The organism is Grimontia sp. SpTr1, from assembly GCF_947387585.1.
GTDB classification, from domain to species: domain Bacteria; phylum Pseudomonadota; class Gammaproteobacteria; order Enterobacterales; family Vibrionaceae; genus Enterovibrio; species Enterovibrio indicus.
On the sequence record NZ_CANDOD010000003.1, the window covers coordinates 346,029 to 403,699 of the forward strand.

Below are 57,671 nucleotides of genomic sequence, written 5' to 3' on the forward strand. Positions count from 1 at the left end.
TTTTAAACGTAGGCTCATCCCTCGTCCACCCCTAGCCTTATATTCTGACTAATTCCCTTTGCAACGCTTGATGAGTGGTCATCTTTCAGCCAACCTGACTACGCATTTGCAATAGTGGTGCCGATGATTTTGTTGTGCACAAGGCGCCCATTTTTTCATACCTATCAATAGGACAACTATTCGGAGTTAAAGCCAAACCTGTTGTGAAACAGGGACGGAAAGTTACGGGTCTCAGGTTTATGGTGGTACTGAGATGGCTGGACCGCCTCTAAGCTTGGTTAGCTAAAAGAGGGACAGACAATGTCGGATTTTATCGGAACAAATAACGCAGACACCATCAACGGCACACTTGGAGATGATTACATCGAAGGTAGAGACGGCAACGACGTTATCTACGGTGATGTGGGTGATTCAACGGGTACGGGTTATGTTGGTGCTGTTTTTGTCATGGGAGCGGATTTTTCTGCATCCAGCGGTGAGTTTCATACGTTTAACTTTCCACCAACACTCAATTTCTCTGGTTCAACGACAACCGCGACATTTAATGATGACGACGGAAAATTGAACGGCGATGACAACTGTAATGAGTATTCAGATGATTCAACTCAGTCGGTAGAAATTGGTGGCCAAGAGTTCAACGTAAACGTCGACTACCAACTCCAATATTGTGATTCTGCAGGCAACATCTATACCTTCGCAGTGGTTGATATCGATGCGGACAATTCTGGTAATCACTACAACAACGTTGGTGAAAACGGCAAGATCCTGATTCAAACCGATGGCCCAGAAATCACTTCGTCTACTGATCTTACTTTGGTACCTAACTCTTACCAAAACATCAGCAGCCTGGATTACTCTTCTTTCACTTCTCCAGAAACTGTCGATCCAAGCGTTGGTGGTGATGACGTTATCACTGCGGGTAATGGCGATGACACCGTTTATGGCCAAGGCGGTAATGACTACATCGAAGGTGATAACGGCCAGGACGAGATTTACGGCGGTGATGGTGATGACATCATCTACGGAAACACAGCGGCTCCAAACTTCAGCGATGACCCATGCGTCAATGTTTTCCAGATGGGTGCTGATTTCACCATGCCGAATGGTGGTGAGTTCCATACTTTCTGTTTCCCACCAAAGCTGTCTTTCGACGGTGGCTCAACGAAAGTCACTTTCCAGGATGATGATGGTTACCTGAATGGCGATGATTACTGCAATGAGTACTCTGATGACAAATCTCAGACCGTAACCATTGACGGTAATACCTATGCGGTCAATCTGGATTACACCCTGCAGTACTGTGATTCTGAAGGCAACATTTACCAGTTCGCTATTCTGGATGTGGACTTGGATGGCAACGGCCACCACTACAACAACCTGAACGAAAATGGCAACCTGCTGCTGCAATTGAGCGGTCCAGCTATCACAGACATGACTGACCTGTCTCTGGTGCCGAACTCTTACTGCAACATCAGCTACATCGATTACAACAGCATCTCAGAAGACACCACTCAGGTTTCCAACGATGAAGATTACATCGACGGCGGTGCAGGTAACGACACTATCTACGGCCAGTGGGGCGACGATGTTATCTACGGTGGCGAAGGTGATGACGTTATCTACGGCGGTACTTATGGCCATCAAACCATTGAACTGGATCGTGGCCAAGATGGCTACTGGGATATCAGTAGTGGTGACGCTGTCACGCTGGATCTGTCCAGTATCACTTCAAGCGCGTCATACAACAACAGCGTGGGTTACTACGTGTTGGATGAAAATGGCAACGTGCTGAAAGCGGTGATTATGGCGGATAACGCCAAGCTGGATAACGAAGCGCAAGCGATTATCGACGTGGAAGGCGCAGATCGTCTTGGTCTGTTCATCATCCCGGATGGCGACACCAAAGGGTTTAACGAAGGTGAAGTAACACTGAGTTTTGCTAGCGGCAGCCCAGTCTTTGGTCAGGGTAGTCTGTCTGCCGGCGGCTATGTGTCGGAACAAGGTAAAAACGGCGACCGTCAGGATCATGAAATCAACTCGGGCGAGAATTCTTGCTGGGAAGATCTGTGGTGTCTGGGCGACAAAGACTACAATGACGTGGTCATGAAAGTTAACGCGACTCAAGTTATTGAAGAGAGCGACGCTGATACCATCTACGGTGGTGAAGGTAACGACACGATTTTTGGTGGTGACGACGACGACCACATCATGGGTGGCGTTGGTGATGACCTTCTTTACGGTGGCGAAGGCGACGACGTGATTGAAGGTGGTGAAGGTAACGACCAACTGTTTGGTGGTTTGGGCAAAGATACGCTGTTGGGCGGTGCGGGTGATGACCTCCTGCACGGTGGTCCAGGTAACGACGTCACTATCGATGGTGGTGAAGGTGTTGACTCTTATCGTGGTAGCAACGGTGATGATGTGCTCATCTTCGGTCAGGACGACTTTGTTGGTTTGACCACTACTGCCAATGGTGAAGTGATCAACCAGCACATGTACTACGGTGATACCGGCTTCGATACCATGCTGGTCAACGGCGATGCCATTGTTGACTTCACGGGTGTGGCTTATCAGTCAGATTCAAGCGTTACCGGCAACGTGATGGCGCAGATTGAAGCAGTGATTGGTGATGAAGGTAACCAAATTCTGACTATCAATCCAAATGCTATCGAGGCGCAGTCTGACGTACCAGCTGGCGAAGACTTGGGCACACCTGACGATTGGGACGGCTTCATTGCTCACTTGGGCGCTGGTGATGACGTTTTCGACGTATCTGGTGTTCCTTGGAACTTTGTTGAAGACGGTACAGTGAACGCACCGATTTCAGCAGAGATGATCAGCTTGATGGGCCTGACCGATACCCAGGTTGGTGAGTTGAATGCGTACGTGTTCGAGCATGATTACCTGGATCGCACCATCACTATCTGGACAGATGCAGAGACAGTAACCCTTAACGGTAACGATCTGTTCTAAGTTGTACGGTTAAACGGAAAGGGCGGCCTTATGGCCGCCCTTTTTTATTGCAATGTCAGATGCCAGGTTCGTTTTCCAGATACAACACGGTGGCAGCAACACGGGATTCCACCCCCAACTTCTTCAAAAGGTTCTTCAGGTGCACTTTGACTGTCGCTTCTGAGATATACAACGTTTCCGCTATTTGCTTGTTCCTGAGCCCTTTTGCTACCTGATGAAGGATTTGCATCTCGCGTTCAGTCAGTACGCTGAGTGGTGAAGTCTGATCACGACTCTGGTTGAGAAATTGACGAACTTGGTCGCTGTAAGCTTTTTCGCCGGTCATGGCGAGTTTTAGCTGATCGACCAACTCTTCCGGCTCACCGTCTTTGAGAAGGTAACCATCTGCGCCGGCCTGCACAATGGCGTGAATATCGCTGGGGCTATCAGAAACCGTGAGAATAACGATGATAGAAGTACAACCGTCGTTCCTCAGCGCTTTCAGCGTATCGAGACCAGAGAGACCTTTCATGTTGAGATCGAGAATAACAAGATCTGGTTCATTGCGCAGGACTTCGGCAATGGCGTCTGCGCCATTGCTGGCTTCCGAAATAGCAGAAAATTCCGGTTCAAATTTCAGTAGCTGCGAAAGACCCTTTCTCATCAGAGGGTGGTCATCGACCAGCAATACGCTCCATGTTTCCATGTGAAAGTCACTCCGTGTTAGTTAAGGTCAAAGGTCAGTGTGACCTGACACCCCTGGGAAGGTGCCGTAGTAATTTTTAGTTCGCCACCCAGCATCTCCGAACGTTCCTGCATGATATTCAGCCCGTAATGATCAGGCTTTTCTTCCCGCAATGAAAACCCAACGCCATCATCCATGATTTCGACACAGGCTTGATGATTGTGTTGGAAGCAACGCACCTGTATGTGCTGTGCATTGGCATGCTTGATGGCGTTTGAGCACGCCTCACGGATGATTTGAAGTATATGCATCTGGCGCTGCGCATCCATCGACAGCGTATCCATGTCCGCTTTCACCGTCAGTTTTGCATCGGTTTGCCCCTGTAAGGCATCAATCATTTCCCGCAGGGCAAGGCCAAAATCCGCATGTGTTAAAGAGAGTCGGAAGGCGTTCAGAAGCTCACGCAGTTGGTCGTAAGCAATACGCAGTTGCTCACTAATGTCGTCTGCAATCTCTTTGCAGTCTGGTGCATCAACCGCTTTAAGGTGACGTTTCAGTAAACTGGTTTGAATTTTTAAGTAAGACAGGGATTGAGCAATGGAGTCGTGTAGCTCCCGAGCCAAAGTGGCGCGCTCTTCCATCACGGCCAAATGCATCGCCTGTTTCTGGGCGTGATTGTAGTAAACGCCACGGGCGAGAATTGAGGCCAAATTGGCAAGCAGGGCATGGTCAACAAGTGTCTTATCACCTTGCCATCTGAGCGTTCCCAGTTTGTCTCCATCCAGCTCTAGTGGCAGAGCATGCCATTCAAGCCCGGTAGGCGTTCCGGCGGAGAGTTCCCAGTCTGTCTGGTTTTCGTTGTGAGCTTGCAATGCCAGTGCTTCTACCCCGTCAGCTTTCAACGTGATGGCTAAGATTTTCTCGAAGCTCTCCCGCGTAAGGAAGGTGGAAGAAAGTTGGGTTGAACAGTCATAAAGCACATTGAGTGACTGGTTGGCCTTGGTGATCTTTTGGGTTTTGCTCTCAATTTTCTGCTCTAGGTTGCTATATAGGCCTTTTAGTTCGTTAGCCATCAAGGCGAAGCTGTTGGAAAGCACACCCAATTCGTTGTTCTTAACAGGCGGTAATTCGGCATCAAACTCGCGGTTTTGAATCTTCTGGCTGGCTTTCACCAACATGTTGAGAGGATTCACGATATGACGTTGAGTGTAGTGAATCAGAAACAACACCAACGCCAGAATCAGCCCAAGACCAACACTTCCGACCATGGCGAGCACTTGCAGTTTGTTTTCTGAGTGCTGCTGAAGGGCATATACAAAACGGTCGATATCATTCACAAATAAACCGACTTGCTCAACGTAGAAGCCTCTATCTTGGCTCTCCAGCTCTGGGCGGAGTAGAACCCAGCGAGAAATGAGCGAGTTATAACGTTCTCGGATTTCCATGGGCACGGCGAAGTTATCCAGAATAACGAGTTCCGGAGAAAGCAGTGACGCTTCGAAGCTTTCGATATGCTCAGGCAGGCGAGGGGAGTCCAATACGATGTCGTAAGCAATTCGGTAGCTTTGCATTCGCAATGAACCAGAGGTATTGATGGCCGCAGCGTCATTCAGGCTGGAAGCAAAGGTAAAGATTGCAAAACCCGTGATAATCACCGCGAGGAAGAGTATGCCAATAAGAGAACGGGCGACGATAGTGGTAACGGATTGTTTTACAGCTATATCTTTCTTTTGAGCATTCATTTTAAGATTCAAGCGTACGGTTTTGATTTCATAATGTGAGCTATATCAATTCGATAAATTGATCTAGCGCAATACCACCCCCTATATACCCCCTAAGAGGTATATATACACCTCTCATTTCTTCATAACGTGGCCTTAATTAAGAAGTAGCTCATGAAATATGAGCTTTAAGGATTAAGGTCCAAGATGGTCGATACTCGTCGCCGATTCTTTCTGAGAAGCACCGCCAAAGCAAAGGTTCAGCCTTTGCCATGGATTGCTGACCGCGACAATTTCACTGATCAATGTACCCGCTGTGGTGAATGTCACCTCGTGTGTGAGGAACAAGTGATCGTGAATGGCGATGGCGGTTTCCCTTCTATCGATTTCTCAAAAGGCGAATGCACCTTCTGCTATGCCTGCGCTGACCACTGCCCGGAGAAACTATTCCGCTCAGAAAATGAGAAGCCGTGGGAGCAGGTCATCACCATCAAGGATACCTGTCTTACCTACAAAGGCGTGGAATGTCGCAGCTGCAGTGATGTGTGTGATACGCGCGCCATCCGATTCCAACTGACAAAAGGGCAAGTCGCCCAACCTCAATTTAACCTACAGGACTGCTCTGGCTGTGGTGCATGCATCTCGCCTTGTCCTGTCAACGCCATCGCCATGGAGAACACTGGCAATGAATGAATATCACGTAAGCAGTCTGGTGGTTCACGCTGCGGCTGATCAAATAGAAAGCGTTACCTCAGAGATTGAAAAGATCCCCGGCGCGGAAGTGCCAGCTTCCAGTGAAGTTGGAAAGCTGGTCGTGGTGATTGAAGGCGAAAGCCGTGTCGGTTTACTGGATAAATTTGAACAGATTAAAGCGTTGCCTGGCGTACTGGCAGCGACATTGGTTTTTCATCAGGTCGAGGAAGAAGAGCCTGAGAATGCATTGGAAGGAGTGGGACAATGAACCTAACACGACGTAAATTTTTAAAAGCAAACGCCGCTGCTGCGGCTGCAAGCGCAGCAGGCGTGACCTTGCCGGTTTCAATCGCGCAAGCTGCGGGATCTGATGAGCAGGTAAAATGGGATAAAGCGCCTTGCCGATTTTGCGGCACTGGCTGTGGCGTATTAGTAGGCACTCAGAACGGGCGTGTTGTTGCGTCTCAAGGTGACCCGGAAGCCCCGGTTAACCGAGGTTTGAGCTGCGTGAAGGGCTATTTCCTGCCAAAAATCATGTACGGAAGCGACCGTCTGACCCAGCCTTTGCTGCGTAAGAAAGACGGCGTTTACGACAAAGACGGTGAATTCACCCCGGTTAGTTGGGATGAAGCACTGGATTTAATGGCAGACAAGTTCAAAACCGCTATTCAGCAAAACGGCCCAACCACCGTGGGTATGTTTGGCTCAGGTCAGTGGACAGTTTGGGAAGGCTATGCCGCAGCCAAGCTGATGAAAGCGGGCTTCCTTTCTAACAACATTGACCCGAATGCGCGTCACTGCATGGCATCCGCGGTAGTAGGCTTTATGCGTACCTTTGGTATGGATGAGCCAATGGGTTGCTATGACGACATCGAGCAAGCCGATGCGTTCGTGCTTTGGGGCTCAAACATGGCGGAGATGCACCCAATCTTATGGACGCGTCTGGCCGATCGTCGCTTGTCCGCAGATCATGTTAAAGTCGCTGTGCTTTCCACCTATGAACACCGCAGTTTTGAGCTGGCAGACAACGGCATTATCTTCACGCCGCAGACTGATCTGGCCATTCTGAACTTTATCGCCAACTACATTATTAAAAACGATAAAGTCGACAAATCCTTTGTTGAAAAACACGTGAACTTCCGCCAAGGCGCGACCGATATCGGTTATGGCTTACGCCCAACGCACCCATTGGAGAAATCCGCTGCGAACGCCGGCAGTGGTGCATCGGAAGCGATCGACTTTGACACCTTCGCTAAATTTGTTGCTGATTACGACGTGAAGTCGGTTTCTGAGCTTTCAGGTGTGCCGGAAGATCAACTGATCGCACTGGCTGAACTCTATGCCAACCCGGAAACCAAAGTGGTTTCTTACTGGACGATGGGTTTCAACCAGCACACCCGCGGTGTATGGGCAAACAACCTTTGCTACAACATCCACCTGCTAACCGGAAAAATCTCGAAGCCAGGTTGTGGTCCTTTCTCACTTACTGGCCAGCCTTCTGCTTGTGGCACCGCGCGTGAAGTGGGGACCTTTGCTCACCGTCTGCCTGCAGACATGGTGGTGGCGAATCCTAAGCACCGCGCCATGGCTGAGAAAATCTGGAAACTGCCGGAAGGTACCATTCCACCGAAACCGGGCTACCACGCGGTTCTGCAAGATCGCATGCTCAAAGACGGCAAGCTGAATGTTTACTGGGTAATGTGTAACAACAACATGCAGGCAGGCCCGAACATTAACGAAGAGCGCTTGCCGGGCTATCGAGACCCTCGCAACTTCATCATCACGTCTGACCCATACCCAACGGTAACGGCAATGGCGTCTGACCTTATTCTGCCTACGGCAATGTGGGTAGAAAAAGAAGGTGCCTACGGTAACGCAGAGCGTCGTACTCAATTCTGGTACCAGCAAATCAAAGCGCCGGGTGAGGCTAAGTCTGATCTTTGGCAAATTGTTGAGCTGTCTAAACGCATCAAAGTCGGTGAAGTGTGGCCTGCAGATCTGGTCGCGAAAATGCCGGAGTACAAAGACAAGACTCTGTTCGACATCCTGTTTGCTAACGGTCAGGTGAACGAATACAAGCTGGATGAAATCCCAGCTGACCGCCTGAACGACGACGCGCGTGATGCTGGCTTCTACATCCAAAAAGGTTTGTTTGAAGAGTACGCGGCATTTGGCCGAGGCAAAGCACACGACCTTGCACCTTTCGAAACCTACCACCAGGCTCGTGGCCTGCGTTGGCCAGTGTTGGATGGTAAAGAAACCCTGTGGCGCTATGCAGAAGGTCACGATCCGTATGTGAATGCCGGAGAAGGTTTTGCGTTTTACGGCAAACCTGACAAGAAAGCAGTCATCTTCGCACTGCCTTTCGAACCTGCTGCAGAAGAGCCGGATGAAGAATACGACCTGTGGCTGTCAACCGGACGTGTGTTGGAACACTGGCACACAGGCACCATGACCCGCCGCGTCCCTGAGCTCTATAAAGCCTATCCAGATGCCGTGGTTTACATGCACCCGTTGGATGCCAAACGCCGTGGTCTGCGTCGTGGTGATGCGGTGAAAGTGATTTCCCGCCGTGGCGAGGTGGCAACGCATGTTGAAACACGCGGACGAAACCGTGTGCCGGAAGGGCTGGTATTCATGCCGTTCTTCGACGCCGGACAGCTCGTTAACAAGCTGACATTGGATGCAACTGACCCGCTTTCTAAAGAAACCGACTTCAAGAAAGCGGCTGTGAAGATTGTAAAGGCGTAACGACTTATCCGGGCTGTGCTGTGGGAACGCCCCGCAGCACACTGAAAGAATTTGATTCGAAAGGATCCGACAATGAAAAAGAAAATCTCCATTTCCCTGATTGTTGCGGCATTGCTCAGTTCTGTCGCCATCGCTGAAGTCACATCACTACGTGGCAATCAGGAGATAGGCGCAAACAACGAAGTGCCAAAAATCAAAGCGGTACCTAAACATCAGGAACGCTTTGCGCTGAACTATGTTAACCAGCCGCCGATGGTTCCCCATTCGGTCGACGGTTATCAGGTCAACCAATCCAACAACGCGTGTCTGCAGTGCCATGATGTGGATGTTTACCGTAAAACCGGCGCACCGCGTGTCAGTCCAACCCACTTTATGGATCGTGACAACAAGGTGCTGACGGAAGTGTCACCACGCCGTTATTTCTGTCTTCAGTGCCATGTTCCACAAGTGCAGGCTGAAGCGCTGGTTGAGAACGAGTTTGTTCCAGCCGGTAAGTTTGGCCAGTAGGAGGTGATGATGAAACTACCGGGATTCATCACCAAATTCTGGACCTGGTTCAGAACGCCGAGCGGCTTGGCTATCGGCACGGTGCTGACACTGGGCTTTGTTGCGGGGATCATTTTCTGGGGCGGTTTTAATACCGGCATGGAAATGACTAACCGCGAAGAGTTCTGTATCGGCTGTCATGAGATGCAAGACAATGTGTATCAGGAATATGTCGGTACCATTCACTACAGCAACCGAAGCGGTGTAAGGGCGACGTGTCCTGACTGCCACGTGCCTAAAGAATGGGGTCCGAAAATGGTGCGAAAAATCCAAGCGAGTAAGGAGCTTTATGCAAAAGCGTTTGGTATTGTTGATACACCTCAAAAATTTGAAGATCACCGACTGGAAATGGCAACCCGAGAGTGGAACCGAATGAAGGCAAACGACTCTCAAGAATGTAGAAACTGCCACAATTTCGAGTTTATGGATTTCAGCGCCCAGAAATCAGTGGCGGCGAGTGTGCACGACAAGGCGGAAGAAGCAGGGCAGACCTGCATCGACTGTCACAAGGGCATTGCGCACAAGCTGCCAAGGAACCACGACGCGTCAAAAGATTTTCAGTTTTAACTTGCCAACGGGCCAGCGGTCGTTTTTGCTGGCCCCCATTTTTTCCCAATTATTCTGCTGCACGTTTCCAAAGCATATGACAGAACTTCTGCTCTGGGTCACGGCTGATCAGCATGCGAACCAACACATCGTCCAACGTATCGCCTGATGTCAGGCCAATGCGGATTTCAACAAACACTTCGCGGTCTACTTCAAAAGCTACGTGGCCTTCCCAGTCACTTTCCGCTTCTACGGCAACACCAGCGCCTTCTTCGTCGAAGCGTTCTTGATAAGCCAGCATGTCATCGTAGTCGAGATTGTCTTCTGCCATTTCGTAGAAGATTTCAAAGGCAGTATCGAGGGTTTCGTCAATTGACAGTAAAGGCGTTTCCATGGAGGTCTCTCAGGATGTCTGAATTTGTGCCATTACACCACGGTGTCGAAGATTTCCCAATCACCACAAACACCAATTGGCGATAAAGGCAGCGATAAGTCACTCGATTTCATATTGATACCAGCATCTTGGGTTTCTTAGGGGATATACCCAAACAACCTGAAGATGCAGGATTCAGCGAGCTTGACTGGCGTTGTGATCGTGGCGTTCCTTTGTAGGTGTAGTCATCTCCATCAAAAAGGAACAACAAAGAGCACGGCGTCAGTCAACTCGCCCAAAGGGAGGGCCTCAATGCGCCCACTTCTTCGTTAAATTCCACGGAAATAGAACCACCGTTCCTCGTAAAATTTGCCTCGAATTGAACGCATTGATGACCTCTGAATCCGAGCATCTCCAGGTCGTTTGGGTATAGAATATAGAAAACTAGAGCTGCCCGAACGAGGACATGCCTTTGTACAAGAACAAGCCGCGTGGTGGCCTGTTACCTGAGTTGGATAACGAAAGACCATTTCAAGCTGATTATGTTGAACCGATAGCGGCTTCTGTCCGCCAGATTAAGTCAGCGATGGGTGACGAACTTTTTCATAGCCTTTATCTGTCTGGCGATGTGGCTAGAAGAGAAGCAGGGGAGACTGCTGACCTCACCTTGCTGTTGGTCTGCACACGCGCTTTAAATGTGCAGGAGTATGCAGCGCTGAACACTGTTCGTTGGCGTATTGAACAATCCAGCGATGCCTTAAAGCGTGTGCTTATTGATGTCGTACCACTAAAAGATGTGACCAATCTAGCCAATATTTTTCGCTGGGGGTTCTTCCTGAAACATTGCTCGGTGAACTTGGCAGGAGAAAACCTCAGCAAGAGCTTTGGACACTTTGAAGTGAGTTGGGAAGTGTCGAAGGCAATGAATGATGATTTGGCCCCGAGACTCAAAGATTTACGGCAGAAAATTGCGGTCGCAACCAAATGGGGGACGCAACTCGACGCCGCTCAGGAAGCCGCCGAGCGGTTAATCAAAGCCAGCTTTGGGTTGGTCGCGCATAAAGAGCAGAACTGGCAGTTTGAATTGAAGCCCGCTTCTGAGGCTTTTCTTCAACATTACCCTAATAAATCGCTAGAAATAGAGCGACTTTTCTATTTGATCGAACGTAAGCCCGTGAAAAAACGCGCTGTCGTTGCCCTGATGGACAGCTTCGGTGCATGGGTTGAATCCGAATATGCAAAGATCGATCGTAAAATAGGATAGTTATTCACTTTTGTGACTAGGGGAAGCCCATCATAAACCGGCTATTTAAAGCCGGTTTTTTATGCGTCCGATTAGGTATACTTACATACCATTAACACTTAATGCGTTAAATATATACAATATTTGAATTCATAATAGTCAATTGAGCCAATGTGGTGAAATTATTCAAAATATATGACTATTTATTGTTTACATAGAAAACGGGTTGCATTAATCTTGCGCTCAATTAGTCACTTTTAGTGAATATCTATTTCGCCCAACGCATTGCTCAGGAAGTATTGCCATGCAAAAAACAGAAGAACTAAAAACATCGTCTTCATCAACACGGAATCTGTTGATGTTCTTGGTCCCATCATTGCTGGGCGTACTGCTGTTTATGACGCCAATTATGATCGATGGTGGCTTTACGATCCCTATTGCCGTGCTGGCGAAGTCGCTTTTGGGGCTTCTTGGTCAGAGCGCGACCATCGTGGTGACTAGCATCATCCTCATTAGTGCATTGGGTTCAGTGCTGGCGCTGGCGACAAAGCCACGCTTCATTACAGAATCAAAGTTCCTGTCAGGCTTGTTTTTGGCAACACCTGTTTGGCTGACAGTGCGTTTGTTGGGGGCAGCGTTTGTCGTCATGGCGTTTTTCGGTTTTGGTCCTGAACACGTGATTGGCGGTGCTACCGGCGGTTTCGTCCTGGGCGATCTGCTTCCGACTCTGCTTTCTGTCTTCGTTTTTGCAGGTCTGTTCCTGCCGTTGCTGACCAACTTTGGCCTTCTTGAACTGATTGGTACCTTCATGACCAAAATCATGCGTCCATTGTTTGGTTTGCCTGGCCGCTCCGCGGTGGACTGTGCCAGCTCTTGGCTGGGTGATGGCAGTGTGGCAATCCTGATGTCGAGCAAGCAATACGAGCAGGGTTACTACACCGAACGCGAAGCAGCCATTGTTGGCACAACTTTCTCTGTTGTTTCAATCAGCTTTAGCTTGGTGGTCATTGCACAGGTCGGTCTGGAACACATGTTTGTCCCATTCTACCTGACGGTGTGTCTGGCGGGCTTTGTGGCTGCGGTTGTTGTGCCGCGTCTTCCTCCACTTTGTTGGAAAAAGAACTCCCTGGTGAATGGCGAAGAGAAAACCTTTGAGCATGAATCTCTGCCAGAAGGCGAAACCCTGTTCTCCTTCGGTGTGAAAAGCGCGGTTAACCGAGCTTCTCATATCCGCTCTTTGGGTGATGTTCTGAAAGAGGGATTCCAGAACGCTGCTGACATGGTGTTTGGTGTTCTGCCTGTGGTGATGGCGATTGGTACTTCTGCACTGATCATCGCTGAATACACGCCAGTATTCACCATTCTGGGTATGCCATTTGTTCCTCTCCTGGAATTGCTGCAAATCCCTGAAGCGGTCGCTGCATCTGAAACCATGCTGATTGGTATTGCAGACATGTTCATTCCAGCGGTTCTGGCGGCGAACATTGACAACGAAATGACCCGTTTTGTTGTAGCAACCCTATCTGTGACCCAGCTGATTTATATGTCTGAAGTTGGCGCACTGCTGCTGGGCAGTAAGATCCCGGTGAAGGTTTGGGAATTGGTGATGATTTTCATCCTGCGTACTTTAGTGACTCTGCCAGTCATCGCCGGTGTCGCGCACCTTATCTTCTAAAAACCCAATAAATCAGTAAGAAGGCGGTCGGTTGACCGCCTTTTTGTTTCTTTGCAATACTACTCACTGACCGCTTCTTTTGCGTCTTTCTCTGCGTCTTCGGTCATCGCTTCCGTCTCTTTTTTGGTTTCCTCTAACAACAACTTTGCTTCGGATTCGGCAGAGTCGGCTACCGCTTCCATTTGGGCTACGCGTTCCTGTGCGACTTGTTCAGCCTGTTGTCCGGCAGTTTCTGTGGCTTGAGAGCCAAACGGAGCGACAACAAACAGCATGCTGAGAAGGGCCAATTTGGATGATTTCATTGTGACGTTCTCCATGTGAGATATTTATGCAGCCAGATATACCCAAACAACCTGAATCCAGCACCTTAAGGTTGTTTGGGTATAAGAATATGCAGCGAGCGGAATATCAGAGCGTCTCATTGTCGGCAATCCCACTCAAATTTAGGGCGAAAAAAAGCGACCGCGTTGTGGGTCGCTTTTTCATCTTCAAGAAGTAGGTTTAACTTACGTTTTCGCAGGCTTTTTCTTTGCCTTTACACTTCGCCTTGTTTTTCAGGTGCTCACGTTTCTTTTCGGCTTCTTTTTTCATCATTTCGCGTTTTTGCTCCGCGGCTTTCTTTTTATTTTCAACCATTTATTCTTGAGATTGTTTCTGCGCTTCGCGCTCCATTTCAGAAATGTCTTTAGCCGACTCCCGCTCAATTTCCGCCAGATCACGCTTTGCAGCTTCTTCAAGTTTTTTCAGTTCATGAACTCGCGCTTGTTCAATTTTTGCCGCTTCTTTTGACGCATCGTCTGCGCTCGCGGTAAAAGGTAAAGCAACAAAAACTGATGAAATGAGGAGGAGGTGTCGTAAATCCATTATGTCGGTCCTTCAAAGTGTTAATACATTGCCCGTGGACGATGTTTGTCGATATAAAGTACCTATTCAAAGAGTGTACGCAGTGTCTCAGTTGAAAGACTTGTTCTGAGGTTATGATGAATCTGGTGTTCCGTTTGATGATTACCTCGCGGGTATGACGGACAATGGCTGGTTCAATGAGAATAAGAAGAACATTATGAAAATCATTCTATTACACGGACTGTACATGCATGGTGTTGCCATGTTGCCCTTGGAAAAACGCTTGGAAAGTGCAGGTCATAAGGTTTTGAATTTGTCTTATAACACCGTCGTGCCCGATCTGAGCGGGTTGTTCAGGGCGATGGACAACTTTATTGATGGTGATGACATCGCGATTGTTGCGCACTCCATGGGAGGTGTTATTACGCGGGCTTATCTCGAAAATGGCAGCGACATGTCTAAGTGTGTAAAAACGGTTATTACCTTGGGCACTCCACACAAAGGCTCAAAGGTCGCCGCGTTTTTTAAAGACATAGGGATCGGTGACTTTATGTTTCAGGAGTCCAGCCGCTTTCTGATGCCGGAACAAGAGCCCACATGGCCGGAGGGCTCAACGCTTTATAGTATTGCCGGGGATATGCGTATTGGCCCAGCAACGGTGTTGGTTCGCGATGAAGAGTCAGATGGCACCGTGCTTGTTGAAGAAACGAAAATTGATGGAATGACAAGCCACGAAGTCTTTCCGTTAACCCATTCAGCACTGATTTTTGCCAAGCGGGTGAGTGAGCGCATTTTGGAAATTCTCGAGTAAAGAGAAACGCTCAATAAAGGGACGTTTATTCATTGTTTCGGTTGCTATCGTGTCAATGTCAGTTAGCGAATGGATGCATGAATAGATATGGAACCGAAACGTCAGGTCAATACCTACAGGGGCAGTTGCCACTGTCAGGCAGTACAGTTTGAAATTGATACCGATTTCCCTGAGCTCACAACCTGTGATTGTTCAATCTGTAGCAGGAAAAACGCCTTGATGGTGAAAGTGCATGAATCGTCGATGCGTATTCTTGCCGGAGAAGACGCACTGACGGCTTATCAATTTCATACTCACACAGCGACACATTACTTTTGCAAAGTCTGCGGTATTTATCCGTTCCACCGAAAGCGTGTGACGCCTGACCATTTTGGTGTGAATGTCTTTTGTCTGGAAGGATTTGATCAGGATGGAATTCCGGCTCGGGCCACGGTAGGCAAGGGCATGGCTTAGTCATCTCTGGTTTCTGTTGGCAAAGAATGTGCAAGGCGACATAAAGTCGCCTTGCACATTCTTTGAGATTCAATACTTCAACAAGCTTTCTGACGATTTCGAGTTGGCCCATTTTTCAACGAAGGTACCTTCAGGATCATAAATCTCTGTTTGCTTCTCCAGATTGAAATGACGTTGACCACGGGGATCTGCGCCAACACCTGCCAGGTATTGCCAGTTGCCGTAATTGGTCGCAACATCAAAGTCTATCAACTGTTGTTCGAAGTAAGCGGCACCGAATCGCCAATCCACACCCAGCTCATTGACCAGACATGAAGCGACAATCTGACGTCCGCGATTCGACATGTACCCGGTCTGGTTCAGTTGACGTATGCAGGCATTCACAATGGGATATTCTGTGGTGCCTTGTTCCCAGGCCTTGTAGTTTTGACAATAGTAAGTGGTAAGAGGGCGTTTGTTCTTAATGCCCTCAAATGCAAACATGCTGGCGCCATGGTAATGCATCATCCATTGGAAGTATTCGCGCCACAGCAGCTCAGCATACATGGATTCGGTGGAATCAGACCGTCCGTGACGATACTCGTAGTTGTCCAATTCCGCAGCGACAATACGGGGAGATATTGAACCGTTTGCCAACCATGCGGATAGACGGGACGAGAACTGCCAGCCATCCAATCCGTTGCGGGTTTCTTTGTAATTTTTCAGCCCTTGTGTTTTCCAGAAGAATTGGTTCAGTTGGACCATGCCGGAATCTTCACCGCCATGATACGGCGTCAGGTCGTAAACAAACTCTTGGCCACCCCAGATATCACGACGCTCATCAATGTGCTTAGGCAGTGACTCGGGTGCGCTAATAGGAATGCAGGGGAGAATGTTCTGCTTTTCTACGTGTTTTCTGAACTGGCAGAAAGTTTGCGGGAAAGTGGTTTTATCAAATGTAAATTGGCTACGAAGAAAAAGTGAGAAGCTTTCGCTGACACTGACCTCACAACCGAGAGTTCGCGATAAGTAAGCCACTTGCTGGCGTTCATAAACACCGGGATGGTCAGTCACAGCCAAAAGATCGATACCGTGCTTTTTGCAAAGGTCTGGTATCACTTGAAGGGGATTCCCCACTTTAACAACCAGGCGTTGTTTACGCTTTTTGAGTTCACGTTCCAGTGCACGTAGAGATTGGTATAAGAACTCTTCCCTGAATCTTCCCAAGTGACGCGATTGAAAATGAGCGGGTCTAAACCATTCTGGGTCAATCACGTAAACCATGAGGGCTTGGTCACAGCGCCGGGAGAGGGCGACGAGTGCAGGGTTGTCTGCCAATCGTAAATCATGTCTAAACCATAGAAGCCCTTTCATACCGTCTCTCCTTTGTAATTGGTCATTGCGAACAGAAGGGTGGTTTCTAGTTGTCGATTCACCTCCTAAATCATGAGTACGCAATTAAACGTCAACGGAGTGCAGACGATTAAACAGGTGAGATGCATGTCTCACAGTTAAAGCGTAGCCCAGCGTTGATAAAGTCAAGAAGCCTTGAGAATGAAATGTGTGCGAGATCAACCTGATGCTTAAAGCGGGTTAACGCCCCAATGCCGCGTTGCGCGGTGACTCGGGCTGAGAGGGTTTAGTACTCAAGACTGATACTTTTTCCGAAACACAGGATATTTATGAGTACAGTTTTACGAAGTTGATTATAAGTCTGTCAGACTTTTTAACGGTTTTCGTCCCAATGTGCGCCCCTTAGGATTAACAGATCGTTTCATATCACTATATTGGGAATGATTATCGTTGAAGTTAATACGGAACAATCCAATGAGTGTGACTGGTCAAGATTTATCGGGCTTCGTTCGTCGGGCGCTGCTAGGCATTTCAGGTATTCGGGAAGAAGTCGACAATGAACGCATTTACTTTTTCCAGCATGATCGACTGTTCAGCATCGTAGATGATGATGGCTTGCAGTTCATTGTCGGAGATGAGTGCATGAAAGAAGCGCTGCGAAGACCTGGCGCGTTGCTTGAACAACCAAGCGGCAAGCGCTGTAAAGGCGTTATTCGGGTTACCCCCGACAAGTGTACCGAGACAGATTTGGATTTCTGGTTGTTATTGGCGTTACCTACCAACCAAGGAACGCTTGATCCGGTTGTCCTGCATTAAAAGCAGTGAATGACTCAATCAGCGATAAAGAAATAAGTGATAAAAGAAAAGGGCCGAATCGGCCCTTTTTCTGTTTCTGAACGTCGCATCATTTTGCGGATGATGACGTGTAAATCGTCCATTTGTTGACGACTTCGGATTCTGATACTTTCACACTCGCCGTTACGCGGCGACTGAGAATGTCAGACTGCTCCTGAGACTGGGCAAGAATGGGGTCCGCTTCGCCAAAACCGATGATTCGAACCCGATCCGGCCTAATGCCTTGTTTGATCAGCGCGCTTTTTACGGCATTGGCTCGGCGTTTTGAAAGCGCTAGGTTGTAATCTGGGTCACCCACCACGCTGGCGTAACCGTTAAGCTCAACCACGATGTAAGTGAAAGACTTCATGAATCGGGCGAGGTCACTCACTTCGGCGATAAAGCTTGCTGGGATCTTTGCTGAATCATTAGCAAACAGAATATGCAGGTCATCACGGGCGCTGATTTCCAGTTCTTCGGAGCAACCATCATTGTTAATGACTGCACCAAGAGGGGTGCCTTCACAGGCATCCCGGGCGTTAATCACACCATCTCTGTCATCATCCAACAAATCGTCATGCTGTTTGGCAACAGGGGCTTGTGAAGCGCTGATGGAACAACCCGCCAGCACCAGGGCCGCGATGATCAGAAATACACTGCTGAGAGCTTGCCGAGACAGGCCAGCGTATCGCTGAAAAGCGTTCATCATTCGGTGTCTCCTTGTTTATCTTTGCCGTCCTTGCCGTAGACCGAAGTTTGCCACTCTTCTGGTGTATCAACGCGCAGTTCATCAAGCAGCAGGCCAGTGGCGTTCAAGACGCGGTACTTTGAATAAATACCGGTGTAATGAGAATCAATGTATGAGCGGCGCGCATCAAACAACTCGTTTTCTGTGTTGAGCAGATCAAGCAATGTGCGTCGGCCAATCAAATATTGCTTTTCGTATGCTTCAAGCGTCTTAGAGGCTGAATCAACGTGTTGTTGTAGGAACTGTGTTTGTTTCTCTGCCAACTCTTTCGCTGTCCATGCCAGACGCGTACTTTCATCCAACAGACGATGTGCGTTGTGGCGAATGTTCTTCGCTTTGTTTATTTGGTAAGCGGCACTGCGTGCTTCCGCCGCGTCGGTGCCACCGTTATACAGGTTGTAGCGCATGCGCAGCATGGCCTGAAACTCGTCGGTATCACCTGGCTGACCATCTAACTCTTCACCCCATTCCTGAGAGGCTTCAATGCTAAACGTTGGGAAAAAGTCGCCTTTAGCCTGTTTGTACTGACGGTGTGCGGCTTCTACATCATTCGTTGCAACCTGAATAACGGGGTTGTTTTCTTTTGCGATGGTCAGTGCTTCAACCAGTGTTGGCGGAATGAAAAGTGCATCGACTTCTGGCAGAACCAAATCGAGAGGAGATGCGCCCACAACGCGTTCAAACTCGATAACAGCGTCATCGAGATTGCTCATCGCAGACAACAAATTGGTTTGTGCCTGTGCCAGACGACCTTGAGCCTGAGAAAGATCCGCGGTGGAACTGATGCCCGAATCCGCGCGCTTTTTGATATCACCAAAGATACGCTCATGGGTTTCCAGGTTCTTTTGGGAAAGATCCGTAATCGCCTGAGTGCGCAAAACCTCAATATAGGCCTCTGTCACGCTAAGTGCGGTGTCTTGAGCATCTGCTAACAGTTGAAAGCGCTGAGCTTCAGCTTCTGCTTTAGTGCGTTTGATGTCGTTATAAGTAATGGAGCCGTCCCAGATTAACTGGCGAAGACTCAACCTTACGTCCCTGGGATGATAAGTCCCATCGTTGTTGTCACTGTCGTATTCGGAATAACCAATACCAGCGTCGAGATCGACAGAAGGCAGATAACCACCTTCCGATGCATCGATATCCGCTTCACGACTTTTGAACTCGTTATAGGCTTCTCTGATTGTCGGGTTTTGTGAAAGTGTCGTTGCAACGGCTTGCTCCAATGATTGTGCATGCACGGTTGCTGCTAAACCGGTGCTACAAAGTGCAAATGCAATAACACTTAATGTCGGTTTCCAAGCTTTAGGGAAACGTGATGTTCTTGCCAAAAACCGCAGTCTAGAGTGGGTGTTACGTTGCTTCATGAATGCTCCCTCAAAGCGAAATTAGACCCTGCGTAAAATTTGAAAAGTCAAAACGCTAAAATGTGGAAAGAAAACTGGAGCCAACTGCCATTTTTTCACCTGTTTTTCTTCTCCTGAAACTGCTCGGATGCATTGATATATGGACAGGTGTGTGACCACAAATTGCGATAAATTACATGTTCGACTTAACAACGTAAAAAGTAGGGCATGTTCGAAAATAATTGACCCCCTAAAACGGGCTTTATCGCTTTTCTATCGTAAATGAGACAGGTCAAAGCAAACTTCTAAAGGCCAAACTGTCTGGGAGGCATTAATTTTTTACCAATTTGATCGATTAATACTTCTCACCAAATCCGATAGGCAAACAATTTCGAAAACCCGTCTCACTGCAATTTAGTTGGTAAATCTAGACAGTAAGGCAACTGGCTGGGTGATTCGTAAACGTTATAGGTATATCGATGAAGACAGCAAATACCGGCTCAGAAACGTCGGAAAACATAGAAAAATTATCAACGTCACTCACCGTAGAAGAAGGCAAGGTCTACCTTGTTCAGAACAATCTGGCAGCGCCATTGACCGGCAGCGCAAATGTGGGTGCTGAAGGTATAGTTATCGCGTCACCCAACGCTCGCTACATTGTTATTAAAGATGGCGAACCCGTGTTGGTTTCAGAGCCCTGTGCCACCTGTATCAAGCTCGATGATGAGGGCATTCAGATCATTGGGCTGGATGAAAACGTCACGCTGGCAGAGAGTGAAGACGCAATCGCGCTGCTAGATGGTGACATCGCTGCGTTGCAGGAAGCTATTCTTGCCGGTGTTGACCCGACGCAGGAATTTGAAGCGGCGGCGGCGGGAGCTGCAGGTGGAACCAGTTCCTCTATCGGTGATTTTGCGGTTATTCAGTACAACAATACCAGCGTGCTGGCACAGGCCGGGTTCGATACTACTTTTTCCCCAAACGCAGCCGCTCCAGCCGATGACGATCCACTTCCTATTCTTCCCCCTTCGGGTGGTGAGTCTCTGTCTCTCACCATCACCGAGAGCGACCTACAGCCAGATCAGTACCCGGTAAACACGGTTTCCAGTGTATTGATAACAGCAAGCTCTTTACCGTTGGATGCGACCAGCTTTGTGATTGAGCCGACGGCAGCGGAAGCGATAATCACCGAGCTGACCGCAGATACACTAAGCGGCGGTGAGCCACTGGATTATGTTCTTTCTGCAGATGGCAAAACCATCACAGGGAGCCTAAATGGCGAAACCGTTGTCATTATTGAAGTGACAGGCGAACAGGTTGGCAGGGATGTGTCATTGACGGTCTCTGTTACCTTGAATGCACCTCTGGATCACTACGCGGAGGGTAGTAGTGCGGGTTTGGTGACAGTGACGGGGGATGCCATCAACATATCGATGGAGATCCAAGGGCAGGACGTTAGCGGTAATGCGCTGGATGCGCCCGTCAGTACCACGGTAACCGTGTTAGATGGTGCGGATCCAACACTCAGTCCTGACAGCATCACCATTGATGAAAACAACGTGGAGTATGTTTCCGAGCCCATTCCCATCAATCTGGATGTAAACAGTGATGCACTGGCATTGATTCGTTTTGTCGAGACCCCTGAGCTTTCCGATGCCTTGAGTGCGATCACCAGCAATGGTGCTTCGACCTCCTTTGTTGTTGAAGACAACGAAATCCGCGTTAGCCTCGACAGCGATCCTTCTTCCATTGTACTTAGTATCACCCTCCAACCTGTCGCGGGGGCGACAGATCAATATGCCTACGTTGTCGCCCAAAATGCCACGATTGATGAGTCAGAAGCGAGCAATGACACCTTGATTCCGGTGACCGTTGATGCAACAGACAGGGACGGGGACAGCGGCGTTGGCACCTTTACCGTCACGTTTGAAGATGGTGATAACGCATCGGGAGAAAACGCAACCATAGAAGGGCAGTATGAACTCACGGAAGACCAGCTGGAAGAACCTGCTTTGGTCGCAAATGGCACAATAACGCTAGATGCAGCGGCAGACAGATTGGTTCCTGACTCCCTTGAAATTGCAAATCTCACTGGCCTTCAAACCGAGCTTAATAAGCTGGCTTCAGGCGGAGAGGCTCTGTCCTTCCAGTTCACTAAAACGGGTAATGTAGTCGAAATTACCGGAACTAAGCCGGACGGCACCGAAATCGTCAATATCACGTTAACGGCCAGTCAAACCTCTGGTACGGGCGCGCAGGGTATTTCCATTGCGTCAGTCTTTACCTTGGATGGTCCGTTGGATCACCTCGACCCAGGCCAGTTTGCGGATAACCAATGGGTCACTATTTCATCGGCTTCGGGTACGAGCGAGGAAATCTTCGACATCAAAGTTGAGCTGCAGGTACAGGATACGGATGGGGACCCACTCGATGCGCCAATTAGCGTGACCTATAAAGTGGAAGATGGGATAACGCCACTTATCGACGCAGCAGATTCAACCCTGATTGACCCGATGGTTGGCGAGCCTGCTTCAACCACCTCAGAATCACTGGGATTAGAGGTTGGCAGTGATGATATTGCCTCACTCACATGGCAACTCGACAGCAGTTTCCAAACCTTGATTGAAAGCCTCACCAGTAACGGGAATCCCTTGTCATTGCTGACACCCTTAAGTGAGCTCAACGCCGATGGTGAGCCCATTCAGGTTGGCTACACCGAATCTGGCACTACGATTACCGTGCTCACTATCGAACTCGATCAAACCAGCAATGAATATAAGGTGACGTTGGCGCAACCGATTGATGAGCCAACCGATGATAAGGTCGAATTGCCATTAACGGTTAAAGTGACAGACGACGATGGGGACAGCACTACCTCTGAGTTCACCCTCACGATTAACGATGCAGGCAATGCATCTGGTGAGTCTGCGATGGAGAGTGGCGGATTTGAAATCACAGAAAATCAGTTGAATGAACCGGCGCAAACCGCAAACGGCACGATTACGCTGGATGCGAAAACTGACCGTCTGCAACCTGATTCCCTCTCTATTGCCAATCTGTCGGAATTACAGTCCGAGCTTAATGAACTGACGTCTGGTGGCGATGCGCTGACTTTCTCGATAGAGCCAGGCACGGCAGGGAACGTTATCGAATTGGTGGGTAAAAAAGCCGATGGCACGGAAGTGGTCAGTCTGACGTTGACTACCACGCAACAGCCGGGTTCCGGCGCACAGGGGATCTCGATTGCTTCTGCTTTTACACTCAACGAACCGCTAGACCACATTGAAGACAGCAAATTTGCCGACAATAAGTGGGTCACGATTAATCCTGCATCCGGTAGCAGCGAAGAAATCTTCGACATCAAGCTTCAGCTTCAGGTGCTTGATACAGATAATGATGCGTTAGATGCACCCATTGAAGTGACGTATTCGATTGAGGATGGCATTCATCCGGTGATTGATGCCGCTGACGTAGAACTTGTCGATCCGCTTAAAGGGGGAAGTGCATCAACGGCGTCGGGTTCGCTTGGCCTTACCATTGGCAGTGATGATATTGAATCGCTGGTTTGGCAGCTGGATAGCGCATTCCAGACCACCATCGAAGGATTCACCAGCAATGGCAATGCACTTTCGCTGTTAACACCACTCGGCGACATCAATGATTCAAACCAACCCATTGAGATTGGTTATGTTGACGGCACTGGCACCACAATCACAGTCATGACTCTCACGCTGGATCAGGTGAATAATGATTACGATGTAGTGCTGTCCCAGCCAATCGATCAAACCACCAGTAACGACAAAATCGACATTCCACTTTCCGTGAAGGTGACGGACAAAGATGGTGACACCGCAGATTCTGCTTTCACGGTGACCATTGAAGACAATGACAACGCCAACGGCGTCAATGTCAGTGTCTCCGGTAATTACGATTTAGTTGAAGACCAGCTGAATGAACCTGCTCAAACCGCCAACGGCTCCATTACATTAGATGCCACCACAGACAGGCTTGAGCCGGATTCTGTATTTATCGCCAACTTGTCGGCTCTTCAAAGCGAACTCAACGAACTGACTTCCGGCGGTGATGCACTGACTTTCACCATACTGCCGGGCACTACTGATAACGTCATTGAGCTCGTCGGTAAAAAAGCGGATGGCACCGAGGTGGTTAGCCTTACGCTGACTACCACACAAATTTCGGGTAGCGGTGCGCAGGGCATCACGATTGACTCAGTCTTCACGCTCAACCTCCCGCTCGACCATGCAGACCCAGACAAGTTTGCTGATAATCAGTGGGTTACCATCAAATCTGCATCTGGCAGCAGCGAAGAGATTTTTGATATCAAGCTTCAACTGCAAGCGAAAGATACCGATGATGATTTGCTGGATGCGCCGATAGAAGTGACGTATTCGGTTGAAGATGGCATCCATCCAGAAATCGCTGTTCAGGATGCCAGTGTGACTGACCCTAATTCCGGTTCAACGGCAACAGAAACTCGTTCGCTGGGACTGGATATCGGGAGTGATGATATTGAATCACTGGTTTGGCAGTTGGACAGTGGTTTTCAGACCATCGTTGAAGGGCTAACCAGCAATGGCAATGCCTTGTCATTGCTGAGTCCAGTCAGCGATTTAAATGATTCTGATAATCCGATAGAGATTGGCTATACCGATGGCTCTGGTGCAACAGTTACCGTGATGACGATTGCGCTGGATGCGGGTAATAATCAATATACAGTGACACTGTCACAATCTATCGACCAGCCATCAGATGAAAAGGTTGATCTGCCACTTTCTGTGAAAGTCACGGATCACGACGGTGACAGTGATTCCTCTGACTTTACCGTCACCGTCAATGATGGCAGTGACGCGTCGGGCGAATCAGCGACAGTGAGTGGTGAGTATGAAATCACCGAAGACAAGCTTAACGAACCTGCTCAAACCGTCAACGGCACGATCACATTAGATGCCGCTGCGGATAGGCTGCTGCCCAATTCCGTCTCCATCGCCAATCTGACTGCATTGATTGAAGAATTGAATGAACTGACTTCAGGTGGTGATGCGCTGACATTCCGCATTGAGGCGGGCACCGCAGATAACGTCATCACGCTGGTGGGTGAAAAAGGCGATGGTACTGAAGTTGCCAGTATAACCTTGACCACGACACAGTCGGCAGGTACGGGTGCGCAAGGTCTGTCTATCGCTTCTGTCTTTACGCTCAGCGAACCACTTGATCATATTGAAGAAAGCAAGTTTGCTGACAACCAATGGGTGACGGTTAAGCCAGCCTCTGGTAGCGATGACGAAATCTTCGATATCAAGGTTCAACTTCAGGCACGCGATACGGATAACGACCCGCTTGATACACCTATAGAAGTCACTTACTCAGTGGAAGATGGCATTAATGCGATTATGGAGGTCGTGGATGCGGAGCTCACTGAACCTGCCAATGGCGACACCCCAGTTTCGACGACAGAATCTCTGGGTCTGGAGGTAGGAAGTGATGACATCACCTCGCTGGTTTGGGATCTAGATGCTTCTTTGGCTACCCAAATAGAAGGGCTAACCAGCGAAGGTAATGCGCTGACTTTGCTAACACCATTGAACGAACTCAATGGCTCAAACAAAACCATCGAAGTGGGGTATATCGACGGGTCTGGCGCCACTATAACTGTGCTGACGGTAGCGATCGATCAAGCGAACAACCAATACACCGCAACCGTAAACCGTCCGATTGAACAGCCAGACAGTGAGTCGGTAGAGTTGCCGCTCTCACTTAAAGTCACGGATGATGACGGTGACACAACGACATCTGATTTCACGCTCACCGTAAAGGATGGTGCGCCGCCGAGTGTCGATCCTGTCGATTCAACACTCATTGACCCCATTATTGGCAGCACGCGCTCGCAAGAGAATATCAGCCTCGGCATTACCCAAGGCACAGATGCGATTCAGTCCATCGAGTTCTATGCGCCATCAGGATTGGAAGCAGCACTTAATGCTATTACCAGCAGTGGTTACCAAACCAGTGTTCAACCACAGCCGTTTTCTTCGCTGACTAACGAAATCGTCATCGTTATCGATGATCCAAGCCTGTCAGCCTCCTCTTCACCTGCGAATGGTGACACGGTGTTGACCATCAAACTTGATACTGATGCTTCGGGTAAGCCAACAGGAGAATACTCCGTTGTGTTGGATTTGGCTGTTGATCAGGCTGGTAGCGACCTTGAGCTACCCATCGGCGTGAAGGTGACGGATATTGATGGCGATGAAGTGACAGGTGAGTTTACCGTCACGATTCAGGATGATGACTCAGCGATCATTCCGTCTACTGACAAAACCTTGCCGATCACTGAGCCAGATTTAACCCCTGATGGCGCTCAAGTTGGCTATCCCGACACCTCAACCGTGAGTTTGACGGTCAATGCAAGGACTGACCGATTGATCCCGGACGACGTGAGAATCAGCAGTGCTCAGTTGGATGACTTGATCAAAGACATGGAAGAGGTACTCACCAGTAACGGTAAACCCATCGACTTCGAATACGATCAGACGACAGGTGTTCTGTCTGGGCGGGTTGATGGTGAGTTGGTCATGACGCTGAGCTTTCCTGCTACCCAAGGCGTCGATGGATATGGTTTGGTCATCGAACCTTCTATCACGCTATTCAAACCTGTTGACCACAATGCAGATGCAACATCAAACACGCGGGTAACGATTAATGGCGATCGCATTGTTATTTCCGTCTCTCTCGACACCAAGGATTCTGATGGTGATGTGATAAGTGGCATTGCAGCGATTAGCGTTGATATTCAGGATGGTGAAGCGCCGGTGATTACCAACGCCCCTGCGTTGAATGTCGAAGAAAGCGATATTAACGCTAACGGCTCTAGCCCCAATCAGAACCGACCCGGTACCACGCCTGGTGGTGTGGGCACTGATCAGGATACAGCGACCGGGCAACTGGAAATCAATAGCGGCAGTGATGAAATTGCTGATGTAGCGATAAACGTTGGCGGCTTTGCCTCAGTAAATAGCGACAATAGTGAAGATGCGGGTGGTACTGCCATTCCACTGAGTTCTAAGGGCACCGCAGTCACGCTGGAGCTGACCAGTGATACATCTGCCAATAAGGTTTACACCGGTATGGCAGGCGCAAGAGAAGTCTTTACGCTAACCGTATTTCCGAATGGCACTTATACCTTTGCATTGCTTGGTGCTCTTGACCACCCACGAGGTGAAGAGAAAAACTCTCTCGCGATTAACTTCCCTGTCGAAGTGACTGATGCTGATGGCGACAAAGCGACAGCCAATATCGTCGTAAATGTCCTTGATGATGTGCCATTTTCGTTGGAGACCGACGGCGTCGGAACAGGCGGCGGTAGTTTGGTAACGGAAGAAGGGAATTCATCTTCACGCATTACCATTCTGCCTGCGCGCAATCGTGGCGCTGATGATGCAACCATCAAGTCAGTCACCATCAATGGCGAACAGCATGAACTGACACCGGGCATTAATAACCGGTTTACGGTCACCGAAGGGAGTGGCGGGCAAGAGCTCGGCACCTTGGTGATTCATAGCCGCGGTACGGTGGAGTTCATCGCCAACGATGACATCACACACAGGGGCTCAACCAGTAACCGCATCACAGAATCTTTTAGCTACGAAATTCTCGACGGCGATGGAGACATCGTTGTCGGCACCACGGAAATTGTGGTTGTCGATGCCCAACCGCAACTTGTCGTCCAAAACGCATCTGGTTTGGAAGACCAGGGCAGGGAGCCAGATCCTAACGATGATTTGGTCGGCAATCCTGCGGATGGTATAGCCATTAATATGACGGTTGACGTCGGTGATAACGACCAAAGTGAAACGGTTGATCGCGTTTTGATTACCTTGCCATCCAACGCTCACGGCACTTTCTATGCGAACGGTGCGGAGCTTCCCATCACTGGTAACCAAATTGAGTTGGCGGGCAACTTGTTCACGCCCAATGCTTCCAATGAACTTTGGACACTGCAAGGTGTGACCTTTGTCCCTGATCAGGATTACTCCGCATCTAACGGTGTGCCTACGTTTACCGTGACGGGATTTGTGGCCAACGGAGATGGCTCAGAACGTCAGTTAGATAACCAAACCTTCTCCATCACCGTTGAGGGTATTGCTGATGTGCCGATTTGGGAAAATTCAACGACAACGCTTTACTACCGAATTGATGAAGACAGTGACGGTGCAACACTCAACCTGAACGCAGAATTGGAAGACAGGGATGATTCGGAAGAACTGAACTACATCCTGACACTCGACGCTGGCAGTGCCACCTTGTTGCTCAATGGCGCAGAGTTGACGCCGACAGGTGGCAAATACATCGTCGCAGCGGCGGATATCAACAATGTGGTAGTGAAACCTGACGAGAATTTCTCTGGTGACATAACGCTAACAGCGATTGCCCAAAGTAAAGAGAAAGACAACTTCGCGTCCGGTCAGCAAACGGCGGATTCAGAACCTCAAACCATCACGATTGCGGTTGACCCAATTGCGGATACCACCACCCTCAAAGTGACCCGAGCCAGTGGGCTGGAAGACGAGCTTATCGACCTCGCACCGCATATCTCACTGACAGATTCAGTAGATACAGACGGTTCTGAAGCGCTTTATGTCTGGATCACCGGCGTGCCAACAGGTGCGAAATTACTCTTGAGTGATGGGACCGAGGTGCCGGAAAGTGGCGGTCTCTATGAGTTTGCGTATGCAGATATCAGTGGTTTGAAGCTTCAGCCACCACCAGAAAGCAATGTGGATTTCGCCTTGAATGTCAGAGGCGTGGTGAAAGACACGATCACAGTCACCAATGCCAGTGGTGTCGCCGAGACGGTGACTGATGTTTACGAGACTGGCGCAAAAATCCTCAACGTGGCTTTGAAAGGCGTGGCTGATGTGCCAGATATTGAAGCAGATTTAGGTAATGTTTGGCAGCCAGTCATCGAAGATGGCGTGGAGACGGGGATTGAAACCACCATTCCGGAAGATGGAGAAGTTTCACTTTCGTTTACCATTAAATCTGGTGAGAAAGGGAGTTCTCTGCCTGACGATGACTCTGAAACACTGTCTACGCTGGTCACCAATATTCCCAAAGGCGTGACCTTATTAGATACCAATGATGACGAAATCAACCTAGTTTATGCTGGCCTGGGTGCTAATGGTGAACCCCAATATCAGGCCAAGGTAGATGGGCTTTCAGACGTTAAACTGGTTCCTCCTCCTGGCAGCACAGATGATATCACGCTGACTGTCACCATTATCGTCACTGAAGATGATGGCGATTCTTTGACCGTCGATAAAGATGTCATTGTCCATATTGAACCGGAAATTGATGCGCAAGATTACACGCTCAACAGCCGTGGATTTGAAGACCAGAATGTGGTCGTTAATTGGCGTCCAAATACGGATGAAGGATTCACTGATAACAACGAATCTATTACCGCTATTACCTTTTCGATGGCTCAGGCAGCGATTGACGCTGGTTATACGCTGACGATTGCCGGTGAATCAACGCCTATTACCTTCTCCGGAGGCGAAGCGGTGCTCTCCACTGATCAAGTGAGTAAGCTCTTATCGGGCAGTAATCTTTTACTTAGAGCCCCAGTAAACTCTGACCTCGACCGGGATCTTGATCTAAGCGTGAAGCTAACTGTTGAACAGAAAGACACTGACTCTTCGGCTATTGATACCAAAGAGATCACTGGTGATCTGAATGTCCTCATCATCGCGACCGTAGAGAATACTGGAGACATCGAGCTAATTGATGCTTCCGATAATATTCTTTCGACGACCATTGTCGGGGAGGGTACTGGCTCAATATCACTTTCCAGTCCTGATAGACGTTTGGCATTTATAACACCTGAAGGCGTAAACACAGACGGAAGCAGCGAGGAAATTATTACCCAGGTCGTGGTCACTTTTGTCGCTGATGCCAGTGGAACACCACTGACAGAGGAACAGCTTGAACTCTATGACCAGTTCTACGTGACAGGTGGGATCAATAATGGTGACGGCAGTTGGACTGTTCCTGCGAATGCATTAGATACATTGGCCATTACGACGTCTGCTAAAACAACGGCGCCTGTATATGCGCAAATCACAGCGCAGGTTCAGGATCAGGGGGACGGAACTGAAGGAGACGTAAGTACTCCCGTCGAGCAGAAGCCCATTGTGCTGACACTGGACTTTCAGGGTGAGACAGATCAGACCGAGTTGGCAGGTGATATATCGGTCAACTTGCAGAATGTGACAGGTGCTGAAGATAAATCGATTACATTTGGAGAGCAAATTGGCGACTTTATCCAGATAAATGCTGTGGATGCACCCAATGATGAGTTATCACTGGTTATTGATTCTTCAGCGCTGTCGGCGATTGGCGCAGTGGCTTCTGGGATGTCGTTCAACTACGAAACCGGTGAATATGTTACCAAAGTACCAGTGGCCGCGGATGGGTCTGTTGATCTTTCCGCCATCGCTTTATTACTGCCCAGACATTTTGCCGGTGACGCAATACTTCCTATCAAACTAGTCACGACAGACAAACTAAGCGGCGACATCAAAGAGCTTGATACGTCTATCTCCATTGTTATTGCTCCGGTGGTAGATGGTGTTACGACCGAAGTGAAAGTGATTCAAACTGACGGTTTGAACAGTGAAGAACAGCCCGTCGAGGATGAATCAGAATGGGTGCCAGTCGCCAACAAAGCCCTTGAAGATGGCATCATAGAGCTGGATTTTACGTCGAAATTAATCGACCCCGATACGTCGCCCAATTCCGGTGTTGAAACCATCACTCAGGCTGTATTGACCGTTGACAGCTCCGTAGGTTTTTTTGTTGATGAAAGTGGTGAGAACCCGCAAAGCACCATCACTGTTTCCAGTGCTGATCTTTCCAAGGTTTACTTCAAGCCGATAGCGGATTTCAGTGGTGATGTCAGCATTAAAGTCGATACAACGGTCGAAGATAGGGCAGTGAATGATCAGACGAGCTTACCTGACTCTGTCACCGTTAAAACCATCTCAACCAATGTGTCCTTCGAAGTCTTGCCAGTTAACGATCCGGTTACCTTCAGTGGTAATACTTCAGCGATTGCGGGCAACGAAGATGAGCAAATCGCACTAACAGGAGTCACGGCAACGCTGCAGGACACTGATGGTTCTGAGAAGATTGTTTCGGTGAAACTCACCGGTGTGCCTGATGATTTCCAGTTGGTTTCGAATGGAAGCCAGTTGGTGCAGAACAGTGGCGGCGGCGACTGGACCATCAGTGTGCCACCTAACAGCCAAAGTTTCTCTCTTGATGATATTGCGTTTATTCCACCCAAAAACTTCAGTGGTTCAATGACGGTCGTCATGGTGGTTTACGCCAAAGAGAATTTACTCAGCACACCGAAAGAATACAGCACCACCATCGACGTTGTGGTTAACCCCATTGGCGATGGAGTAGACACTGAAATCACCACGTCGGTCTCCGGCACGGAAGACGAGAACATTGAGTTGCCTTTGGATGTCACGGTGATAGATAAAGCATCGTCATATGATGGCTCGGGATTGTCTGTGACTGAGAATGGGCCAGAAGTGGTGAAAGTGGTGCTGACCAATGTGCCGGATTCCGCAACGATCAGCCTGCCGCCGGGTGTTGCCAGTGGGAGCAGTGCGGAAAAACAACCCGATGGAAGTTGGGTCGTTATCGCCAATCAAACCACGCTGTCTTCGCTTATTTTCACACCGGGAGATGCCAATGAAAATAACTGGGATGGGCAGCTTGAAGTGTCGATTCGCGCGGTAGATAACGGCGTAGAAGCAGACAGTTCTCTATGGGTGAATCAGGTGATCGATGTCACCGTCACACCAGTCAATGACGAGCCAGAGTTAACCTTGCCAACTTCACTGGAAGCGGAAGAAGAAACGACCTTACTGATTGAATCTATACAGGTGAAAGATGTCGATGCGAATGAAACGGCTGGTGGCGTTATTTCTATTCGCTTGAGTGCTATTGATGGTGTGATTGGTTTACCGGACTCACCACCATTGCCTTCAGGCGTGACTGTGAGTGGGCAGGGCACCAACAATATGACTTTGGAAGGGCCGTTGGATGCCATTAATGACGCTTTGGGTAATGGCGTCACTTACACGGGAGATACTAATTTCAGTGGTGAAGATACTCTGACCGTGACGGTCAACGATAACGGCAATTCCGGTGACGGAGGGGCGAAGACAGATACGGATTCGGTCAGCATCAATGTACTGCCAAAACCAGACATTCCCACACTGACTCTGAATACGCCACAAACCGCTGCGGTTGCGGGGAGTGTCGCTTCCGTGATTCCACTGCTTGGACTGGCAGCTGCATTGACGGACCCGTCTGAAACGCTTTCGATCGAAATTCGAAATGTGCCTGCGGGACTAACATTCGTTGATGCTGATGGCGCAGCCATGGGAACTGGCCCTATCGGTGGTGTTGTGACGCTAACGCCGGCAGAACTCGCACAACTGCACGTAACGGGATCGTCTGTGCTGTCGAACACCGTTGAAGTGGTTGCTATTTCAACGACAACGACGGGGGAATCGGCAGAATCTGATTCCATCGAACTTTCTATTAACGTGACTAACGCAGGCGAAGGGGCGATTGCAGCCGCAGATCCTGCCGTCGACAATGTGGTGATATCGGGAACGGAAGATGCCACTCTGGAAGGTGGCGCTGGTGACGATACCTTGATTGGCGGGCTTGGTGCAGACATCCTCAGTGGCGGCGCAGGTGATGACAGCTTGTGGGGTGGTAAAGAAGGTGAAGCGGACAACAGCATCGACAGGTTTGTCTGGAATGCAGCAGATTTTGGCACCACCGGCAGCCCTGCGACAGATACCATCGAAGATTTCGACACTGCAACGGATGTGGTGGATCTCAGCGGTGCGCTAAGCCTGCAAAACCTGAGTGGCCTTTCAGCGCTGACTGATATCCTCGCATTAACCGAAAGCGGTGGCAGCGCAACTCTGAGTGTTTCAGTTGGCGGAGATAAAGTTCAGGACATCGTTTTCAACGGCGTCAGTTTGGATGAAATGGTTAATGGCACGGCTTCTGGGATGACCCAGGAAGAGCTCCTGACCTCTGTCATCGATAGCGGTCAGTTATATCTCGGTGACAATATCGGTAATGGAGAAAGCAATACGTTGGTCGCCGATGACGCAGGAGAAAGTCTGTTTGGTATGGGTGGCAATGACACCCTGCAAGCGGGTAAAGGCGATGACATTCTCACTGGCGGTGACGGGGAAGATCTGTTCGTTTGGCTGGAATCTTCTTTGACCAATCCAGCGAACACAGACAGGGTGACTGATCTGACGTTGGGGCAGGACAAACTGGATATCTCTGACTTGCTGACAGGGTTAAGCTCAACACCGGATGCGTCTGATTTATTGCCATTTTTTGATGATGCAACTGTCGCTAACGATGGCACGATCACGCTAGCATTGATTTCAAATGGGCAAACACAAAACATCGTGCTGGAAAGCATGGATATCTCGAGTTCAGGGCTTAGTCTGGCTGCAGGATCCAGTACTTCAGAAATCATTAATGCCCTCTATGACCAACAGGTTTTTAAAGTGGAATAACAGGAGGAATCAGTTCGGGCTTTGAAGGTTCTCTCCTCAAGGTATTGAATTTGGGCATAACTATTTTCGTCAATTGAGTCATCTGTCGATAGATTAAGACTATGCTGTTAGAGGACGTTATTGTTTTTGCCCTCACATGCATTGAGATCTGGTATGAGCACAGAACCTAAAACTTCAATCTTGACAGAAAGCGGTACAAACGAACTCGAGATTATTGAATTTCGTTTAGAGAAAATTTTGCCTGATGGCTCTAAAAAGATCTGTTATTACGGTATCAACGTCGCCAAAGTAAGAGAGGTTATCCGCGTTCCCGATACCACGGACTACCCCAATGCACAGCCTAACGTGCTGGGGGTGTTCTCTCTTCGTGGCAAGTTGATCCCTTTGGTGGATTTAGCTCGCTGGCTTGGCGTGCCAACCAAGGATTGTGTCGAAGAAAAAGTCGTTATCGTTACTGACTTCAATAAGATGTCTAACGGCTTCTTAGTAGACAGTGTTAGCCGGATTCACCGGATATCATGGGAAGAAGTGGAATCTCCCAGCCAATTCCTCGAAGCCTCAGATCAAGACTGTGTCGTGGCGGTAGTGCGTCAGGAAACCAATCTCATCATGATCCTCGACTTCGAGAAAATCATTGCTGACATCAATCCTGAGCTTAGCATGGAAAAATACGATGTCACCAAAGACAAAACCGTGGTCATTGATGATGCCATGGTGGCAAGGCGCGAAGCTAAAACCATCCTTGTTGTCGATGACTCGGCGTTTATCAGGCGTTTGATTGAAAACACGTTGAGATCGGCGGGTTACAATGTGATCACAGCAAAAGACGGTCAGGAAGGGTTGGACAACATGATTGAGTTTGTCCGACTGTGCACCGAAGAACAACTGCCCATTACCGAGTTCGTCGACGGTGTCGTCTCTGATGTGGAAATGCCGAAAATGGACGGCTTGCATCTGGTGAAAAGACTGCGTGAAATCGGTGAATACAAAGACATTCCGATTGTTATGTTCTCTTCCTTGATGAGTGAAGACAACCGCCGCAAAGCGCTGGATCTTGGTGCGAATGACACCATCACCAAACCAGAAATTGGCCGCATGGTTGGCTTGATGGATAGTTTGGTATTGAAAGAAGGTTAGTCGGCTGCCAACAGAAGTGAAAAGCGCCAAATAGGCGCTTTTCTTCTTTTAAGCGATTGAGCATTGAAGCTAGGCAGTCGCCAGCGGTGGCGGTTTCTTGTATGAGTGCACTACCAGTGCGATAAACAGCCCTGCACCCAGTAAGCGAAGCCAAATATCCAAACCTGGCCACATCATCAAAGCTGCCATACCGAATGTTGCTGCGCGGAAAAGCGGATTAATCGGACCTTCAAGATAACCCTCTAAGCCAGCTACAAGCGCCCAAGTACCCAAAATGGCAAACAGGGTCACAATAACAACCTGCTGAAAATCTCCCGCTACCAATGGTGTATACGCCATGAGTAGTGGCACTAAATAAAGTCCTTTCGCGATTTTCCAGGCTTTGAAGCCTGTAGCCATTGGAGGTGTGCGCGCAATGGTAGCGGCAGCAAAAGCAGTTAAGCACACAGGTGGCGTCACGTTACTGTCTTGCGATAACCAGAAAATGATCAGGTGTGCGGCCAACAGGGCTAATCCAACGGTAACTGGGCCCAGAGATTGCTCCAGAAGCGTCGCTTTAAAATCATCCGGTACCTTGCCTACTAAATCGACGGCCATTTCAAATGACATGGGTGAGCCTAAAGCGGCGAGCTGCTCCGGTGCTATCAGCATAAATATGGTCTTGGCTTCTTCTGGCAACTGACCGTTAGTAAGAAGCTCAAGCAATTGCTGCTCGGCAATCAAGCCATAAAGGGCAGGCGCAGAAAGGGTGCCAAGCACAATGTAGGACGCGGTGACAGGCAATCCCATTCCCAAAATCAGCGATGCCAGCGCGACCAATACAATCATGATGAACAGGCTGCCACCTGCCCAGTCATTGATCATCAGGGAGAAGGTATTGCCAATCCCTGTGGTGCTGATGACGTTGACCACTAAGCCAATACCAGTAAGCAATACCGCTGTGGTCGCCATGTTACGGGCGCCTTGGGCGAGCGCATCAAAGATATCCGCGATGCCCATCCTGTTTGGTGATAACCAAGACGACACAACCACTGAAATGATCGAGATACCCGCCGCATAGGTTGGTGTGAAGTCCATGACCAACAAAGCGACAAGCACAGCGAGTGGAATGAGGTAGTGCCAACCCGACGCCAATACTTTCAGCATGGATGGCGTTTCGGTTTCTAGCTGATGCACACCGGAGCGTTTGGCTTCTATGCGCACGAAGAAGGCCACAGACAGAAAATAAATCAGAGCAGGTGCAAACGATACTGCGATGATTTCGACATAGGGAATTTGGGTGTATGACGCCATGATAAACGCGCCTGCGCCCATTACAGGAGGCATGAGCTGCCCGCCTGTCGATGCTGCTGCTTCCACCCCTGCAGCAAACTTGGGAGGAAACCCGGCTTTCTTCATTAAGGGAATGGTGATCACCCCAGTAGATACGGTGTTTGCCACGCTGGAACCGGATACTGAGCCCATCAACCCTGAACCCAATACGGCGACAAAACCGGGGCCGCCAATGATCTTACCCGCGGCAGCACGGGAGACATTGATGATGTAATCACCCGCGCCGGATTTCACCAAAAATGCCCCAAACAAGATGAACATGAAGACATAGCTCCATGAAATTCTTGAGATAGGGCCAAACATGCCTTCTGAGCTGTAGAAAGCACGATAGAGCATGGTTTCTGCGGAAAGTCCCGGGAAAGCGAATATGCCATCGAGCCAACTTCCCCACCAAACCACATAAGTGAGCGCCACGACAATCAGGCATGGAATAAACCAGCCCATGGTTCGGCGAATCAATTCAAGAGCGATCAAAATGGCGATGACAGAAAACACCCAGTCGGTGGTGACGAAAGTTACGCCACGATCATACAGCGCATCTTCAGCGAAAATGATGTAAACAAGACAGGCGATAGCGGCGACGGCGATACCAATGTCGATGGCCAATGCAAAACGGCTATTTCGCCATTTGGCTGCAGCAGGGTAGGTCAATGCACACATTACTGAAAAGCCAGCGAAATGTGCAGCAGACACCCATAGCTCTGGCAGTGTAGCGAACGTATTAAACCAAATGTGAACAAGTGAAAGCGCGATACCGAAAATGGTGACAATACGAGTGATTAACGGGAAATCTGTTCGCTGCGTCAGTTCAAATTGGGAGAGTTCGGTTTCGATTTCCTGAGACGAATCAGCACTGGAAGATTTATCGGTCATATTCCCTCTAGCGTGCAAAAGAAGACACGACGTCCTGTTGGGCTGGAAATGAAGAAGCGGCGCTGACGGGGTCAGCGCCTTGGGTTTAGCCGTTAGTTGCTAACAAGGTGATCAGGAATCGTCAAACCTTGTTCTTTGTAGTAGCGAGCCGCACCTGGGTGTAGTGGCACAGGTAGGCCATCAATGGCTTTTTGTAGCGACATCGCTTTAGTGGCTTTGTGAATACCATTCAGGAAAGCCAGGTTTTCGTAGATGGTTTTTGTCAGCAGGTATACGTCTTCGTCACTGATGTCACTGCGTACTGCCAGGAAGTTAGGCTGAGCGATGGTTTCAACCGCTTCGGTTTGACCTGGGTAAGTATTGGCTTCAATCACGTAACGGGTCCATAGGTTATAGCTGCCATTGGCTTCTTTAACCTGCTCGTCGGTGAAGTTGAGGATTTTGATTTTATCGCCCATTGCCGCATAAGCACGGGTCACAGCGCTGACTGGGACACCTGCAGGCGTGTTCATGCCATCAATGTTGCCGTTTTGCAGGGCATCAGCACTGGCGCCGTAGCCGAGGTACGCCATATTGAATTTGTTAGTGTTGATATCCAAACCATTCAGAATTTGCAGGCCAGAGCCTTCTGTTCCTGAGTTTTTCTTACCGATAGAGAACTTCTTACCGTCCATAGCCTTCATGTCTGCCATGGTGCCAGTTTTGGCCAAATCGCTTAGCATGATGAAGTGCTCAACGTTTTGCCAAAGCATGGAAACAGAACGCAGTTCTTTCTGTGGGCCTGCCTGCTCAACTTTGCCTTCACCATTCCACGCCCATGCACCATAGAGACCCTGTAGGATTGCAAACTGTGCTTCATTCTCGCGGAGCAGCTTAACGTTTTCGCCAGAACCTGCAGAGCTGATAGCAGACAGTGAAAACTTGTACTGAGGCTCCAGCTTCACTTTACTCAGAGTCGCCAGTGCCACACCGACGGGGTAGTATGTGCCACCCGTAGATGCTGTAGCGAGGATGTAGTCTCTTTCTTTCGCAGCGGCACTGCCCATGCCTGCTGTCACGATGGCAGTTGCCAATGAAAGGGTTTTCACCAAGGATTTGATTTTCATACAACACTCCAATGTTATAGGTATCCGTTGCCGTGGAATAAGATGCAAAGCGTGAGATAGACGCATCGCAGATAACCAGCAAAGAATAGCCGACATTGTAAACGGTATGTTAACCAGTCCTGATAAACATAAGCTTTCTCTCAGTTTTTCTCCCGCCCTAAGACTTTGGTCTAACGCATTCTTTGAGATAAGATCGAGGAAGTCATCATCGGAGGTAACGTGGCGAAACCCAACAAGAAATTGCCGGAACGATCAGTCGATATCATCTGCGCGAAATGCAAGGCGATGTTGTTTAAATACAAGAAAGGTGGGAAAGGGTCTTTGGTGAAGTGTTTCAAAGAACGCATTGTAACTGACTACACTGAAACGCCTTGCGAATGTCCTTCTTGTGGCAATGTGTTTGCGAGGGAGACGTTGGTCAGGGGAACACCTGCTTATAAGATCATTGGCGGTAAGGCTGCCATGAAATAGAAAAGGCACCCTAAGGTGCCTTGAGTTCTTCTTTGCTAAGGCTTTAGATGCCTGCGCGTTTAAACAGACCTGCCATCAGCTTAGAGCTGGATTTCACGCCTGAAGATTTACCTTTAAACTCACCAGCAAGACGAGTATTGCCAACTTCGCGAGCGATGTGCTGCATGGTTAGGTACATATCTCTTGCCGACTTCATGCGGTTCTGGTCATTGAGTGGTGCCAGAAGTTTGATCATGTCAGCGCCAGACATCTTGTTGGTGACTGCATGTTCTTCGATTGCAGTCAGCAGTCTATCCAAATCGTTGGTTGCTTCTGAGCTTTCAATCCCTTCTTTCTTCATTGCTTTCAGATTACGGCGGCGGATCTGCTTAATGATGAAAGTAGGACGGCTTACTAGCTTGTAACCCCAAAATCCCGCTGCGACGACAAGAGCGATACCGCCAACCACGTATGGCCATACGGAACCGGAAGATTCAGCAACGGTTTGTGCATTAGCTGCGACTTCTACAACAGCTGAAGGTACGTCAGACATCTTTTTACCTTTGTTCTTTTTGAATTGAGCGTAGTTTCGCACTGTGGCACGAAAAAACACTGTTGCGCTTCACATTAAAGGAAAAGACCCGTCTTTGTGAAGTTTGATTGCAGAATTTTTATGCAGATTTCCAACAGTCACTTACGTATGTAGAGGAATTTCGTTAAAGATTAGTGAATGTTATGAGCGTAAAAGTGAATGAAAGGGATTTCTTGGTGTTAAGTGGGTTTGGTATGTGTTTTTAGCCATTTAAGCAAAAAAAGCAGGAATTTTGTCCCTGCTTTTTGATTCACCGAAAGTGATTACAAACCACCGAGGCAGATATATTTGGTATTCAGGTATTCATCGATACCCTGTTTGGCACCTTCGCGGCCAATGCCAGATTGCTTCACACCACCAAACGGTGCAACTTCGGTAGAGATAACCCCTTCATTGACGCCCACCATGCCGTAATCCAGCGCTTCCGCAATGGCGAAAATACGATTGATATCTTTGCTGTAGAAATAACTGGCAAGGCCGTAAATGGTGTCGTTCGCCATCTGCACCAGAGAGTTATCGTCGCTAAATCGAATGACAGGGGCGATAGGACCAAATATTTCTTCCTGAACAATCGCCATGTCGTGGGTGACATCAGTGAGGATCGTTGGCTCAAAGAATCGACCACCTTGATCTTTTCCTCCAACGGCTACTTTCGCCCCCTGTTCTGTCGCGCCAGTAATCAGGCGTTGGACCTTGGATTTGGCGTTATCGTCAATCAAAGGCCCAATGGTTACGCCATCCTCGAGACCATTTCCGATATTCAGTGCTTTCACGGCTTCTGAGAACTTCTCGACGAATTCGTCGTACACCGCATCCTGAACGTAAAAGCGGTTGGCACAAACACACGTTTGACCTGCGTTGCGGAATTTGGAGGCAACGGCACCTTTCACAGCGGCATCGATATCTGCGTCATCGAACACGATAAAAGGGGCATTGCCGCCAAGCTCCATCGACACACGTTTAACGCTCTCGGCACTTTGTTTCATGAGAATACGGCCGACATTAGTGGAGCCAGTAAAGGAGATTTTTTGTATTTGATCACTGCTACAGAAGAGTTCACCAGCCATCACTGCATCAGTTGTTGTCACTATCGCCAGTAAATCACGGGGTATACCAGCCTGATACGCAAGTTCTGCAACAGCGTAAGCACTTAAGGGCGTCTGAGCAGCAGGCTTGGCAATAAAGCTGCAACCTGCTGCCAGTGCTGGCGCGGCTTTACGGGTGATCATCGCGATAGGGAAATTCCATGGCGTGATGGCCGCTGCAACGCCGACAGGTTGGCGAATGGTCATGATTCTGCGGTCAGCCATTGGCGTTGGAATGGTCTCGCCATAAGTGCGCTTACCTTCTTCAGCAAACCATTGGATAAATGACGCGCCATAAACGACTTCACCACGGGACTCGGCAAGCGGTTTGCCTTGCTCTAATGTCATGATGCGCGCTAAATCTTCCTGATTTTCCATCAGTAGGTTAAACCATCGGATCAAAACCTCACTACGCTGTTTCGCTGTTTGTTTGGCCCAGGCTTTTTGTGCCTCTGAGGCTTTGCTGACGGCATTTTCTATCTCTTGCTGACTGTGATTAGGCACATAACCCAGAACGTCTCCGGTAGCAGGGTTATCAACAGCGATGGCAGTGTTCGTGTTTTCGCACATTGCCGAGAGTAGCGAGCGGTTAGTTATCTGTTCCATAGCGGCTTCCATTCGATGAACCAGTAGAGTTGAGATTAGCCTAACTGCCGGATTATTTGGTTGCAAGGAAAGGAGAGAAAGCAGGCAGAAACCTGAAAGAAAAGATGTTGAGATTGTGATGTGTGCAATATATTGAACGGATGAGCCTTTGAACGCTTGGAAACAAAAAGCCAGCGTCGTCGCTGGCTTTCAGAGTCTTCACATCAGGTTGATGTTATTTCGCAACGTTACCTGCCACGTTCATAATATCCCACGTGCGCGCAAACGGTGGCGCGTAGGCAAAGTCCATCATACCAAGTTGCTTGGTGGTCAACCCTGTACTTACGGCGACAGCCATTGCATCAATGCGGTGTACCGCGCCTTTGTAACCAATGATCTGCGCGCCAAGAATACGCTTTGAACCTTCCTCATACACCAACTTCATGTGCATGTCAGATTGGCCTTCGCAGTAATTGGTGTGGCATTTGTCTTTGATGGTGACGGTTTTCACCGCAAAGCCAGCGCGAATAGCTTCTTGCTCAGAAAGACCAGTGCGGCCGGCTTCCAATCCCAGAACGCGAACACAGCTTGTGCCCAAAGAACCCGGAAACTCCAGTGGTTCACCTTCGGTTTGCGCGATGTTGTCACCAATCATCCGGCCAAGCTTATTCGCACCGGTTGCCAGTGGGATATACACATTCTCACCGGATACTGAATGCCAGATTGTTGCGCAGTCGCCCGCAGCCCAAACATCGCTCAGTGATGTTTTACCTTGGCGATCCACGACAATGGCACCGTTATCTAAGGTTTTGATACCAGTCTCTTTCAGAAATTCGGTGTTTGGTTTAACGCCAGTACACACGATGACCAAATCTGTTACGTACTGGCCTTTGTCTGTTTCAATACCAGAAACATGACCTTCACCCAAAATGTTTTTCAGGGATTCGCCGGTGTGAATCTCAACGCCCGCTTTTTCCAGTTCAGACGAAAAATGAACGCTGATTTCGGCATCAAATGCATCAGGGATCAGGCGCTCAGCACGTTCAATCAGTCGAACCTTCTTACCTTGGTGAATCATGGCTTCGGCGACTTCAAGGCCAATAAAGCCAGAACCAATCACAGTGACATGCTGACATGATTCATCCTGAATCGCTTCTTTTAGCGAAAGACCGTCTTGCATGACACGAAGCGTATGAACGCCTTGCTTGTCGAGGCCAGAAACCGGTGGCAACAGTTCTCTCGCGCCGGTGGCAATCATCAGGCGGTCATACTCTGCGATGAACGTTTTGCCCTGATGGACGACTTCCAGCTTCTTTTGTTCAGCATCCAACTTGGTGACGCGATGGCCAGTTTTTACGGTAATGCCACGTTCAGCAAACTGTGCGGGCGTGAACTCTGACATATAGCCAGCATCTTGAAACTCATCAGCGACATAGTAGGGAAGACCGCATGCACCGAAGGAGATGACTTCTGAGGCTTCATAGACTGTGATGGTAGCGTTTGGGTTAACGCGACGAGCTTTAGCCGCAGCGCTCATGCCTGCTGCTTCACCGCCGATAATAACGATGTTCATGGTTTGAACCTTTAAATAGAACAGGAAAAGGGGACGTGATGCCCCCGATTGCAATTAGATGAGTGTTTATGCGGTGGCGTCTTCGCCATCCAAATTCAGCGGCTTGTCCTCGTTGAAAACGGTCATGTCAGTTTCGCCCATCAGCTTACTGGTCACAGAACCTGCTGTGATAGAACCTGAAACGTTCAACGCGGTGCGGCCCATGTCGATCAGAGGTTCAATCGAAATCAGAAGGCCTGCTAATGCCACTGGGAAGTCCATTGCTGAAAGCACAATCAACGCAGCAAATGTCGCGCCACCGCCGATACCGGCAACACCAAATGAGCTGACAGTAATTATGGCGATTAGAGGAACGAGGAATCCGATATCCAACGGGTTAATCCCCATTGTTGGTGCAATCATCACCGCAAGCATGGCCGGGTAGATGCCTGCACAACCATTTTGGCCGATGGTCGCACCAAATGAAGCTGCAAAGTTGGCAATGCCACTTGGTACGCCAAGCGCTTTCTCCTGTGTACGTACATTCAAAGGAATGGTTGCAGCACTGGATCGTGAAGTGAACGCGAAGGTCAGTACCGGGATAATTTTCTTCAGGTGGCGAATCGGGTTCAGGCCAACCAGTGAAATGATCAACAAGTGAATGACGAACATGGTGATCAGCGCGCCATAAGAAGCAAACACGAAGTTAGCCAAATTCACGATATCAGCGTAGTTAGACCCTGAAATCACTTTGGTCATTAGCGCCAATACACCGTAAGGCGTCAAACGCAGCACCATAGTCACTATGCGCATCACAATGGCTTGTGCGACTTTGATGAAGTGTTCGAATGAGGCGTAAATTTCGGGTTTCTTGGTGGAAATACCTGTCGCAGCCAAACCGATGAAGATGGAGAAGATCACCACGGCGATTGTCGATGTTTTACGCGAGCCAGTCATATCCAGGAATGGATTTGCAGGAATGAACTCTAGAATCATGTTAGCGAAAGACAAGCTTTCTACACGCCCCAGGTTTGCTTCCAAGGATTGGCCTCGGGCAACTTCCGCTGCCCCTGCTGTCAGGCCATCTGCACTCAGACCGAATAGCAGCGACCATGCAATGCCAACCAATGCTGCAATCATGGTGGTAATCACTAATACGCCAATGCTCATCGCGCTGATTTTACCCACCGATGTGCCGCCATTCAGTTTGAGAATGGCCGAAATGATCGAGACCATGACCAATGGGATGATGATCATTTGCAGTAGCTTAACGTAGCCTTTACCGACGATATCGAAGTAGTCAATGCTGCTGGCAATGATGTCTGAACCTGCACCGTAAAACAGTTGCAGTAATCCACCAAAAACAACACCTAAACCCAAGCCAGCAAAAACGCGTTTAGTAAAAGGAACATATTTGGCTTGGAGTTTATAAAGGAAATAGATAAGCGCGATGAATATCGCGAGGTTAAATATAACGCTCATTGTCATTCTATAATAATCCTTAAAAAAGTAGCGGGCTAAAATGAAACAAATAACAAAATAAAAACATATACCCAAACAACCTGAAGATGCTTGTATTCATAGGTCATCAATGCGTTCAATTCGAGGCAAATTTCACGAGGAATAGTCGTTCTATTTCCGTGGGATTTAACGAAGAAGTGGGCGCATTGAGGGCCTCCCTTCGGGCGAGTTGACTGATGCCGTGCTCTTTGTTGTTCCTTTTTGATGGAGATGACTACACCTGCAAAGAAACGCCGCGATCACGACACCAGTCAATCTCGCTGAATCCTGCATCTTCAGGTTGTTTGGGTATAAAATATATTTAACAAGTGAGAGGGAATCATCCATGTATGAAGACTCTCTCGAAACCACCTGGTTTCAGTCAGCAAGCGTGGTTATGGCGAATCATAAAGCCAAAGGCTTAAGCATATAAACGAGATCTATATTGCCAATAGTTATAAGATATAAATTCGACAGTTATTGGATAAATAAGAGTCGTGATTAACACTGGTATTTATATTTAGTCTAATTTAATTAACCAAAGTAAAACATGTTATCCGATTCTTTAATTTCCTGATTTATTTTTCATTAAGGATTTTAATTAGGATGATTTTAATTAAATGTGAACTTGGTTTTGCTTCTTTTAAACCAAAGTTATCTTTTTCTAAATACGGGATCTCGTCGTGTAAAACTTACAAAAATCAGTGTGATCTAAGTCATGTTTATCTGCTGACTCTGATTCAGGCATTGGTCTAGCTTTAAGGGGAGTGATTCAGATCACTAAAAGCGAAAAGTGGCAGCTAACTATAAGAAAAATAAAACAATGATGCTCTGAATATTAACCAGCTCAGATTCAGTGACCTAGGGGATTAGCCGATGAACAAACTCAATGCGGTCTTTTGTGCCGTCGCCTTTGCATCTTTACTCAGTGCCTGTCAGTCAACCAGTGAGCCAAGACAGGTTGCTTCTGAAACCAATGCACCCGCCCAAGAAAACCAGAACACACTAAAGATCTACGAAGCATCAAAAGCAAACTACGAGCGTTGGCTGGCTAAGATGGAGGAAAGCAAGTCACTAAGGCTTTACGACGATGACTTGGTCGATGATCTGTTCGATGCATGGGATGACGCTGTCGATGTGTACGAAGACTTCGCATCAAACCCCGCGAAAGCAACAGAAGACTATTCTGTCTTCTCTGATGGGACGTATGCTGAAATCTTCGACAAACGTCTGTCAAAAGTTGATGGGCTTTTTGAACGATTGCAAACACTCAAAACGACTGCAGATTCATTACTGGCTGAATCGATTGCTGAGATGGCTTACCTCGTAGAGATAGGCGCAGATGAGTTGTATGCATCACGCTATAACCGCTTGGCTTCTGATTACAGGAAGTTATTCTCTTATGTCGCGGATAACGACATTGATGATGCGCAGGTCAAGCAAGTCGTGTTCCTTGAAAATGCAAAGAAATTAGAAATTGCCGTTGTTCTCAAAACCCACGTTGAGCCACTGAAAAATCAGATTACCTTGCTTCGCCGTGAAGGGTTTAAGTCCGTAGCGCCCATCAGTTTCACTAAGTCAGAAGCTTCGCTCGAACAAGCGGTCGCCAGCGTTAATGCAAATCCCCGGGACATAGATGCCATCAATGCCGCTGTGGCTGCCGTTCAATTTGAAATTGACCACGTGAAGCATATCGGTCAGGAGGTAAAGCGGTTTAGAAATGTTGATGATGGTAAGTTTGAACCACTGATCCTTGAGTTGGAAAACCGACTTCATGCCATTGCGCAAGCGCTGGAAGGGTTAGATCTTCGCAATCAACCGATGCAGCAACAAGCCCTGGTGCTGGAAGAAAAGGCCCAGATGTTAAATACCGCTCTGACGTCGAAGCCCGACGTCGATCCTCAACTCGCGAAGCTGATGAGTGAACTGGATAAAGTGCAGTCAGATTTATCGATGTCGCAGCAGGAAAAAGCATCGCTAACGGCACAAGTGACGACACTGGAAGAGCAAAACAGCAAAAACGAAGGGCTGATTGACGACCTCAAGATGGTGATTGAAACCATCAAGCCAAAGGGAGATAGCAGTGTGACAGAAGTGAGTGCGGAACCCACTGACGGGCTTTAGACTCCAATTAATCAAATAAAGAAAAGAGCGCTTTACGCGCTCTTTTTCATTGATTGTGTTTTAAGCCAACAAGTAATAATGATTGTTGGCTTTCTTAGCAATAAGGCCGCCAAGCAACATTTGCTCAAACAAAGCGTCTACATCATCCGTTGAAAGCAGGAAATGTTTACCAACGGCTTTCTTAGAGCATGTGATCACGCCGTCTTGCACCGCTTTTTTTACTTTATCTTCAAGCGACAGTGCTTCTTCTGCGCAAGCAGCATCCGCGGTGAAAGGCTCATCTAAAGCGGGTTTATGTTCCAGATAGCCAATCGGCTTGCTAACATCTTCCGGCGTGATATCAATTTCAGTGTGGTGTTGATAGAAGCGTCGGAAACGCAACTCTTCACCAATCACACCGACAAAGAAAGCCGCAAACAGGTCGAGCAAAATAGAAAGGAATACGACAAGACCGAATTGTGCAGCTTGCTGAGAAACGCTGAACGCATCGGCCAGGCTGTCAATCAAACCAATCGCAGAGCCTTGCGTTACAGGCGGCAACGAATCGCGTTCTGTTGCCAACTTGATTTGCTCTTCACGAAGCTTGTTGTTTTGCTGCTGAATACGGGTAACGCCTGTCGCGATGCGTTCCATTTCAATGTACTTTTCAGCGGCGAGGTTATTGAGTTCAATTTGTTTTTCGATGGCGGCGATTTGTCTGTCGTAGGCTGCGACTTTTGCTTCCTGAATGGAGATAACACCCTGCGCCTTATTGGTTGCACTGTTGATGCCGCCAATACTCCCGCCAATAGAAATGGCAGCCAGCACTAAATAGAAGACCAACGCAGTGATTGCGCCTGTGTAGTTTTTGTGTGCGCGACGCTCTCCAAATTCGTACCAAGCGTAGAATTTTCCCGCTTCGAAAATGATTGCCAGAGTACCAAACAACACCTTCATCATGGTGTTGTCATCAATGGAAAGGAATAGTAGCAGCGAAAAAACCGTAGAGGTAACAACAGCGGCACCGGTGAAGGTGTACACGCTGATCATGGCAAACGGCCCTTTAGGGTAACGATAACCCAACATGTTTTTGTAATGCATAAATGTGTCATTGATCACGGTACGAGGGCGGGGAGCATACCGCAATGATCATTAGGGTTCCGCAACTGTGGCACGTTAAGACGTTCAAGTGCATGTTTTTACGTCAATCTGAGAGCGAAATGAACGATTTTAAGTGGCGATAACTGTTGTCCATCTGAGAAAGCTGAATAAATTGGTAATTAAAAGTCACAGCGCTCAACCGTTGCATATTGATAAAGCATTTTAAGCAACGTATAAAATAAGCAAAAAGGAATGTTTATGTTGTCAGTTAGGGAAGTGTCTGGTTTTGGTGCTGTGTTATCGATCTTATTGGTGTTACTCCCTTTTGAAGATGATATTGAAGGGTTGTTAATCTCAAAAGCACCTTTATCGGTTGAAACGCAAGTATCAGAATCAAGCGTCCAACCAAAAATACAAGGAGAGACATGCAGTGTTAGAAGTTCTTTTCTATTTAGTGGTTGTGAAAAAGAGCATGATGAATTCTCTTCGCCAGACACAGGCAACCCAGAACTGAATGCTAAATTCGAAATTTGTAAGGTGAGTTATCAAACAACTGGTAAATTTCAGACTCATACTGAGTGCGTAGATGTATATAAAAAGATGGCTAAGTTTTGTATGGAAAACCCTCACTTGCTGTCCAGCTACAATACGCTTAGTCGGTACAACACCTGCCAGTCTCTGATGATGATTGAATCGCTATCAAGAATGGCCATGTTTCAGCCAGAAAAATTCAGAAATAAAGATATCGACTATGACTTGAGGATCGTCGATAAAGTAAATCCATTCAATGGAGTAAAATCACCTCAACAGCTTAAGCAGCGACTTACTGACATTGAAAGTGAGATTCAAGATTCTATTGAGCGTGCAAAAGCCGGCCCCTCTGGATGATTTCTAGTAACTCTTGGCAGAATCCATCGCCCATAAATGTGCTGCGACCAATGCGCGATAAGGAGAAAAAGGCGCAAGCCATTGTTGAGTTTCTTTCTCCGTTGGCTTTTCTTCCAGTCCTAATAACTGTTGAAGGCTTCTGCGGACGGCGACATCGCCATGAAGTGAACCATCCAACCAGCCGAATCCACGCAAAAGGGTATAGCTGACCGTCCATGGCCCCACACCTTTGACAGCAAGAAGCTGTTTGCCGATCTCTTCGGGGTCTGCATCTAACGACAGAGACAGGCTGCCGTCTACCAACGCTTGAGCAATACGCTGAATGGTTGTTGCCTTACTGTTCGAGTATCCGCAGTTTCGGTAAGTATCAATCTCGGTTTGGGCCAGAATTATTTCGTCGGGCAAACACCATATGCCGCTGCTGTGTTGCTTCCCGGTTGCCTGAATCAGTCTGCGTCGAATTGAGACTGCGGCTTCAACGCTGATGAGCTGTCCCGTGATTGCCCATGTAATGGCTTCGAAGGGTGTAACGGTTTGAGGAATTCGGAGCCCTGAAGAATGATTCAATAGGCGGGAAACATCGCAGTGAGCTTTGTATTCTGATTCAAAGTCTTCTGTGGCTTGCTTTAGTCCGAGCATATGTTGAAGAAGACTATTGAGATCGTCCTCTGTCATTAGGCACGTTTCTGCGTCCGATTGAATATCCAGTCTGGCTGAATCTGCAGATAAAGAAAGGTGAAGTAGGGTAGGAACGCCTTCTAAGGTGATGCCTTTTATCACTTCATTGCCTTCGACTTTTTCAGCCAGCTCAGTTTTGTCTCTTCTATGAAAAGTCAGAAAATCTTGATGACGAAAACTCTCAGGGAGTGACGTTGTCACTGAGAGAGGGGCATGGTTCATGTTTTCTAACTCCATGTTGAAGAAGGACTTGGACACTTACGAAAAGCGCTAACAATCAAGACTAAGCGTTCATTCGATGGAACGCGATAAATAACGTTATAACGCACTATAACTGAATATGTTAACTTCCAATTATTCAATTAGGATCACAGTCGCGCGACTCGTCTCCTAGTCTGCAAAAGGGTTTATGCGGAGATGTATCTGCGTTCAGGTCGACCGACGCTGCCGTAATTAACCTGTGCTTCCAATTCCTGGGTGCTGACCATGTATTCGAGGTAGCGTCTTGCCGTGGTGCGGCTCGCGCCGATCATGGCACCAACTTCTTCTGCATTGAGGGAGGCGTCTGAATCAAAGAACACGGTACGGATTTTATCGAGTGTGATGCCATCAATCCCTTTTGGCAGTCGTTGAATGGAACTGGCGATTTCTTGTGACGCTGTACCCGTACTTACCGTACGTTGAGGTAATAAGGTATCGACGTCGGTTTGAACCAAATCATCCATGGCATGCAATTTTTCAAGATGCGCGGCGTATTGATGAATGGCTTCTTTTAAGCGTTCGAACACTAGCGGTTTGAGGATGTAGTGGAATACGCCGCTGCGTAACGCTTCACGCAAGGTGTCGACCTCTTTGGCCGCTGTAATAAGAATGACATCGGTTTCGCTGTTGTTTGCCCGTAATTTACGGAGAAGCTCGAGGCCTGTTCCATTAGGGAAGTGGTTATCAAGAAGCAGGAGTTCAGGTTTGAATACATCCACCAAATCTTCCGCGTCTTCAAGCGTATGCGCGATGCCGACAAGTTCGACGCCCTCGATACGTTCAAGAAAGCGTTTTTGAATCTCTGCGATTTGAACGTCATCTTCTGCGATAACGACGCGGATGTTTTGTGCCATAGGTACTGCTGACTCCTTGCTTAGTCTCTGTTGATAGTTTAGCTCTGATTTTCAAAGGATTTAAGGGTATACCCAAACGACCTGAAGATGCAGGATTCAGCGAGATTGACTGGTGTTGTGATCGCGGCGTCCCTTTGCTGGTGTAGTCACCTCCATCAAAAAGGGACAACAAAGAGCACGGCGCCAGTCAACTCGCCCGAAGGGAGGTCATCAATGCGCCCACTTCTTCGTTAAATTCCACGGAAATAGAACCACTATTCCTCGCGAAATTTGCCTCGAATTGAACGCATTCATGGCCTCTGAATACAAGTATCTTCAGGTTGTTTGGGTATATACACCGTAAAACGGCTGCCCATGGTATCGCCAGGCTCGAGCAAAATCGTACCACCGAGCTTTTGCAAAAGCTTTTGCACCAAATGAAGCCCATAGCCGTGACCTTCGCCCTTTTTGCTGGTGACACCTTTAAGGAAGATGCGCGAGTGGTCTTCTTCGAGAATACCTTGCCCTTCGTCCTCTATTTCAAATATGAGGTCATTGCCTAGATCGGTCATGGACAGCCTGACTTCCATGCGTTTGTTGCTTAACGTGGCTTCAAGGGCATTGTCGATCAAGTTACCGATGATACTCACTAACTCTTCGCGAGGGATGTGATCGGGAATCTCTTTCATTGAGCTTTCTGGGTCGATTTCGAGGCGTAAACCCAGTTCTTTGGCGCGGTTGTATTTCCCCAGCAAACAGCCCGCGAGGATAGGGTCAGGCACGGCTTCAACCATCAGGTGTATCAGCGCTTGATGGCTTTGGGTTTCCTGTCCAATGAGAGCCAATGCTTCATCGGTAGCACCGATTTGTATCAGACCCGCAATGGTATGGAGTTTATTGGAATACTCGTGGGACTGACTGCGCAGCGTATCCGCATATTGCTGGATTTGAGTCAGCTGTTTACTCACGGCATCGAGCTCGTCTTTACGGCGAAAGCTCGACACAACGCCTGTGATTTCGTTGTCCTGAAGCAGGGGGAGACGGTTCACAATCAGGTTTCTGTCTTGTAGCCAAATTTCTTTATCAAAATGCGGTTTACCGGATTTAAGCACATCCATTAAACGGCTGTCGGGCAGCACTTCTTCAATAGGGCGGTCGGTGAGCTTAGTGTTGGCATCTAATCCCAGCGTTTCAACGGCAGCGCGGTTAAAGGTCGTGATACGCCCTTTGTTATTGACGGCAATGATCCCTTCACGGACGGATTCAAGCGTCGCATTTCTCTCTTGAAACAATCGACCTATCTGTTCGGGTTCAAGACCAAAAATCGCTTTTTTAAAGTGGTTAGCAAACCACAGACCCGTCAAGACACTTAACGAAAAGCTGATGGCAATAACGATATAGAGCGTGGCGATATAGCGGTTGATGATGTCATCAACGGATTTGAGCAAGAAACCGACCGAGACAATGCCGACAACCTCTTCGCTACTGGAGTCAAAGATTGGGGCTTTTCCTCTCACTGTCGCCCCGAGGCTACCCGTTGCTTTTTGAATATAGGGTTTGCCGTAAAGCAAGGCGGGCTCGTTGTAATCGCCGTCATCGTCATACATGGGTTTACCTACCCGTTCCCAAGATGGGTGGGCGAGTCTTATGCCATTTCGGTCTCCAATCACGACAAACCGGGCGTCATTCACTTCGGCCAGATCAATGGCCAGCGGTTGCAGGTATTCACTGTCTCTCTGTTCTGCTGCTTCAACCACGGCCGGCATGGCGGCAATCGTTTTGGCCACGTTTAAGGCACGTTGGCTGATTTGTTCGTCGAGAGAATGAGAAAGATAGAAAAGTGCAAACAGACCGATAAATCCAGTTTGCAGCAAGGCCATCATGCCAAGGATCAGCATCATGCGGGTTTTGAGCTTGAGCGCGCGAAGTGAAAACATCCAGAGGTGAAACCTTTTGTTTACTAAAGAGGGCGAGTTCGTGGTTTAAGCATACTCGCAATTATCTATCTACTTGAAATGATGATTCTTTGTTCCTTATCACGCAAGTGAACAATATGAACAAAATGTTTTTAAAGGTTTAAAAAAACATTAAAAACACAAGCTTTCCAGATCCGAGGTCACCAAATAGTTTGAAAGAGTAGGGCTAAGATACCGAAACGGCGCATTGCGCTAAAACGCCATTTTGAGCGGAGTTTCGGCATAAATCTATCTCGTCCAAAGGACGGAACGACACGAGGAAAAACCTATGATTTCAAATCTGTTCGCCAAAAAACGTTCATTCGTTGCTGCATTGGCGCTCACGTCTGCACTGAGTGCGGGAATAGCTAACGCTGCTGTTGAAGAAGTTCACTTCCTTATCCCTGGTGGTGCAGGTGGTGGCTGGGATGGCACTGCGCGCGGTACCGGTGAGGCTTTGTCTAAAGCAGGTCTTGTTGAAACTGTTTCTTATGAAAATATGTCTGGTGGCGGCGGCGGTAAAGCGATTGCGCACCTGATCGAAACCGCTGATCAAGCTGACAATACGCTGATGGTGAATTCAACCCCGATTGTTATTCGCTCACTTTCTAAAGTTTTCCCTCAGTCTTTCCGTGACCTGACGCCAATCGCCGCGACGATTGGTGACTATGCGGCTTTCGTGGTACCAACCAGCTCCAAATACCAAACTTTCGCTGAGGTTTTGGCTGACTACAAAGAAAACCCACGTTCTATTGCGATCGCTGGTGGTTCTGCGCGAGGCAGCATGGACCACTTGGTTGCAGCTCAAGCATTCAAAGCAGCGGGTGGTGATCCTAAGAAACTGAAATATGTCGCTTACGATGCAGGTGGTAAAGCAATGGCTGGCATTCTGTCAGGTGAAGCTCAACTGCTGTCTACCGGTTTCTCAGAAGCACTGGCACTCAAAGATGCAGGCGAAGTTCGCATTCTGGCTATGACAGGTCCAGAGCGCTCTCCAGCAGCTGCGGATGTTCCGACTCTGAAAGAGCTGGGTGTTGATGCAGAGTTCACCAACTGGCGTGGTTTCTTTGCCGCACCGGGTTTGTCTGATGCACAAGCTGATGAATACGCTGCAGTACTGGAGAAAATGTATTCGACCGATGAATGGGCGGAAGTTCGTGACCGCAACGGTTGGATCGAAATCTTCAAACCTCGTGCTGAGTTCGTCACTTTCCTTGAAGGTCAGGAGCAAGAAGTGGGTGCACTGATGAAAGAGCTTGGCTTCCTGCGCTAAGCCTCAACGAAAAGGGCTCGGTGGTTCTCCGAGTCCTGATTCAATTTAAGGCCCAAGGATAAGGCCTTATCGCTTTTCAAGACGGACATTTCCGTCTTAATTTGCAGTTCAAGGAGTGTCACATGGTTGTCACTAAAGACCATATCGGTGGTCTCATATTTCTTTGTCTTTCAGTGGCATACGGCTACTACGCTCGTCAAATCCCAATGTTGCCCGGTGACGAATACGAACCTTTCCACGCACAGACTTTGCCTATTGCCTTGTCGTATATGGGCGGCATTTTAGGCGTGCTCATGCTGGTTACTGGGCGAAGAGACGCTGCCGCGAAGTTGTCTCTGGCGGGGCTGGATTTTGTTTTGGTGGCGAAACTGCTGGTGCTGATTGTTGCTTTCGCTTTTGCACTGGAGTGGGTCGGCTTCCTGCTTTCTACCATTTTCTTTTTGGTTGTCGGTTACTGGATTCTTGGTGAACGTCGTCCAAAAACATTGTTCATTGCGTCTGTGCCGTTTGCTGTGGGTATCTGGTTTGTGCTGGCAAAGCTATTAGATATCTATCTCGCTCCAGGGCGCGCGTTTACCCAGTTGTTCGGAGGTTAAGGCTATGTGGGAAGGAATTGCTACGGGCTTAGGCACCGCAACTATGCCTTTTAACATTATGATGGTGGTCGTTGGCTGTTTCGCCGGTACCTTCATCGGTATGCTGCCGGGTCTTGGCCCAATTTCAGCAGTGGCGCTCATGATCCCGATTACTTATGGTCTGGATCCTGCGTCTGGCATCATCCTGATGGCAGGCGTGTATTATGGTGCCGTATTTGGTGGCTCCACTTCTTCTATTCTGATTAACGCACCAGGTTGTGCGAGTACAGTGGTTACTGCGTTCGACGGTTATCCTCTTGCTCAACAACGTCAGGCGGGTAAAGCCTTGGCGCTCGCTGCGTACTCCTCTTTTACTGGCGGTACGATTGGCGCAATTATTCTGCTGTTTGCCGCACCAGCACTGGCAAAGGTTTCGCTAAGTTTCCAGTCTGCCGACTATTTTGCCTTGATGATCCTTGGCTTGACCGCAGTCGCTGCATTTGCTGGTAAAGGTCAGGTGCTAAAAGCGATGGCAATGACGGTATTCGGTCTGATGATTGCGACCGTTGGTACGGATGTTATTACCGGTGCGCCGCGCTTTACGTTCAACAATATCGATCTGATTGACGGTATCAGCTTCCTGTTGTTGGCAATGGCAACGTTTGCTTTGGCAGAAGTGGTAATGACTGTGCTGAAAGGCCAGCACAAAGAAGAAGAACCAGATATGGACATGGCGGCGCTTGGCAGCATGAAATTGTCTAAAGACGAAGTGAAAGAAGTCGCCCCAACGGTAGCCCGTTCTTCAGTCTTTGGCTTTATCGTGGGCGTGCTTCCCGGTGCAGGTGCAACGATTGCGTCGTTCCTTGCTTATGGTTTGGAACGAAACCTCGCGCCAAAACGTCTGAAGGAGAAGTTCGGTAAAGGTGCATTACGAGGCCTTGCAGCGCCAGAATCAGCCAATAATGCGGCATCGACAGGTTCTTTTGTGCCACTGCTAACCTTGGGTATTCCAGGCTCTGGTACAACAGCGATCATGCTGGGTGCTTTGATTGCTTATGGCATCCAGCCAGGGCCGCGCTTATTTATTGATAACCCGGATGTGTTCTGGTCCGTGATCATCTCTATGTACTTTGGCAACATCGTACTGCTCATTCTGAACCTGCCGCTGATCCCATATATCTCGCGTCTGCTGGTCATCCCAAGACCGATTCTTATCCCACTTATCCTGTTCTTCTCCATCACAGGTGTATATCTGGTCAGTTTCAATACGTTTGATATCAACATGATGGTACTGATCACTGTCGTGGCAATTTTGCTCAAACTATTGGATTTCCCAATGGCGCCAATGCTCCTGGGCTTTATATTGGGCGGTATCATGGAAAACAACCTCAGTCGGTCGCTCATTATCTCTGATGGTAGCTTGAGCTTCCTCTGGGAAAGGCCACTGACGTTGACCATTATGTGCATTTCGGTGTTTGTTCTGTTGCTGCCTTTGATTCGTGCAGGCTTGGAAAAGCTGGGCGTTGGTGTGAAAAGGAGTCAACAGGCGAATGTTCAAATTGACCGAGGTGATGGCTAAAAGGGCATAGACTGAAATCAACCTAAGAGCCACCGATGGAGGTGGCTCTTTTATATAAAAATATTGAACACTGTTTTATATTTCTGATAGGGTGACTTGATATGTGATTCAAGTTGTCTTTAATAGACTGACGATACCGCGGGTTTGGGTATAAGATTCAAACCAAACGCCAAGCAATCAAATAGGGAGAGCATGATGAATCCAATGAAAGCACTGGTGCTGTCATTAATGCTTGTGTTGCCTTTATCGGCGCAGGCAGAGGAAGAAAGTAGCTGGGAGAAAGCGAAAGAATCTGCAAGCGAAGCTTGGGGCTCTGCGAAAGAGGCAGGTAAGAATGCTTGGGATGCGACCAAAGAAAAGAGCGGGGAGCTGCTCAATAACGCTGAGGAAGGTGGAAGCAACCTTTGGGACAGCGCAAAAGAGAAAAGCTCAGAGCTCTGGAATAAAGGCAAAGAGAAAGGCAGCGAACTGGTCGAAGAAGCAGAAAAGAAAGCTGAAGAAATGCTAGAGCCTGAAGAAACTGAACCTGCGCCAGTTAAACCTCTAGATCCAGAAAAATCTGAGAAATTTAACCAATCAGCCTGAATGCACGAAAAGGCATAATGAACAGCATTGTGCCTTTTTTCTTAAATCGCCTTACGAACCCCTTCAAGTTCATCCAGTCTGGCCTCATGGCCAAGGATCGCATCAGCCTGTTCTGCAGGCGTCTTTAGTTTTTTTAACGCACCGTCCAGCATTAAATCCAACGTGTCGATAGATTTTGCACGACGAAAGAAAATAAGCCATTCGGTACGGTTTTTAGGCAAGGCTTGAGACATGAAACTCCGTTCATATTTTGTTCTGTAATAAGAGCATTTTAGCAAAGTTTACTAAAAGAGAGGAGCATAAGCTGCTCCGCAACAGCGCGAGTTATTCTGGAATTTAAAAACTTAGAAAAAAATTGTCATCATCCTTCGTCTTTTTCATTTCCTCTTCGTCTTATAGGTAAAGTCCCTAAAAGAAGAAGCATTCTTATGATTAAAGTTGTTAGTTTTAAAATCTGTCCTTTCGTTCAACGTGTCACTGCATTGCTTGAGGCTAAAGAAGTCCCTTATGAGATTGAATACATCAGCCTCAAGGATAAGCCTGATTGGTTCCTGGAAATCTCCCCCAATGGGCAGGTTCCTTTGCTTATCACCGAAAGCGGCGTGGCTTTGTTCGAGTCTGATGCCATCGTTGAATACATCGAAGATGAATTTGGACCTTTGCAAGACCAGTTGAGTAACGAAGACAAAGCGGTGCAGCGCGCATGGAGCTATCTGGGTACCAAACACTACCTGATGCAGTGCGGCACCATGAGCAGCAAAGATAAAGCGACCTTTGATGAAAGGGCAAGTAAGTTACAATTGGTTTTCCAGAAAGCTGAGAAGCAACTGACAGGTGACACGCGATTCTTTGACTCAAACACGCTAGGCAAAGTTGATGTTGCTTGGTTACCGCTCTTGCATCGCGCTGCGATTATTAAAGAAAAGGCCGGGTATGACTTCCTATGTGGTCTGCCAAAGATGCAGGCATGGCAGCACGCCGTTTTAGAGACAGGTTTTGCCGTGAAGTCAGTATCATCGGACTTTGTTGAACGATTCAGCGATTTCTACCTTAAAAACACCTATCTTGGTGAAGGTAAAGATGTGGCGGCTAGTCAGTGCGGATCGTCAAGCTGCTGCGGTTAAGCGATTTAACTTTAAAAATAAATACACTTGGCTGGTGGGAGACATCCCATCAGCCAATTTCCGTTTATGTAAGAGTGAGCAATGACAATAGAAGCCATTTGGTCTGAGTATCAGACAGGTCTTAAAGCCTTTATTCGTAGCAAAGTCAGCAATCCGGACGATGCGGAAGATTTGCTGCAGGACATACTGGTAAAGACGTATACCAGCCTGTCTTCTTTGCATGAGCGCAGCAAGTTAAAGCCTTGGCTGTTTCAGATAGCCAACAATGCCATCATCGATTTCTATCGGAGAAAAAGGTTCGACAGCAATGGTAGTGATGAGGTCGGTACCGAACTCTGGCTAGATGAAGAATCGCCTTCTGTTGTCCAAGATCTTTCCAAATGTATTCTCCCATTTTTACACGGTTTGTCTGAGAGTGAGGCCGAATTGCTAAAGGCGATTGAGATAGACGGCGTCAGCCAGAAAGATTACGCGGAAACTCATGATATTAATTATTCAACGTTAAAGTCGCGGTTAAAGAAAAGTCGGCAGAACTTGATGGGCTTATTCGATCAGTGCTGCAAGTTCTCGTTGGACAGCCAAGGCAATCTGATGGAGTACGAACGTAGGGATGGCCATTGTTCTAAGTGTTAGTGTTCCATAGAAATGACTGAATTGGGAGTTGAGTGGCGTTTAACGTTTAACCCTCTGTTATTTTTAGAATCAATGCAGTTGAATAAATTGCGTCAGGTCAGTTGACCTGAATGGCATGGATGATGAGGCGAGTATGATTCGTAAAGTTGGCCCTACAGAAATAAAAGAAAAACATAAATTTACATGCCACTGTGGTGGTGTGGAGTTGGAGCTTTCTTTACCGAATGGTATTGATAAACCTCGCCGCTGTGACTGTTCAATTTGCCGCAGAAAAGGGGCCGTGGTGGCTTCTGTTAAATTGGATGGCATTAACATTGTCAAAGGGCAGGAGCTCCTCAAGCTGTATACGTTCAACACTCACACAGCAAAACACTATTTTTGTTCAGAGTGCGGTATTTACACACACCACCAGCGTCGCTCAGATCCTTCAGAATATGGTTACAACGTGGGTTGCCTGGAAGGTGTTAATCCCTTTGATTTGGGTGACGTTGTCACTAACGACGGTGTAAACCATCCCGCTGATCGCTAAATATAAGGATGTTTAAATGCGCTTAGCCCTGATATCAGATATACACAGTAATGTTTTTGCATTGGATGCAGTGTTAAGTGATATTCGTCGAGAATATGTCGATGTTATCGTTAATCTCGGCGATATCTTGTACGGACCAATCGC

43 protein-coding genes and 1 riboswitch (1 of these 44 only partly in view) are annotated in these 57,671 nt (G+C 48.3%); of the genes, 24 read left to right on the plus strand and 19 right to left on the minus strand.

Going from position 1 to position 57,671, the window contains the following annotated elements; all coding sequences use genetic code 11:
- Positions 1-181 precede the first annotated feature (181 nt).
- A riboswitch (cyclic di-GMP riboswitch) is annotated at positions 182-270 on the plus strand.
- A gap of 30 nt (positions 271-300) precedes the next feature.
- Entirely contained in the window at positions 301-2,973 is a 2,673-nt protein-coding gene (locus QL223_RS08245) for a DUF4114 domain-containing protein (RefSeq protein ID WP_002540243.1), read from the plus strand.
- A gap of 55 nt (positions 2,974-3,028) precedes the next feature.
- Here the strand turns inward: QL223_RS08245 and QL223_RS08250 are convergent, their stop codons facing one another.
- The gene (locus QL223_RS08250) at positions 3,029-3,658 is read right to left on the minus strand and encodes a response regulator (protein ID WP_002540244.1); all 630 of its coding nucleotides are present in this window, start codon (positions 3,656-3,658) and stop codon (positions 3,029-3,031) included.
- A gap of 17 nt (positions 3,659-3,675) precedes the next feature.
- On the minus strand, positions 3,676-5,379 hold the full coding sequence (gene narQ, locus QL223_RS08255) for a nitrate/nitrite two-component system sensor histidine kinase NarQ (RefSeq protein ID WP_002540245.1): 1,704 nt from the start codon (positions 5,377-5,379) through the stop codon (positions 3,676-3,678).
- Positions 5,380-5,565: 186 nt separating this feature from the next.
- Between narQ and napF the strand changes: the two genes are divergently transcribed.
- From napF to napC, 5 genes are all read left to right on the plus strand, one after another.
- Positions 5,566-6,051: a ferredoxin-type protein NapF gene (napF, locus tag QL223_RS08260; RefSeq protein ID WP_281544444.1), complete on the plus strand. Its 486-nt coding sequence runs from the start codon at positions 5,566-5,568 to the stop codon at positions 6,049-6,051.
- Positions 6,044-6,319 carry a chaperone NapD gene (locus QL223_RS08265; RefSeq protein WP_281544445.1) on the plus strand — a complete coding sequence of 92 codons (276 nt, stop codon included), beginning with the start codon at positions 6,044-6,046 and terminating at the stop codon, positions 6,317-6,319. The genes napF and QL223_RS08265 overlap by 8 nt, the downstream gene beginning before the upstream one ends.
- A complete protein-coding gene (gene napA / locus QL223_RS08270) occupies positions 6,316-8,802 on the plus strand; it encodes a nitrate reductase catalytic subunit NapA (RefSeq protein WP_281544446.1) in 2,487 nt (828 codons plus the stop codon). The genes QL223_RS08265 and napA overlap by 4 nt, the downstream gene beginning before the upstream one ends.
- Positions 8,803-8,874: 72 nt before the next feature.
- The gene (locus QL223_RS08275) at positions 8,875-9,309 is read left to right on the plus strand and encodes a nitrate reductase cytochrome c-type subunit (protein ID WP_046307380.1); all 435 of its coding nucleotides are present in this window, start codon (positions 8,875-8,877) and stop codon (positions 9,307-9,309) included.
- 6 nt (positions 9,310-9,315) lie between these two features.
- The gene (gene napC, locus QL223_RS08280) at positions 9,316-9,915 is read left to right on the plus strand and encodes a cytochrome c-type protein NapC (protein ID WP_204366355.1); all 600 of its coding nucleotides are present in this window, start codon (positions 9,316-9,318) and stop codon (positions 9,913-9,915) included.
- A 49-nt stretch (positions 9,916-9,964) separates the two neighbouring features.
- Here the strand turns inward: napC and QL223_RS08285 are convergent, their stop codons facing one another.
- Positions 9,965-10,288 carry an HI1450 family dsDNA-mimic protein gene (locus QL223_RS08285; RefSeq protein WP_002540252.1) on the minus strand — a complete coding sequence of 108 codons (324 nt, stop codon included), beginning with the start codon at positions 10,286-10,288 and terminating at the stop codon, positions 9,965-9,967.
- A gap of 445 nt (positions 10,289-10,733) precedes the next feature.
- Between QL223_RS08285 and QL223_RS08290 the strand changes: the two genes are divergently transcribed.
- Both QL223_RS08290 and QL223_RS08295 read left to right on the plus strand, forming a co-directional pair.
- On the plus strand, positions 10,734-11,531 hold the full coding sequence (locus QL223_RS08290) for a hypothetical protein (protein WP_239643991.1): 798 nt from the start codon (positions 10,734-10,736) through the stop codon (positions 11,529-11,531).
- 337 nt (positions 11,532-11,868) lie between these two features.
- A complete protein-coding gene (locus QL223_RS08295; protein WP_281544482.1) occupies positions 11,869-13,185 on the plus strand; it encodes a YjiH family protein in 1,317 nt (438 codons plus the stop codon).
- Positions 13,186-13,244: 59 nt separating this feature from the next.
- Here QL223_RS08295 and QL223_RS08300 read toward each other — a convergent pair whose 3' ends face one another.
- Both QL223_RS08300 and QL223_RS08305 read right to left on the minus strand, forming a co-directional pair.
- A complete protein-coding gene (locus tag QL223_RS08300; protein WP_002540256.1) occupies positions 13,245-13,487 on the minus strand; it encodes a hypothetical protein in 243 nt (80 codons plus the stop codon).
- A 334-nt stretch (positions 13,488-13,821) separates the two neighbouring features.
- Complete coding sequence (locus tag QL223_RS08305) at positions 13,822-14,049, minus strand: hypothetical protein (RefSeq protein WP_281544447.1); 228 nt, start codon at positions 14,047-14,049, stop codon at positions 13,822-13,824.
- Between the two features lie 196 nt (positions 14,050-14,245).
- Between QL223_RS08305 and QL223_RS08310 the strand changes: the two genes are divergently transcribed.
- On the plus strand, positions 14,246-14,839 hold the full coding sequence (locus QL223_RS08310) for a cob(I)alamin adenolsyltransferase (protein ID WP_281544448.1): 594 nt from the start codon (positions 14,246-14,248) through the stop codon (positions 14,837-14,839).
- A gap of 87 nt (positions 14,840-14,926) precedes the next feature.
- Positions 14,927-15,292: a GFA family protein gene (locus tag QL223_RS08315; RefSeq protein WP_281544449.1), complete on the plus strand. Its 366-nt coding sequence runs from the start codon at positions 14,927-14,929 to the stop codon at positions 15,290-15,292.
- Between the two features lie 69 nt (positions 15,293-15,361).
- Here the strand turns inward: QL223_RS08315 and QL223_RS08320 are convergent, their stop codons facing one another.
- A complete protein-coding gene (locus QL223_RS08320; RefSeq protein WP_281544450.1) occupies positions 15,362-16,645 on the minus strand; it encodes a DASH family cryptochrome in 1,284 nt (427 codons plus the stop codon).
- Positions 16,646-17,098: 453 nt separating this feature from the next.
- On the opposite strand from QL223_RS08320, the gene QL223_RS08325 reads away from it, so the two are divergent.
- Entirely contained in the window at positions 17,099-17,440 is a 342-nt protein-coding gene (locus QL223_RS08325) for a hypothetical protein (protein ID WP_002540261.1), read from the plus strand.
- Between the two features lie 88 nt (positions 17,441-17,528).
- On the opposite strand, the gene QL223_RS08330 is transcribed toward QL223_RS08325, so the two are convergent.
- Both QL223_RS08330 and QL223_RS08335 read right to left on the minus strand, forming a co-directional pair.
- Complete coding sequence (locus QL223_RS08330; protein ID WP_281544451.1) at positions 17,529-18,167, minus strand: OmpA family protein; 639 nt, start codon at positions 18,165-18,167, stop codon at positions 17,529-17,531.
- Positions 18,164-19,570 (minus strand): TolC family outer membrane protein, encoded by a 1,407-nt coding sequence (locus QL223_RS08335; RefSeq protein WP_002540264.1) that lies wholly within the window; start codon positions 19,568-19,570, stop codon positions 18,164-18,166. The genes QL223_RS08330 and QL223_RS08335 overlap by 4 nt, the downstream gene beginning before the upstream one ends.
- A gap of 458 nt (positions 19,571-20,028) precedes the next feature.
- On the opposite strand from QL223_RS08335, the gene QL223_RS08340 reads away from it, so the two are divergent.
- Both QL223_RS08340 and QL223_RS08345 read left to right on the plus strand, forming a co-directional pair.
- On the plus strand, positions 20,029-33,198 hold the full coding sequence (locus QL223_RS08340) for a retention module-containing protein (RefSeq protein WP_281544452.1): 13,170 nt from the start codon (positions 20,029-20,031) through the stop codon (positions 33,196-33,198).
- A 153-nt stretch (positions 33,199-33,351) separates the two neighbouring features.
- Complete coding sequence (locus QL223_RS08345) at positions 33,352-34,335, plus strand: chemotaxis protein (RefSeq protein ID WP_046304395.1); 984 nt, start codon at positions 33,352-33,354, stop codon at positions 34,333-34,335.
- Positions 34,336-34,404: 69 nt separating this feature from the next.
- Here QL223_RS08345 and QL223_RS08350 read toward each other — a convergent pair whose 3' ends face one another.
- Positions 34,405-36,540, minus strand: coding sequence for a TRAP transporter permease (locus tag QL223_RS08350; protein WP_281544453.1), 2,136 nt, complete (start codon positions 36,538-36,540; stop codon positions 34,405-34,407).
- A gap of 92 nt (positions 36,541-36,632) precedes the next feature.
- Positions 36,633-37,646, minus strand: a complete 1,014-nt coding sequence (locus QL223_RS08355; protein ID WP_281544454.1) for a TAXI family TRAP transporter solute-binding subunit — start codon at positions 37,644-37,646, stop codon at positions 36,633-36,635.
- Positions 37,647-37,865: 219 nt separating this feature from the next.
- On the opposite strand from QL223_RS08355, the gene QL223_RS08360 reads away from it, so the two are divergent.
- Positions 37,866-38,117 carry a hypothetical protein gene (locus QL223_RS08360; protein ID WP_002540269.1) on the plus strand — a complete coding sequence of 84 codons (252 nt, stop codon included), beginning with the start codon at positions 37,866-37,868 and terminating at the stop codon, positions 38,115-38,117.
- A 43-nt stretch (positions 38,118-38,160) separates the two neighbouring features.
- Here the strand turns inward: QL223_RS08360 and QL223_RS08365 are convergent, their stop codons facing one another.
- From QL223_RS08365 to QL223_RS08380, 4 genes are all read right to left on the minus strand, one after another.
- Positions 38,161-38,649, minus strand: coding sequence for a hypothetical protein (locus QL223_RS08365; protein WP_002540270.1), 489 nt, complete (start codon positions 38,647-38,649; stop codon positions 38,161-38,163).
- Positions 38,650-38,951: 302 nt separating this feature from the next.
- The gene (locus tag QL223_RS08370) at positions 38,952-40,379 is read right to left on the minus strand and encodes an NAD-dependent succinate-semialdehyde dehydrogenase (protein ID WP_002540271.1); all 1,428 of its coding nucleotides are present in this window, start codon (positions 40,377-40,379) and stop codon (positions 38,952-38,954) included.
- Positions 40,380-40,593: 214 nt separating this feature from the next.
- On the minus strand, positions 40,594-41,931 hold the full coding sequence (locus tag QL223_RS08375) for a CoA-disulfide reductase (protein WP_002540272.1): 1,338 nt from the start codon (positions 41,929-41,931) through the stop codon (positions 40,594-40,596).
- Between the two features lie 66 nt (positions 41,932-41,997).
- Complete coding sequence (locus tag QL223_RS08380) at positions 41,998-43,398, minus strand: L-cystine transporter (RefSeq protein ID WP_281544455.1); 1,401 nt, start codon at positions 43,396-43,398, stop codon at positions 41,998-42,000.
- Between the two features lie 888 nt (positions 43,399-44,286).
- Here QL223_RS08380 and QL223_RS08385 point away from each other — a divergent pair.
- Positions 44,287-45,534, plus strand: coding sequence for a hypothetical protein (locus QL223_RS08385; RefSeq protein ID WP_281544456.1), 1,248 nt, complete (start codon positions 44,287-44,289; stop codon positions 45,532-45,534).
- A 60-nt stretch (positions 45,535-45,594) separates the two neighbouring features.
- Here QL223_RS08385 and QL223_RS08390 read toward each other — a convergent pair whose 3' ends face one another.
- On the minus strand, positions 45,595-46,614 hold the full coding sequence (locus tag QL223_RS08390; protein ID WP_002540275.1) for a hypothetical protein: 1,020 nt from the start codon (positions 46,612-46,614) through the stop codon (positions 45,595-45,597).
- A 252-nt stretch (positions 46,615-46,866) separates the two neighbouring features.
- Here QL223_RS08390 and QL223_RS08395 point away from each other — a divergent pair, with 252 nt between their 5' ends.
- The gene (locus QL223_RS08395) at positions 46,867-47,502 is read left to right on the plus strand and encodes a hypothetical protein (protein WP_281544457.1); all 636 of its coding nucleotides are present in this window, start codon (positions 46,867-46,869) and stop codon (positions 47,500-47,502) included.
- Positions 47,503-47,505: 3 nt separating this feature from the next.
- Here the strand turns inward: QL223_RS08395 and QL223_RS08400 are convergent, their stop codons facing one another.
- The 3 genes from QL223_RS08400 to QL223_RS08410 all read right to left on the minus strand — a co-directional run bounded on the left by QL223_RS08400 (position 47,506) and on the right by QL223_RS08410 (position 51,211).
- The gene (locus tag QL223_RS08400; RefSeq protein ID WP_002540277.1) at positions 47,506-48,402 is read right to left on the minus strand and encodes a DNA-3-methyladenine glycosylase; all 897 of its coding nucleotides are present in this window, start codon (positions 48,400-48,402) and stop codon (positions 47,506-47,508) included.
- A 185-nt stretch (positions 48,403-48,587) separates the two neighbouring features.
- Positions 48,588-49,295: a response regulator gene (locus QL223_RS08405; protein ID WP_281544458.1), complete on the minus strand. Its 708-nt coding sequence runs from the start codon at positions 49,293-49,295 to the stop codon at positions 48,588-48,590.
- A gap of 290 nt (positions 49,296-49,585) precedes the next feature.
- Complete coding sequence (locus QL223_RS08410; RefSeq protein ID WP_281544459.1) at positions 49,586-51,211, minus strand: sensor histidine kinase; 1,626 nt, start codon at positions 51,209-51,211, stop codon at positions 49,586-49,588.
- 307 nt (positions 51,212-51,518) lie between these two features.
- Here QL223_RS08410 and QL223_RS08415 point away from each other — a divergent pair, with 307 nt between their 5' ends.
- The 4 genes from QL223_RS08415 to QL223_RS08430 all read left to right on the plus strand — a co-directional run bounded on the left by QL223_RS08415 (position 51,519) and on the right by QL223_RS08430 (position 55,241).
- Complete coding sequence (locus QL223_RS08415; RefSeq protein ID WP_002540280.1) at positions 51,519-52,502, plus strand: tripartite tricarboxylate transporter substrate-binding protein; 984 nt, start codon at positions 51,519-51,521, stop codon at positions 52,500-52,502.
- A gap of 122 nt (positions 52,503-52,624) precedes the next feature.
- Entirely contained in the window at positions 52,625-53,098 is a 474-nt protein-coding gene (locus QL223_RS08420) for a tripartite tricarboxylate transporter TctB family protein (RefSeq protein WP_002540281.1), read from the plus strand.
- 4 nt (positions 53,099-53,102) lie between these two features.
- Entirely contained in the window at positions 53,103-54,656 is a 1,554-nt protein-coding gene (locus QL223_RS08425; RefSeq protein WP_046306169.1) for a tripartite tricarboxylate transporter permease, read from the plus strand.
- 192 nt (positions 54,657-54,848) lie between these two features.
- Positions 54,849-55,241 carry a hypothetical protein gene (locus QL223_RS08430; protein ID WP_281544460.1) on the plus strand — a complete coding sequence of 131 codons (393 nt, stop codon included), beginning with the start codon at positions 54,849-54,851 and terminating at the stop codon, positions 55,239-55,241.
- Positions 55,242-55,282: 41 nt separating this feature from the next.
- Here QL223_RS08430 and QL223_RS08435 read toward each other — a convergent pair whose 3' ends face one another.
- Positions 55,283-55,474 (minus strand): hypothetical protein, encoded by a 192-nt coding sequence (locus QL223_RS08435; protein WP_002540284.1) that lies wholly within the window; start codon positions 55,472-55,474, stop codon positions 55,283-55,285.
- Positions 55,475-55,669: 195 nt separating this feature from the next.
- Here QL223_RS08435 and QL223_RS08440 point away from each other — a divergent pair, with 195 nt between their 5' ends.
- From QL223_RS08440 to QL223_RS08455, 4 genes are all read left to right on the plus strand, one after another.
- Complete coding sequence (locus tag QL223_RS08440) at positions 55,670-56,365, plus strand: glutathione S-transferase family protein (RefSeq protein ID WP_281544461.1); 696 nt, start codon at positions 55,670-55,672, stop codon at positions 56,363-56,365.
- An 81-nt stretch (positions 56,366-56,446) separates the two neighbouring features.
- Positions 56,447-56,998 (plus strand): RNA polymerase sigma factor SigZ, encoded by a 552-nt coding sequence (sigZ, locus tag QL223_RS08445; protein ID WP_281544462.1) that lies wholly within the window; start codon positions 56,447-56,449, stop codon positions 56,996-56,998.
- Positions 56,999-57,131: 133 nt separating this feature from the next.
- Entirely contained in the window at positions 57,132-57,527 is a 396-nt protein-coding gene (locus tag QL223_RS08450; RefSeq protein ID WP_002540288.1) for a GFA family protein, read from the plus strand.
- Between the two features lie 16 nt (positions 57,528-57,543).
- A protein-coding gene (locus QL223_RS08455) for a metallophosphoesterase family protein (protein WP_281544463.1) crosses the window boundary here: on the plus strand, positions 57,544-57,671 show its beginning. The gene runs 619 nt beyond the window's last position; only the first 128 of its 747 coding nucleotides appear in the window; the start codon lies at positions 57,544-57,546; its stop codon lies off the right edge, out of view.

Coding starts and splice junctions, on each gene's coding strand:
- QL223_RS08245 (WP_002540243.1), top strand. CDS start 301: ATGTCGGATTTTATCGGAACAAATAACGCAGACACCATCAACGGCACA.
- QL223_RS08250 (WP_002540244.1), bottom strand. CDS start 3,658: ATGGAAACATGGAGCGTATTGCTGGTCGATGACCACCCTCTGATGAGA.
- narQ (WP_002540245.1), bottom strand. CDS start 5,379: ATGAATGCTCAAAAGAAAGATATAGCTGTAAAACAATCCGTTACCACT.
- napF (WP_281544444.1), top strand. CDS start 5,566: ATGGTCGATACTCGTCGCCGATTCTTTCTGAGAAGCACCGCCAAAGCA.
- QL223_RS08265 (WP_281544445.1), top strand. CDS start 6,044: ATGAATGAATATCACGTAAGCAGTCTGGTGGTTCACGCTGCGGCTGAT.
- napA (WP_281544446.1), top strand. CDS start 6,316: ATGAACCTAACACGACGTAAATTTTTAAAAGCAAACGCCGCTGCTGCG.
- QL223_RS08275 (WP_046307380.1), top strand. CDS start 8,875: ATGAAAAAGAAAATCTCCATTTCCCTGATTGTTGCGGCATTGCTCAGT.
- napC (WP_204366355.1), top strand. CDS start 9,316: ATGATGAAACTACCGGGATTCATCACCAAATTCTGGACCTGGTTCAGA.
- QL223_RS08285 (WP_002540252.1), bottom strand. CDS start 10,288: ATGGAAACGCCTTTACTGTCAATTGACGAAACCCTCGATACTGCCTTT.
- QL223_RS08290 (WP_239643991.1), top strand. CDS start 10,734: ATGCCTTTGTACAAGAACAAGCCGCGTGGTGGCCTGTTACCTGAGTTG.
- QL223_RS08295 (WP_281544482.1), top strand. CDS start 11,869: ATGTTCTTGGTCCCATCATTGCTGGGCGTACTGCTGTTTATGACGCCA.
- QL223_RS08300 (WP_002540256.1), bottom strand. CDS start 13,487: ATGAAATCATCCAAATTGGCCCTTCTCAGCATGCTGTTTGTTGTCGCT.
- QL223_RS08305 (WP_281544447.1), bottom strand. CDS start 14,049: ATGGATTTACGACACCTCCTCCTCATTTCATCAGTTTTTGTTGCTTTA.
- QL223_RS08310 (WP_281544448.1), top strand. CDS start 14,246: ATGAAAATCATTCTATTACACGGACTGTACATGCATGGTGTTGCCATG.
- QL223_RS08315 (WP_281544449.1), top strand. CDS start 14,927: ATGGAACCGAAACGTCAGGTCAATACCTACAGGGGCAGTTGCCACTGT.
- QL223_RS08320 (WP_281544450.1), bottom strand. CDS start 16,645: ATGAAAGGGCTTCTATGGTTTAGACATGATTTACGATTGGCAGACAAC.
- QL223_RS08325 (WP_002540261.1), top strand. CDS start 17,099: ATGAGTGTGACTGGTCAAGATTTATCGGGCTTCGTTCGTCGGGCGCTG.
- QL223_RS08330 (WP_281544451.1), bottom strand. CDS start 18,167: ATGATGAACGCTTTTCAGCGATACGCTGGCCTGTCTCGGCAAGCTCTC.
- QL223_RS08335 (WP_002540264.1), bottom strand. CDS start 19,570: ATGAAGCAACGTAACACCCACTCTAGACTGCGGTTTTTGGCAAGAACA.
- QL223_RS08340 (WP_281544452.1), top strand. CDS start 20,029: ATGAAGACAGCAAATACCGGCTCAGAAACGTCGGAAAACATAGAAAAA.
- QL223_RS08345 (WP_046304395.1), top strand. CDS start 33,352: ATGAGCACAGAACCTAAAACTTCAATCTTGACAGAAAGCGGTACAAAC.
- QL223_RS08350 (WP_281544453.1), bottom strand. CDS start 36,540: ATGACCGATAAATCTTCCAGTGCTGATTCGTCTCAGGAAATCGAAACC.
- QL223_RS08355 (WP_281544454.1), bottom strand. CDS start 37,646: ATGAAAATCAAATCCTTGGTGAAAACCCTTTCATTGGCAACTGCCATC.
- QL223_RS08365 (WP_002540270.1), bottom strand. CDS start 38,649: ATGTCTGACGTACCTTCAGCTGTTGTAGAAGTCGCAGCTAATGCACAA.
- QL223_RS08370 (WP_002540271.1), bottom strand. CDS start 40,379: ATGGAACAGATAACTAACCGCTCGCTACTCTCGGCAATGTGCGAAAAC.
- QL223_RS08375 (WP_002540272.1), bottom strand. CDS start 41,931: ATGAACATCGTTATTATCGGCGGTGAAGCAGCAGGCATGAGCGCTGCG.
- QL223_RS08380 (WP_281544455.1), bottom strand. CDS start 43,398: ATGACAATGAGCGTTATATTTAACCTCGCGATATTCATCGCGCTTATC.
- QL223_RS08385 (WP_281544456.1), top strand. CDS start 44,287: ATGAACAAACTCAATGCGGTCTTTTGTGCCGTCGCCTTTGCATCTTTA.
- QL223_RS08390 (WP_002540275.1), bottom strand. CDS start 46,614: ATGCATTACAAAAACATGTTGGGTTATCGTTACCCTAAAGGGCCGTTT.
- QL223_RS08395 (WP_281544457.1), top strand. CDS start 46,867: ATGTTTATGTTGTCAGTTAGGGAAGTGTCTGGTTTTGGTGCTGTGTTA.
- QL223_RS08400 (WP_002540277.1), bottom strand. CDS start 48,402: ATGAACCATGCCCCTCTCTCAGTGACAACGTCACTCCCTGAGAGTTTT.
- QL223_RS08405 (WP_281544458.1), bottom strand. CDS start 49,295: ATGGCACAAAACATCCGCGTCGTTATCGCAGAAGATGACGTTCAAATC.
- QL223_RS08410 (WP_281544459.1), bottom strand. CDS start 51,211: ATGTTTTCACTTCGCGCGCTCAAGCTCAAAACCCGCATGATGCTGATC.
- QL223_RS08415 (WP_002540280.1), top strand. CDS start 51,519: ATGATTTCAAATCTGTTCGCCAAAAAACGTTCATTCGTTGCTGCATTG.
- QL223_RS08420 (WP_002540281.1), top strand. CDS start 52,625: ATGGTTGTCACTAAAGACCATATCGGTGGTCTCATATTTCTTTGTCTT.
- QL223_RS08425 (WP_046306169.1), top strand. CDS start 53,103: ATGTGGGAAGGAATTGCTACGGGCTTAGGCACCGCAACTATGCCTTTT.
- QL223_RS08430 (WP_281544460.1), top strand. CDS start 54,849: ATGATGAATCCAATGAAAGCACTGGTGCTGTCATTAATGCTTGTGTTG.
- QL223_RS08435 (WP_002540284.1), bottom strand. CDS start 55,474: ATGTCTCAAGCCTTGCCTAAAAACCGTACCGAATGGCTTATTTTCTTT.
- QL223_RS08440 (WP_281544461.1), top strand. CDS start 55,670: ATGATTAAAGTTGTTAGTTTTAAAATCTGTCCTTTCGTTCAACGTGTC.
- sigZ (WP_281544462.1), top strand. CDS start 56,447: ATGACAATAGAAGCCATTTGGTCTGAGTATCAGACAGGTCTTAAAGCC.
- QL223_RS08450 (WP_002540288.1), top strand. CDS start 57,132: ATGATTCGTAAAGTTGGCCCTACAGAAATAAAAGAAAAACATAAATTT.